The organism is Streptomyces sp. LUP30, assembly GCF_001746365.1.
GTDB lineage: Bacteria > Actinomycetota > Actinomycetes > Streptomycetales > Streptomycetaceae > Streptomyces.
On the sequence record NZ_MJAJ01000054.1, the window covers coordinates 1 to 56203 of the forward strand.

The window sequence follows — 56203 nt, forward strand, 5'->3', positions numbered from 1 at the left end:
CGTCTCGCGGCGGGACCCCCTCCCGGGGCGGTGGCGCCCCGGCGGCGCGTTCCGGCGTCCGGCCCGCTCCCGGCTCCCGCAACACCCGTCCCGGCAACGGGGGCAGACCGGTGCCGCGCGGCGGGGCCGGCCGTCCGGGGCCGAGGAACACGGGGACCGGACGGCGGCCGGCCAACCCGCGGCTGCTGCGTCAGCGGATCTTCGTGTTCGTCGTGGTGACCCTGTTCGTGGCGCTCGGCATCGCCGTCGTCCAGGGCTGCGAGGGCCCCGCGCGCGGTCTCGGCGTGAACCACGGCGTCGTCCGGCACCAGCAGGAGCACGAGAGCCCCGCTCCGGGCGGGCCGCTCGGCGGGCCGGGGCCGGACGGGCTGAACGGACCTGACGAGGCGCATCCGCTCGACGGCTGACCGGGGCGGGCCTCCCGGCGGGGCGGACGCAGGCCCTACGGCTGCGGTCGGCCCGTCGCCACCGCGTAGAAGGCCACCGCCGCCGCCGCGCCCACGTTGAGCGAGTCGACGCCGTGGGACATGGGGATGCGGACCCATTCGTCGGCGGCGACGAGGGCCTGGGTGGAGAGGCCGTCGCCCTCCGCGCCGAGCATCAGGGCCACCCGGTCCATCCGGTGCGGCGCCGCCTCGTCGAGACTGCGGGCCTTCTCGTCCGGGGTGAGGGCGAGGAGGGCGAAGCCGGCCTCGCGGACCGAGTCCAGGCTCTTGGGCCAGCTGTCGAGCCGGGCGTACGGCACGGAGAAGACCGCGCCCATCGACACCTTCACGCTGCGGCGGTAGAGGGGGTCGGCGCAGTCCGGGGAGAGCAGCACGGCATCCATGCCGAGGGCCGCCGCCGAACGGAAGATCGCGCCGATGTTGGTGTGGTCGTTGACCGACTCCATGACCACGACCCGGCGGGCGGTCTGCAGGAGTTCGGCGGCGTCGGGCAGCGGCTTGCGCTGCATGGAGGCCAGCGCGCCGCGGTGGACGTGGTAGCCGGTGACCCGTTCGGCGAGTTCCGGGCTGACGGCGTAGACCGGCGCCGGGAGTTCGTCGATGACGTCGCGCATGACGTCGACCCACTTGGCGGAGAGCAGCATCGAGCGCATCTCGTACCCGGCGTCCTTGGCGCGGCGGATGACCTTCTCGCCCTCCGCGATGAACAGGCCCTCGGCGGGCTCGCGCTTGCGGCGCAGCTCGACGTCGGTCAGGCCGGTGTAGTCGCGCAGGCGCGGGTCGTCGGGATCGTCAACGGTGATGAGATCGGCCACAGGGTGATACTGCCTTGTCCTGGGTGTGGTGCCAACGGCTCGGAACGGTTGTGTTACCCGCGGTTACTCAGAGGTGGGCGGGCCGACGGCGACGACGGCGCCGATGACGATCACCGCCGGGGGCCTGACATCCTCGGTGCGGACCGTCTCGGCGACGGTCGCGAGGGTCGCGTCCACGCGCCGCTGGGCGGCCGTCGTGCCCTCCTGGACGAGAGCGACCGGGGTGTCGGGCGACTTGCCGTGCGAGACCAGCGTCTCGGCGATCTTCCCGATCTTGTCGACGCCCATCAGGACCACCAGTGTGCCGGTGAGCTTCGCGAGGGACGGCCAGTCGACCAGGGAGCGCTCGTCGTCGGGGGCGACATGCCCGCTGACCACGGTGAACTCATGGGCGACCCCGCGGTGCGTGACCGGGATGCCGGCCGCGCCGGGGACCGAGATCGAGCTCGAGATGCCCGGGACGACCGTGCAGGCGATGCCCGCCTCGGCGAGGGCCTGGAGCTCCTCCATGCCGCGGCCGAAGACGTACGGGTCGCCGCCCTTGAGGCGGACGACCGACTTGCCCTGCTTGGCGTGCTCGATCAGCGCGTTGTTGATGGCCTCCTGCGCCATGTACCGGCCGTAGGGGATCTTCGCCGCGTCGATCACCTCGACGTGCGGCGGGAGTTCGGCGAGGAGGTCGCGCGGGCCGAGCCGGTCGGCGATGACGACGTCCGCCTCGGCGAGCAGCCGGCGGCCGCGGACCGTGATCAGGTCCGGGTCGCCGGGGCCGCCGCCGACGAGGGCGACGCCCGGGGTCCGGGTGCGGTGGTGGGGGGCCACGAGGGTGCCGTCGCGCAGGCCCTCGACGACGGCGTCGCGGACGGCCGCGGTGTGGCGCGGGTCGCGGCCGCGGGCCCTCGTGGTGAGGACGGCGATCGTGACGCCCTCGCTGTGGCCGGTCGCCGGGGTCCAGGCGGTGGCGGCGTCGGCGTCGTCGGAGCGCACGCACCACACGCGGTGGGCCTCCGCCTCGGCGGAGGCCTGCCGGTTGGCGTCCGGGTCGCTGGTGGCGATCAGGGCGTACCAGGCCGCGGCGAGGTCGCCCTCGGCGTAGGGGCGCCTCGACCAGAGCAGCTCACCCGCGTCCGCCATCGCCTCGACGGACGGAGTCGCCTCCGGGGACACGAGGTGCACGTCGGCGCCCGCCGCGATCAGGGCGGGCAGGCGGCGCTGGGCGACCTGGCCGCCGCCGAGGACGACGACCCGGCGGCCGGCGAGGCGGAGGCCTACGGGGTAGGCGGGGTGTTCGGCCATGAGGGTGCGGCTCCTCGTACGGGCAGAGAGCAGTGGGCGGGCGCTGCGGCTCTGGAGCGGCCCTGACGTGCGCATTTTAAAGGTGGCTTCAGCATGCGGCGGGGCCGGGGGCAGCACAAGCCGCATGCCGCCCGGCCCCGGAGCAGGTCCTACTTCTCGGTCACACCCGCCGAGTCGAACGTCGCGACCTCGTGCATCGCACGGGCCGTGCTCTGCACCAGCGGCAGCGCCAGCAGCGCGCCCGTGCCCTCGCCGAGGCGCAGGTCCAGGTCGACCAGGGGGCGCAGCCCCAGCTTGTTGAGGGCCGCCACATGGCCGGGCTCCGCGCTGCGGTGGCCCGCGATGCACGCCGCGAGCACCTCGGGGGCGATGGCGCGGGCGACCAGGGCGGCCGCACCGGCACTGACGCCGTCCAGGATCACGGGCGTGCGCAGGGAGGCGCCGCCCAGCAGCAGGCCGACCATCGCCGCGTGTTCAAAGCCGCCGATCGCGGCCAGGACGCCGATCGGATCGGCCGGATCCGGCTGGTGGAAGTCCAGGGCGCGGCGGACGACCTCGGTCTTGCGGGCCAAGGTCTCGTCGTTGATCCCGGTGCCGCGGCCGGTGACCTCGGCCGGGTCGGCGCCGGTGAAGACCGAGATGAGGGCGGCGGACGCCGTAGTGTTCGCGATGCCCATCTCACCGGTGAGCAGCGCCTTGTTGCCGGCCGCCACCAGGTCGCGGGCCGTCTCGATGCCGACCTCGATGGCCTGCTTGGCCTCCTCGCGGGTCATCGCGGGGCCGGTGGTCATGTCGGACGTGCCCGCGCGGATCTTGCGGGGCAGCAGACCGGGGGTGCCGGGCAGATCGGCGGCGACACCGACGTCCACCACGCAGACCTCGGCGCCGACCTGGGTCGCGAAGGCGTTGCAGACCGCTCCCCCACCGAGGAAGTTGGCGACCATCTGGGCCGTCACCTCCTGCGGCCACGGGGTGACGCCCTGGGCGTGCACGCCGTGGTCGCCGGCGAAGATCGCGACGGCCGCGGGCTCCGGGATCGGCGGCGGGCACTGCCGTGACAGGCCGGACAGCTGCGCCGAGATGATCTCCAGCATGCCGAGCGCGCCGGCCGGCTTGGTCATCCGCTTCTGCCGCTCCCAGGCCTCGCCGAGCGCCTTGGCGTCCAGCGGGCGGACACTGGCGACGGTCTCGGCGAGCAGGTCGTGCGGGTCCTCGCCAGGCAGCGCGCGACGGCCGTACGTCTCCTCGTGGACGACCCACGACAGCGGGCGTCGCTTGGCCCAGCCCGCCTGCATCAGCTCGGGCTCGTCCGGGAACTCGTCGACGTAGCCGACGCAGAGGTAGGCGACCACTTCGAGGTGCTCGGGCAGCCCCAGCGCGCGGACCATCTCACGCTCGTCGAAGAAGCTGACCCAGCCGACGCCGAGGCCCTCGGCGCGGGCGGCGAGCCAGAGGTTCTCGACCGCGAGCGCGGAGGAGTACGGCGCCATCTGCGGCTGGGTGTGACGGCCCAGGGTGTGCCGGCCGCCACGGGTCGGGTCGGCGGTGACCACGATGTTCACCGGGGTGTCGAGGATGGCCTCGATCTTCAGTTCCTTGAACTGCTTGGCCCGGCCCTTGGGCAGGGACTTCGCGTACGCGTCGCGCTGACGCGTCGCCAGTTCGTGCATCGCGCGGCGGGTCTCGGCCGAGCGGATGACGACGAAGTCCCAGGGCTGCGAGTGGCCGACGGAGGGCGCGGTGTGAGCGGCCTCCAGGACGCGCAGCAGCACCTCGTGCGGGATCGGGTCGCTCCGGAAGCCGTTGCGGATGTCCCGGCGTTCGCGCATCACCTTGAGGACGGCCTCACGCTCGGCGTCGTCGTAGGCGGGCGCGGCCGGGCCGGTGGACTCTCGCGCTTCTTCCACTGCGGCGGCCGGGCTCTCTTCCTGGTCGGCGGCCCTGGTCTGCAGGTCCTCCGGGCTCTGTGCGACGTCGGGGTCGACGTCGTTGTCCTGCTCCGCGTCGGGGGCGGCCGGGGCCGGACCGGGAGCGGCGCCGCGAGGGGCGGGGACCGCGGCCGCGGAGAGGTCGGCGGCCGTCTCGACGGTCCGCGCGTGGACGGCCCGCTCGTCCGCCGCCGGCTCGGGGGCCGGCTGCTCCGACGCCGGGGCCACGACAGCGTGCGCCGGGATCGGGTCGAGGTGCTCGGCGGCGGCCGCCGTGCCCTCGACCGGCACGGGCTGGTCCGGCGACCGGTCCGGGCCGGGCTGGACCGGCACGGGAGCCAGGACGGCGCCCTCGTCCGGGAGTTCGGCGTCCGGCTCGCCGGCGGACGGCGCGGGGACGGCCTCCGCGAGCGGGACGGCCGGGACGGACTGCGGGTGCTCGGCGGGCGGCACGTCGGCCGCGACAGGCACGGAGGGCTCGGGGACCACGGAGGGCTCGGGAGCGACGGAGGGTGCGGGGTCCGCGTCGACGGGCGACTCAGCGGGCCCGGACACCTGCGGCGTCTCCGCTGCCTCCGCTGGCTCCGACGCCTTCGCGGAGGGCTGATCCAGCGGGGCCGCCGGCTCCGGCGCGGGGGCCGCTTCCAGGGCGGAGACGTCGATGCCGGCGTCCGGGGTATGGGATGCCGTGTCCACCGTCTGGACGTCGTGGACGGCGGGCGCGGGCTCGTCGTCCGCGACCTGCACCGGCGGCTCCGGCCCCGTCTCCGGCTCCGGCGCCTGTTCCCCCGACGCCTCCTGGGCGGTCGGCGCGGCGACGGGCTCCGCCTGCGGCTCGGCTTCCGGCACCACGGCGGGCGCAGCGTCCTGCGGCGTCACGGCGGGCGCGAGGACGGAGACGTCGGCTTCCGTCGCGGTGGCGGAGACCGCGGGCTCCGGGACGGTCTCGGGCGCGGGGTCCTCGAAGACCTGGGCGGCGGGCGTCTCCTCCGCGGACGCCGCCGGCTCCGGCGCTTCGGGGATCACGGCCTGCGGCGGCTCGGGGGCCGGCACCGCCTCGGGCCCGGGGGCGGGCTCGGGGGTGGCTTCGGGGGCGGATTCGGGAGCGGTGGCAAGTTCCGGAGCGGGCATCGCGGGGGGCGCGGGCTCCGACGGAGCGTCGGCCACGGGGTCGGGCGCGGGGACGACGGCGGCAGTCTCGACCGCCTCGCTCTCCGGCGCCTCGGCCGCTTCGAAGGCCTGCGGACCCTGCGCCGCCGGGTCGCCGGGAGCCGCGACGGCCACCGGCTCCTGGGACTCCTGAGACTCCTCGGCGGGACTCGCCGCCACCGTCCCGCCCGTGTCGGCGACGGTCTGATCTGCGACGACGGGATCGGTCACGGCAGCCTCCGCCACGGCCTGGCCGCCCACGGCGGCCTCCGCCGGGTCGGGCGCGCCGGCCGCCTCGGGCGCCGCTGCACCCCCGCCCACCTCGACGGTGTCGACGGCGACCGGCTCGGCAGGTCGGACAGGCTCGGCGGGTGGGGCTGCTTCCTGGGCGACGGACAGCTGTTCGGCGGGCTCGTCCCCGGGGCCTTCAGCGGGCTCCGGCGCCTGCGCCGCTTCCGCCGGCTGATCCACTGCGGACACCGGAGCGTCCGCCGCCTGGTCGTCGGCGGGGTCCTGCTGGGCCTCGGCCATCATCGCGGCGCCGAGCAGCTCACCGGTGTCGACGATTCCGTATCCCTGCCCGTACCCCCGAGCGATCTGGGGTTCCTGCGCGGCCTCGGGCTCGGGGGCTTCCTGCGGGGCGGTCGCGGCGATCGCCTCGGTCGCGACGCGGGCCACCACGGCCTGGGCCGCGCCCACCGGCTCGGCCTGCTGTGTCTGCGCGACCGCGGCCGGAACAACCGTTTCCCCGGCCGTGCCCCCGGAAGGGACCTGTGCCGGGGCCGGCGCCTGGGCCGTGGTCTGTGCGGCGCCCCAGGGAGACGCGCCCTGCGGCGGCATGTCCCGCAGGTGCGGCACGTCGAGGTACTCGGGGCCGGACGCCGCCGGGCCGGGCTGACGCGCCGGAACACCGGCCGGGCCGCGGTCGGCGAGCGAGCGGACCGGGCTGGCCGAGGCGTCGGGAATCGGCGGGCCGAGATGCAGGGGGCGGCGCGGGGTCGCCTGCGGCGCGGACGGGCCGGGCAGGCGGACGCCGCTGAGGTCGACCGAACCGCTGTCGCGGCCGGCCGTCTCGTGCGGCCCGGGCTCGTGGACCGCTTCGACCACCGGTTCCGGCGCGGGCGGGGCCACCTCGTTGCCCCACGCGCTCTGGGCACCCGGCAGCAGCAACAGGTCTTCGTCCTCGGCGGTGGTCTCGGAGAGGTAGGTGTACGCACCGTGCGCGGGGGCGCCCGGCTGCTCCACCATGCCTGCGCTCTCCGGCAGTCCCTCGCCCGGGACCTGGCCGGTGTCGGTCATGCGTACCCCTCGCCCATCGGTTAGTGCTTCTACGGCCGGCTCACCCGGAGCGGCGCACCGACCGCTCCGCAGTGAAGAACGAGCGTCCGTGCCCAGCGGCACGAACGACCCGCCCGAAAAAGCGACAAAGCCATTCAGTGGCATTGTCCCGGCCGCCGCCGCCTCGCGACAGCTTGATCGGCGAGGCTCCGCTGTGGACTGCGCCACGTTGCGCGTCCTCCGGTTCTGCCGTACCACCCACAGCCCAAAAGGGATGCGTTTTCCGGACATTGACCGACGAAGCGCCGGGCGACCGGAAGCGGTACGACGATCGGCCAGCCTACCGCGCGCGGTACGACAACAGGATCACGGGGAGGGCCGACCCGGTCACGGCCGACGGTCGGCGAGAACCCCGGTGAGCAGGAACGCGACGCTCCGCTCCGTCTCCGTCCAGGCCCGCGTGTCGAGTTCGACGGACTGGACGAGGGAGCACTCGACGCCGTAGCCGTGCTCGGAGAGGCCGCGGCCCACGAGTTCGGCGGCGTCGCGGGTCGCCGCGTGGGTGACGATGCGCTGCGGACGGCGGTCGACGACCGCGGAGACCACCGGCGCACCCCCGCCGCCGACCCGGACGACGTCCGGTTCGGGCAGGTTCTCCAGGACGTGCGGGGCATCGCCGTGGACGATCTGGAGCTGGACGCCGTGCCGGCGCGCGGCCGCGTCCGTGCGGGCGCAGGCCTCCAGGTCCCGGTCGACGGCGATGACGGCGGCGCCCGCTCGCGCGGCCTCGGTCGCGAACGCTCCGCTGCCGCAGCCGATGTCCCAGACGAGGTCGCCCACCCGGGGGCCCAGCCGGGCGAGTTGGGCGGCGCGCAGCAACGGGGCCTCCCCCTCGCCGAGCCCACCGCCGTACGCCTCGCCGGGCAGCGCCCAGCCGCGCGGACCGACGCCGGGGTCACGGCCCGCGATCCAGCCGCTCTCCCCGGACACGACCGGACCGGTGGGGCCGCCGATGACGATGACGACGTTGGGGTCGCGCCAGATGTGGTCGGCCGCCTTGTCGGAGGTGACGACACTGACCTGCTCGCGGTCGGTGCCGAGCTCCTCGCACACCACGAAGGTGCGGTGCACGCCCTCCATCAGCAGGCCGAGCTCGGCGGGACCGGCGCCCGGGGAGGTGAGGACGGCGACCTTGGTGTGGGCGCGGCACACGTTCACCGCGCGGCGCAGGGTGCGCCGGTGTGCGACGACCACCTGGGCGTCGTCCCAGGGCATGCCGGCCCGGGCGAAGGCGGCGGCCACGGCGGAGACGGCGGGGACGACCTCGACCTCCAGGCCGAACTCGGGTGCGCGCAGGGCCCGTACGACGCCGAAGAAGCCCGGGTCGCCGTCGGCGACGACGACAGCGGTGCCACGGTGGCCGGCGATGCGGGGGGCCGCGAGGGCGACGCTGCCGAGCCGGATGCGTTCCGCGCCGGGGGGCACCTCGGGCAGCGTCAGATGGTGGGCGGCGCCGGCCACCAGCGTGGCGGCGCCCAGCGCGGAGCGGGCCGCGGCGGTCAGCGGCGAGCCGTCCCAGCCGATCACGGTGACGCGGTCGGCCATCGTCGTCAGTCTCCCCCGGTTCACACAGGCAGCGGGCTCCGTGAGGGTACCTGGTCAGGGTGTCCGGGGACGGCGGCGGTCCGGGTCAGTTCCAGTCGGTGTACGAGGTGAATCCGCCGCTCTCCGCGAAGTGCTCCCCGCCGGCGTCCAGGTCCTCCGGGAGGAGGCTCCACACGATGTAGTCGGTGCGCACCTCGCTCCACCCGCCGCCCTCGGCGCGGACGCGCGCTATGCAGGCGCCGCGCAGCACGCCCTCGCTGATGCAGCCGATCTTCTGGGCGACCTGCTGGGAGGCGGTGTTGTCGGCGGCCGTGCGCAGCTCGACACGTTCGAACTTCTGGTCGGTCAGCAGCCACCGGGCGGTGGCCAACGCCGCCTCTGAGGCGTAGCCCTCGCCGCGCGCCCAGGGGGCGATGATGTACGACATTTCGGTGGAGCGGACGTGCCAGTTGGTCTTGGCGAGCTGGACGACGCCGACCAGGCGCTGGGTGAGGAACTCGGTGACGGCGAGGTCGAGGCCGCGGCCCGCGGCGCGTTCGGCGGGGGCGTACTCGGTGATCCAGCGGCGGGCGGCCGCCTCGTCGTAGGGCTGGGGAACAGCGGTCCAGGCGGCGACCTGCTCGTCGTTCATCATGTCTGCCAGGGCGGGCACGTCGTCCTCGTCGAGGGGACGCAAGCCCAACCGCTCCGTGCTGATGGAGATGGTGGGGAAGGTGCTCGTCATGCGCCGCTCCGTAACCTTCGGGACCTCGTGAACCTGCCGACCCGTCAGGGCCCGCTGAACTGCCCAGCATGCAGCATCCGGCACGGAACCACATCACGGGGTCCACGCCGGGTGAGGGCGCGGACCCCGGGCGCGGGCGTCGTCGGTGAAGGTCAGAAGGCCGCGACGACGGCGCCGTCGTACTTGTCGGCGATGAACTTCTTCACCTCGGGCGAAGTGAGCAGCCCGGCGAGCTTCGTCACGCGCGGGTCGTCCTCGTCGCCCTTCTTCACGGCGAGGAAGTTGGCGTACGGGTTGCCCTCGGCGGACTCCGCGACCAGGGCGTCCTTGGCCGGGCTGAGCTTGGCCTCCAGCGCGTAGTTGCCGTTGATGACGGCCGCGTCGACGTCGCCGAGGGAGCGGGGCAGCTGGGCCGCCTCCAGCTCCTTGAACTTCAGGCTCTTGGGGTTGGACGCGACGTCCTTCGGGGTCGCGTCGTAGCCGGCGCCCGACTTGAGCCGCAGGAGGCCGTTGGCCTCCAGCAGCTTCAGCGCGCGGGCCTCGTTGGTGGTGTCGTTCGGCAGGGCGATCGTGGCGCCCTGCTTGAGGTCCGCGAGCTTCTTGACGTTCTTCGCGTACAGGCCGAGCGGTTCCAGGTGCACCGTGGCGTGCGGCACGGCGACGATGTCGGTGCCGTTCTTCTTGTTGAAGTCGTCCAGGTACGGCTGATGCTGGAAGTAGTTGGCGTCGACCTCGCCCTGCTGGACGGCGGTGTTGGGCGTCACGTAGTCCGTGAACTCCTTGACCTCCAGCTTGAGGCCGGCCTTCGCCGCGAGGTGGTCCTTGACGTAGGCGAGGATCTCGCCCTGCGGGGTGGGGGTGGCGGCGACCGTGAGCGTGGCGTTCGCGTCGGCGCTGCCGGAGTCCTTGTCCGAGCCGCAGGCGCTGAGTCCGAGGGTGAGGGCTCCGGCGGCGAGGACGGCGGTGGTGATCTTGGCGGTGTTACGCACGAAAAGTGCCTTTCCTGAAGGGTGGTGCGCCCCGCTTCGGGTGGTGCGGGGAGTCTCGTTGCGGCCCCGGGGAGGGGGCGGGCGACCTCGCCGGGTCAGGCGGCCGCCTTGCCGGTGTCGGGGGTCGCCGGCTCCTTCGCCCTGAGCAGGCGCAGCTTCGGGGCGGGGCCGGAGCGGCCGCCGCGGCGGTGCAGGGAGCGGGCCGCGTGGTCGCCGGCGAACTGGATGAGCGCGATGACGACGGCGAGGATCGCCACCGTGATCCACATCAGCTCGGTCTCGAAGCGCTGGTAGCCGTAGCGGATGGCGATGTCGCCGAGGCCGCCGGCGCCGACCGTGCCGGCCATCGCGGAGTAGCCGATGAGCGCGACGATCGTGGTGGTCGTGCCGGCGATGAGGGAGGGCAGCGACTCCGGGACGAGGACCTTGCGCACGATGGTCCAGGTGTTGCCGCCCATCGCCTGCACGGCCTCGACGAGCCCGCCGTCCACTTCCCGGACAGCCGTCTCGACAAGGCGCGCGAAGAACGGGATGGCGCCGATGGCGAGCGGCACGATCGCGGCCTCGCGGCCGATGGTCGTCCCGGTGACGGTCCGCGTGAAGTTCATCAGCGCGACCATCAGGATGATGAAGGGCATCGAGCGGGCGATGTTCACGACCTGCCCGATCACCTTGTTGGCGACGGTGTTCTGCAGCAGGCCGCCCCGGTCGGTCAGGACCAGCAGGACGCCGAGCGGCAGGCCGCCGACGACGGCGACCAGGGTGGACCAGCCGACCATGTAGAGGGTGTCCCAACAGGCCTGGGACAGCAGGGGCTGCATCTCGGACCAGTCCGTCCCGGTCACTTCGCGCCCTCCTTCAGCAGCGCGGGGCCCTGCGCGGCGTCCACGACGTCGATCTGCAGGCCCTGTTCGCGCAGGAAGCCGATGGGCACGACGTTGTCCTCGTAACGGCCGGGCAGTTCGATGCGCATGCGGCCGATCTGGAGGCCGCCGACGGTGTCGATGGCGGCGCCGAGGATCGAGATGTCGATGTTGTAGGTGCGCGACAGCTGGGAGACGACGGGCCGGGTGGCGGCCTCGCCGTGGAAGGTGACGTCGACGACGGTGCGGTCGTCGCCGGTGGCCTCGCCGCCGACGGGGAAGAGCGCGGCGGCCAGTTCGGAGCCGGGGGTGGCGAGCAGCTCGCTGACCGTGCCCGACTCGACGACGCGGCCGCTGTCCATGAGCGCGGCGGAGTCGCAGACCGACTTCACCACGTCCATCTCGTGAGTGATGAGCAGGACCGTCAGGCCCAGCTGCCGGTTGAGGTCACGCAGCAGCTGGAGGATGGAGCGGGTGGTCTCCGGGTCGAGTGCGCTGGTGGCCTCGTCGGACAGGAGCACCTTCGGGTCGCCGGCCAGGGCGCGGGCGATGCCGACACGCTGCTTCTGACCGCCGGAGAGCTGGGCCGGGTAGGACTTCGCCTTGTCGGCGAGGCCGACCAGGTCGAGCAGCCCCAGCGCCTTGCGGGAACGTTCCTTCCCTGAGATGCCGAGGATCTCCAGGGGCAGCTCCACGTTGTCCTGCACGGTCCGCGTGGACAGCAGGTTGAAGTGCTGGAAGACCATGCCGATCCGGCTGCGCGCCTGCCGCAGCTCCCTGCCGGCGCGCGGTCCGCGTCCGGCGAGCGCGGTGAGGTCCTGCCCGTCGACGGTGACCGTGCCGGCGGTGGGGCGCTCCAGGAGGTTGATGCAGCGGATGAGCGAGGACTTGCCGGCGCCGGACTGGCCGATGACGCCGTACACCTCGCCTTCGCGCACGTGCAGGTCGACGCCGTCGAGGGCGGTGACCGCACGGCCGCGCGAGCGGTAGACCTTGCTCAGGCCCGTGGTGGTGATCACGTGGGGGTTTCCGTCACTGTCGAGTGCGCGGGCGTGGGTGGGCCCGGGCGCACGGATGCAGGCTGTCAGGGCGCGACACGGTTCTCGTCATGGCGGAAGACCGGGGAGAAACCCGTGCGCGGGGCGCGGCTCAGATCACGTACCGCGGGAATGCGGCGTACGGACCTGCCACGGCGGCTCGCTTCGGGGCGCGAGCTCGGGGGGGTGGTGCGGGGGCCCTCTAGAAGGCGCGCATTCGACACATACAACGAGCACCGGGCGTCATGGTCGCCTCGGTCGCAGGGGTGCGGCTGCTCGTAGTGGTCATGAGCATCAGTAAAGCAGACGTATGGTCCTGACCAAGACCTGGGTGTCCGGATGGTGGACAGACGTGGACAGCCGTGGACCTCCGTCGACAGCGCTGCGCCGATGCCATGGTCGTCCTGCCGGGCGAGTCCTTGGCGGTGATCCCTGCGCGCGGCTCGTCCGGTCGCCACGGCTCCGGCGGTGCGTCGGGCCGCGGGGCCGGACGCGAGGGGCCGATTCCGGCGTAATAAGGTCGCTGCATGCTTGATGCCCTGACGTTGGCGACCGGCGTCGCCGCGTTGCTCCTCGCCGCCTGGTGCGGCTGGGCCGCCTACCGTGACCAGCCGACGAAGGACTGGCACTTCATCGGGATGGCCGTGGTCTCGCTGCTGGCCGTGGCGCAGCTGGTGGTCGGGATCGTGCAACTGGCGCGGGGCGAGAAGCCGGAGCAGGGCACGACGATCTTCGTGGCGTATCTGCTGGGGGCGTTCGCATGCGTGCCGACGGCGGGTTTCATGTCGCTGGCCGAGCGGACCCGCTGGGGTTCGGTGACGGTCGCCGCGGGCGGTGTGGTCCTCGCCGTGCTGGAAGTGCGGCTCTTCGACATCTGGGGAGGCTGAGATGACGGCGACGCAGGAGAAGCCGGCCCGGCTGATCGGCGGCCCCGGGCTGCTGCTGGTGTGGTTCTACGGCGTGATGGTGGTCGGGGCGGTGTCCCGGTCGGTGTACCAGATCGCGACGGAGTTCGACCGGGCGCCGCTGTCGTACTCGCTGTCGGCGGTCGCGGGCGTGGTGTACGGATTCATCACGTACTCGCTGGTCCGGGGCGGGGAGACGGCCCGCAGGGCGGCGCAGGTCTGCTGCGCCGCCGAACTCGCGGGCGTGCTGATCGTGGGCACCTGGACACTGGTCGAGCCGTCGGCCTTCCCCGACTCGACCGTGTGGTCGCAGTACGGGATGGGCTACGTGTTCATCCCGGTCCTGCTGCCACTGTCGGCCCTGTACTGGCTGCGGAGATCCCGGACCGCCGCTACGCGGTAGCCGCGTACTCCCCCGCCTGCTTCTCCAGGACGATCATGGGCACGCCGTCCGCGCCCTGGGAGGTGCCGACGGTCTGGTAGCCGACGCGGCGGTAGAGGCGGAGGTTGCCCTCGCTGCGGTGACCGGTGAAGAGGCGGAACTTCTTGGCGCCGCGCTCCTCGGCGAGGGCCGACTCGGCGGCGCGCAGCAGCCGGGCGCCGATGCCGTGGCCCTGCAGACGCGGGTGGACGCAGAGCTTGCCGATGGCCGCGGCGCCGTCCTCGGTGAGGTTGCCGCGTACGCAGCCGACCACCTCGTCGCCCAGCCGGGCCACGAAGACGCAGTCGGTGGCGAGCTCCTCCCGCACCGACGCGAGGGTCTGGACGAGCGGGGCGATGCGGTAGTTGCCGTACAGCGCGGCTTCACTCTGGAAGCACAGGTACTGCAGCCTGAAGATCTGCTCGGTGTCCTGCTCGCTCGCCACCGAGATGGTCACGCTCATGCCCATGTGCGCACGCCTCCCGCTCACCTGATCGCCTGTGGTCCCTCACTCCTATCCCCGCACTTCGCGGGCCGCAACCTCCGGCGGAAGCAAACGCCTCAGACATCCCAGACATCGGGAACGTTCCGGGCCGAGACTGCCCTGTGAGATACCCAACTTCCCCGCGATCTCCCGGTAGGTGAGGTCCTCCGGCGACAGCAGGGCCTGCAGAAGCCGGGAGCAGCGACCGGGCAGGCGGTGCACGGCCTCGCGCAGGGCGCGGTGGCGGGCGGCGGTGAGGGCGAGCTGCTCGGGACCGCGTTCGGCGTCGTCGGCCGGATCGGTCGCGTAGGGCTGTTCGCGGCGGACCGTACGGCGGGTGCGGCGGACCTCGGCGCGCACGGCGCGGCGCAGCCAGCCCTGCGGGTCGCGCGGCGGGCCGTCGGTGGCGAGGTGCTCCAGGAGGCGGAGCCAGACCGCCTGTTCCAGGTCTCCGGCTTCGGCGCCGGCGGCGTGGGCCTCGGCGGAGGCCTCCGCGCTGAGAAGCGGGCGCAGGGCGGTGAGCAAGTCGTGCGTCATATGCCCCACGATGCGACCGCCCGGGCGGTCGGTTGCCCGGGCGGTCGACTGTCACTCCAACGAGGAGTCAGCCGTTGACGAAGTCGGCGCGGGCGAGCACACCGGTGTCCGGGTTGTCCGTGAAGACCCCGTCGATGCCGGTCGCGAAGTAGGTGCGGAACGCGCCGAAGGGGTCGCCGTAGGCGTCCGCGTCCGTGCCCTTGCGGAAGTTCGCGGGCAGGAAGGGGTTCTCGTTGCGCATGGTGTACGGGTGCAGGACCAGGCCGACCGCGTGGGCGTCCTTCACCAGGCCGGTCGGCTCGGTGAGGTTGCCGGCCGCGTCCTTCGGGATGACCAGGTCGAGGGTGGGGCCGATGCCCTGGGCGTAGCCCGCGATCTCACGCAGGCCGGCCCGGGTGATCAGGTCGGCGACGGTGCGCGGGTCGCCCGCCTCGACGAAGTCCCAGGGGCGGGAGTCCGCGGTGGACAGGAGCACGACGAGGGGGTTGTCCACCAGCTTGTTGAGCCGCTGGATGCTGGTGGGCTCGAAGGACTGCAGGATGACGGGCGAGTTCTTCCCGTCCTTGCCGTGCTTGTGCAGCAGCTTGGCGACCCGCTCCTCCAGGCCCAGACCGAGCTTGCGGAAGTAGGTGGGGTGCTTGGTCTCGGGATAGATCCACACCTGCTTGCCGCGCTTGCGGGTCTGCTCGTCCTGCCACTTCAGGACCTCCTCGAAGGTGGGGATCTCCCAGCGCCCGTTGTAGAGGGTGTTGTGCGGGCGGTTGGCCGGGATGCGCTCGATCGCGCGCAGCGTCTTCAGCTCGGCGAGCGTGAAGTCCTCGGTGAACCAGCCGGTCGTGGAGACCCCGTCGAGCACCTTCGTCGTCCTGCGGGCGGCGAACTCGGGATGGTCGGCGACGTTCGTCGTGCCGCCGATCTCCGGCTCGTGACGGCACACCAGATGGCCGTCCCTGGTGGGGACCAGGTCGCCGGCCTCGACGATGTCGGCGCCCAGGTCGAGGGCCAGCTGGTAGGAGCCGAAGGTGTGCTCCGGGCGGTAGCCGCTGGCCCCGCGGTGACCGATGACCGTCGGCACGGGCAGGCTCTTCAGGCCGCCGCCGTGTCCGCCGGCCCGGACGCCGCCGGTCCGGGCCTCGGCGGCTCTCGCGGTGCCCGACAGGCCGAGGACGCCTCCGGCGGCGCCGAGCACGGCCGCGCCGAGGAGCGCCCGCCGTCCGGTTCCGCCCACACCCGCCTGCTGGTTCGACTCCTGCGTCTCCTGCGTGCCCATGGGGGCCTCCTGCCGTCGGCTCGTCCGTGCGGGCCGATCGTAGGGGCGTGGACATGACCGTCGGGAGACCTCGGCCCCAACACGGGGGTGACGGTGGATGGCAGGTGCCGTACATCGGGTGCGGGGTGTCCGCTACGACAGATGCGGAACACGGCCTACCGCGATATGACGGATCGTCGGATCCGCCCGGCCGGACGGATTCGCCGCGGGCCGCCGGGGGACCCGGTTCGGTACCGACCGCGGCGGTCCCGGTCGCGGCGGTCCTGGTCGCGGCGGTCGGTGCGGTGGTCGGTGCGGGCGGTCGGTCCCTGCCTCGCGGCACGCCGGGCGATCACCGGGCGGCGGAGGCGACGAGGACGACCAGCCGCCCCTCGCTTCACGACGGCCGGCGCCTCGTTCCGACCGGATGTCGGACGGATGACGCCGCCCCTGCTTCACGACGGCCGGCGCCTCGTTCCGACCGGATGTCGGACGGATGACGGACGGACGACGGACCGACGACGGCTCGGCCGTACAGGTACACGTACGTCAACAGTGCGTAAGACCCGGGTGACCCGATGTGCGTCGAGCCCGCAGCCGCGAGTATCGTCCTAGTCCTCACCTGCACATACTCATACCGTTTTCCCTTGACATCGGAGGGCTCGTTGTCCCGCTTCGCGCTCATCAAGGCAATGCTCGGACCGGTCATGCGCCTGATGTTCCGCCCACAGGTCGAGGGCGCGGAGCACATCCCCGGCGACGGCCCCGTCATCCTGGCGGGCAATCACCTCACCTTCATCGACTCGATGATCCTGCCGCTCGTGTGCGACCGGCAGGTCTACTTCATCGGCAAGGACGAGTACGTCACCGGCAAGAGCCTGAAGGGCCGTCTCATGGCCTGGTTCTTCACCGGGGTCGGCATGATCCCGGTGGACCGCGACGGCGGCCGCGGCGGCGTGGCCGCGCTGATGACCGGACGCCGGGTGCTGGAGGAGGGCAAGGTCTTCGGCATCTACCCCGAGGGGACGCGCTCCCCCGACGGCCGCCTCTACCGGGGGCGCACCGGTATCGCCCGGCTGACGCTGATGACGGGGGCGCCGGTCGTCCCCTTCGCGATGATCGGCACGGACAAGCTGCAGCCGGGCGGCGCGGGGATGCCCCGTCCGGGGCGGGTCACCGTGCGGTTCGGCGAGGCGATGGAGTTCTCCCGCTACGAGGGGATGGACCGGGACCGTTATGTGCTGCGGGCCGTGACGGACTCGGTGATGACCGAGGTCATGCTCTTGTCCGGGCAGGAGTACGTGGACATGTACGCCACGAAGGCAAAGGCGGCGTAGGCCTCCGGCGGTCGGGCGGATCGTTCTCGTCGCCGTCGGCCGTCAAGTGTCGGTCGCCCGCGACTGCGGCGGGGGGCGGGTCCGGCGGGGCCACGTCCGTCAGGGGCCGGGGCGAGCTGCGCCTGCGTGCCGGTTGCAGGTGCGTCGTGGCCGGTCGCGCAGTGCCCCGCGCCTCTTAGGGGCGCGGCTGTCCTGCCGGCCCTTCACTCCGCGGCCCGCGGCTCCGAGAGGCGCGGCTGGCCCACCGCCCCGTTCACCCTGCGCCCCGTTCCCGAGAGGCGCGGCTCCACCGCCCTCGCTCAGCAGGGCCACGCCCCTCGGGAACGTGAACGCGGCCTCGGGGTGGTCAGGGGCGGTTCTCCAGTCGTTCGTTGCGCAGCATGAACCAGGCCGCTGCCGCCGTCGCCAGCAGGACCGTCGCGCCCACTGCGGACGCCACGCTGAGGCCGTCCACGAACGCCTCGCGCGCTGACGTGAGCATCTGCTCCGCCGTGGCCGCCGGCATGTGTCCCGCCGCCTCCACCGCTCCCCCGAGCGACTCGTGCGCCCCTTGCGGGGTGCCTGCCGGGGCCGGGAACCCGCGGTAGACGCCCGTCACGATCGAGCCGAGCACGGCGATGCCCAGGGCCGCGCCGAGTTCGTACGCCGTCTCGGACACCGCGGACGCCGCTCCGGCCTGGTCCTTCGGCACGGAGCCCAGGATGACGTCTGCGGTGACCGTGAAGGAGAAGCCGGCGCCCACGCCGACCACCAGCAGGATGGCCCCGAGCACCGGGTAGCCGGTGGACGGTCCGATCGTCGTCAGCGCGGCGAGGGCCAGGCCGATCGCCGCGAGGCCGCCGCAGACCACGGCCGGCACCGAGAAGCGGCGGGCGACCCGGCCCGCCGCCAGACCGGCCGCCACCGCCCCGATCGCCGCGGGCAGTTCGGCCAGTCCCGCCTCGAACGGCGGGCGGCCCTGGACGAGTTGCAGGTACTGGGAGAGGAAGAACACCAGGCCGGAAAGGCCCAGGATGGTCAGCAGGTCGGCCAGGACCGCGCCGCTGAAGCCGCGGTTGCGGAACAGGCGCATGTCCAGCAGCGGGGTCGGCAGGGTCAGCTGGCGGCGGACGAACCCGAACAGGGCCGCCGCGCCCAGCAGGCCCGTGCCGAGCGAGGCCCAGGTGAAGCCGTGGGTGGCGGTCTCCTTGACGGCGTACACGACGCCGATCATGCCGACCAGCGACAGCATCACGCTGAGCAGGTCCCACGGGCCCGGGTTCGGGGTGCGGGACTCGGGGAGCGTCCTGATGCCGACGAGGACGAGGACGACCATCACCGGCACGTTGATGAGGAAGACCGAGCCCCACCAGAAGTGTTCGAGCAGGAAGCCGCCCACGATGGGGCCGACCGCGGTGCCGGCGGAGGCGGTCGCGCCCCAGATGCCGATCGCGAGGCTGCGCTCGCGCGGGTCGTGGAAGAGGTTGCGGATCAGGGCGAGGGTGGCGGGCATCAGCGTCGCGCCGGCCACGCCGAGCAGCGCCCGGGCGGCGATCATCGTCTCCGGCGTCGTCGCGTAGGCGTTGAGGACCGATATCAGCCCGAACGCGGTGGCGCCGGCGAGCAGGATCCGCTTGCGGCCGATGCGGTCGCCGAGGCTGCCCATCGAGACGAGCAGACCGGCGATGACGAACGAGTAGACGTCCCCGATCCACAGGAGCTGGGTGCCGGAGGGCGCGAGGTCCTCGCTGATGTAGGGGGTCGCGAGACCGAGGACGGTCGCGTCGACGGCCACCAGCAGCACGGCGAGCACGAGGACGGAGAGCGCGAGCCAACGGTCCGGGCGCCGCACCGCCTCGGTCGTGGTCGACGGCTGCAGGGTGCTGGTCATGGTTCCTCTCTTCGTCATGCGGAATTCCGAGCTGCGGGATCACCTGGGGCGGGATGTCTCAGTGCGCCGCCCAGCAGCAGTTCGACGACCATGTGCGGGAAGTCCTTCGGCGCGCCCTTGCCGCTCTGCACCATCCAGACCCCCGAGGCCAGCAGGCCGAACAGGGCCTCGGTGAGCCAGGCGGGTGTGAGGTCGATGCGGAACTCTCCGCTGAGCTGACCGCGCCGGAAGAGTGCGGAGATCCGGTCGTCGATCCGGGTCCAGCCCTCGTGCTGCTCCTCGCCCTCGAACAGCTGGTTCTCGGTGTAGAGGAAGGCGAGCAGGCCCGCGGCGGACTCGATCGCGCTGACCAGCCGGCGCACGGCCTCGCTCGCCGGACCCTCGTCGAGGCGGGCCGCGTCCAGGGCCGACTCGCACTCGGCGATCCCGAGGGCCTCCAGCGCGCGGACGAGCGCGTCGCGTCCGGCGAAATGCCGGTGCAGCGTGGCGCGGCTGATGCCGGCCCCCTTGGCCACCTCGTCCATCGTCGCGGTGGATTTACGGGTCAGCAGAGCGGCTGCGCTGCGCAGCACGTGGTCACGGTCGACGGCCATGAGACAACCATAAACCAAATGAGACATCTTTGTCTCATCGTGGGCGCACGCAGCTCACGACCGAGACGTCGTCCCGTCCGGCCGCAGCGGCCGAGCCGTCAGTGCCAGGGCAGGCGGCCGCGCTGCTCCCAGTACGCGCGGGGCTCCTCGGCGAGGGCGGCGAGCCGGTCCAGCTGGTCGCCGTCCAGGTCCGCGACGGCCGCGTGCAGGTTGGAGGCGAGCTGGGCAGCGGTCGCGGCGCCGGAGAGGACGACGCCGGCCCAGGGCCGGCGCAGGACCAGGGCGAGGGCGATGGCGTCGCAGCCGAGGGAGGATTCGGCGGCGACCGCCTTCAGGGCCTCCGGCGCATGGGGTCCGGCGAGACGGCCGTTGGCCATGCCCTCCTTCACGATCACCGTGAGGCCGGCGTCGTGGGCCTCGGCGAGAGCGGGGCCGGCCGAGGTCTCCAGCGCGTTGTACGTCGACTGGACGGTGCGGAACAGGGGCTCGCCGTCGACCGTCACGGCCAGGGCGGCGCGGATCGCGGCGGCCTGGGCGGGCCCGCTGGTCGAGAAGCCGACGGTGACCCCCTGAGCGGCGGCCTCGGCCAGCTTCGCGTGGAGTTCCTTGTCGGTGAGGGCCGGACTGTCCGGGGTCACCGAGTGGATCTGGTACAGGTCGAGCCGGTCGCCGAGCAGCTCGGCGGTCTCGGCGCGCTGACGTTCGTATGTCGCGAGGCCGTGGTCCTTGACCTCGTGCTTCTCCGCGTCCGTGGTCCAGTCGGCGGTGTAGGTGTAGCCCCACTTGCTCCCGACGACGACATCGTCGACGTCGGGCCTGGCCTTCAGCCAGTCGGCCAGGAACTCCTCGGACCGGCCGTAGGAGCGGGCCGCGTCGAAGTAGCGCACGCCCTGGGCGTAGGCCGCGTCGAGGAGTTCGTGGGTGCGGGAGCGCAACACGTCGACGCTGCGGTCCGCTCCGAGGTCCTCGTCGCGACCGAGGTTGATGTAGCCCGGGCGGCCGACGGCGGCGAGGCCGAAGCCGATGTGACAGGTGGGGGTGGTTGCGGTGGCCAGGCGGGCGAAGGGCATCGCGGGCTCCGTAGGGTCGGCTCCGGTTCGGCTCCCGACCAACGTAACCCGCGATGACCTTGACCTTGGGCTTGGGCTTGGGCTTGGGCTCGGCCCGGCCTTGGACTCGGCCAAGACCGAGGCCCAGGCCTGGAACCCGGCTCCCGGCTCCCGGCTCCCGGCTCCCGGCTCCCGGCTCCCGGCTCCCGGCTCCCGGCTCCCGGCAGACGATGACCTGTCCGGCGTCCGGTCGTCGGCCGTGTCCCGCCTAGCGCTTCGTCTTGGCCGTCGCCCACTCGTGCTGGGCCGCCACGTCGCGCTTCACCTCGGCGAGCTGGACGGCGACCGCGCTGGGCGCGGTGCCCCCGCGACCGTCGCGGGAGGCCAGGGCGCCGGGGACGTTGAGGACCGTGCGCACCTCGGGGGTGAGGCGGGCGGAGATCTTCACGAACTGCTCGTCCGTCAGCTCGTCCAGCTCCTTGCCGTCGGCCTCGGCGACCTTGACGCACTCGCCGGCGACTTCGTGCGCGACGCGGAACGGCTCACCCTGCTTGACCAGCCACTCCGCGATGTCCGTAGCCAGGGAGAAGCCGGCCGGGGCCAGTTCCGCCATGCGCTCACGGTGCACGGTGAGGGTGTCGATCATGCCGGTGAAGGCCGGGAGCAGAACCTCGAGCTGGTCGCAGGAGTCGAAGACCGGCTCCTTGTCCTCCTGCAGGTCGCGGTTGTAGGCCAGGGGCAGGGCCTTGAGGGTGGCCATCAGACCGGTGAGGTTGCCGATGAGACGGCCGCTCTTGCCCCGGGCCAGCTCCGCGATGTCGGGGTTCTTCTTCTGGGGCATGATCGACGAGCCGGTGGAGAAGGCGTCGTGCAGGGTGACGAAGGAGAACTCCTTCGTGTTCCAGATGATGATCTCCTCGGCGACCCGGGAGAGGTTCACCCCGATCATCGCGGTGATGAAGGCGAACTCGGCGACGAAGTCGCGGGACGCCGTGCCGTCGATGGAGTTGCCCACGCTGCCGTTCTCGAAGCCGAGGTCCTCGGCGACCGCCTCCGGATCGAGGCCGAGGGAGGAACCGGCCAGCGCGCCGGAGCCGTACGGCGAGACGGCGGTGCGCTCGTCCCACTGCCGCAGCCGCTCCGCGTCCCGGGACAGCGACTGCACATGCGCGAGGACATGGTGGGCGAAGAGGACCGGCTGGGCGTGCTGGAGGTGGGTGCGGCCCGGCATCGCCACGTCCGGGTGGGCCTCCGCCAGGCCGATGAAGGCGTCCTGGAGTTCCGCGATCAGGCCGCCGATGATCCGGGCGTGGTCGCGCAGGTACATGCGGAACAGGGTGGCGACCTGGTCGTTGCGGGAACGGCCGGCGCGCAGCTTGCCGCCCAGGTCGGGGCCGAGGCGCTCCAGCAGGCCGCGCTCCAGGGCGGTGTGGACGTCCTCGTCGGCGATCGTGCCCACGAAGGAGCCGTCGGCGACGTCCGCCTCGAGCCGGTCGAGGCCGTCGAGCATCCGGGTCAGCTCGTCCTCGGTGAGCAGGCCCGCCTTGTGCAGCACCCGCGCGTGGGCGCGGGATCCGGCGATGTCGTAGGGCGCGAGCCGCCAGTCGAAGTGGACGGACGCGGACAGCTTGGCCAGGGCCTCGGCGGGACCGTCGGCGAAACGACCGCCCCAGAGCCTTACGTCACCGCTGTTGCTGCTCACTTGCGCTGCTCCTCACCGCTGCACCTCAACGTTATGCATGAGTATGCAGACCTCCGCATGATTCGTCAATCCGGCCTCATCCGTGCCGGTATCCGTGTCGGTATCCGTGTCGGTCTCGAAGACTTTTTGAAGACGTCTTGAACAACGGCAACCGCTTACCCGTACTCACCCCTGAACGCTGGCGCCGCGTTGACGACACCCACTCCTGACCCAAGTGAGGCACCCGCATGTCCAGGGCTCTTCCCAAGTACAACAAGCGTCGTGTGGCGATCATCGGTGGCGCCGTCGCAGTGGCTCTGACCGGTGCGGTCGTGGTGAACACCGCCCTGGCCGGGGAGTCCAAGAGCGGGGCGACCAACGCCCAGACGCTCGCCGCCGGCCCCGGCACCATCGCGTGCCCCGACGTGGCCTCGAAGCTGCCCGCGATCCCGGCCTCCGCCAAGGCCGAGGTCGACCGCAACCTGACCCTGCTGCAGACGCAGATCCAGGAAGCCAACACGCGGTTGCAGAACACCGTGGGCCAGGGCGGCCCCAACTTCGTGCAGAACGCGATCCTCGGCCCGCTGAAGGACAAGCGCATCTCGACCGTCAACCGCATCGCCACGGCCATCGGCCGTACGGCCGCGAAGCCGACGGGCCTGGACGCGCTGGCGCCCTGCGCCCTCAACGGTGGCGGCGCGGCCGCCCCGGCGACGGGCAACAACGGCAACGCCGGGAACAACGGCATGAACGGCAACGCCGGGAACAACGCGAACAACGGCAAGAACGGCAACGCGGGGAACAACGGCAACAACAACGCCGGGAACGCGGGCAACGCCGGTGCGGTCGGCACGATCACGTGCCCGGACGTGGCCTCGCAGCTTCCCGCGGTCCCCGCCTCCGCCCAGGCCGAGGTCGACCGCAACCTGACCCTGCTGCAGACGCAGATCCAGGAAGCCAACACGCGGTTGCAGAACACGGTCGGCCAGGGCGGCCCCAACTTCGTGCAGAACGCGATCCTCGGCCCGCTGCAGGGCAAGCGCGAGTCCACCATCGACCGCATCGCCATCTCGATCGGCCGCAAGGGGACCAAGCCGCAGGGTCTGAACGCCCTCGCCGCCTGCACGCTGAACAAGTGACGTGACAGGCATGGTGGCCGCCCCGAGGAAAGCCGACCGGGGCGGCCACCTGCGGTCCGCGAACGTGGGCACGAGCGGGTGCAAGCAGCTGCACACGGGCATCCGCCGTCATACACGGGTGTACGCGACCGTACCCGGCGTCGACAGGCGCGGGCCGTAATCTCCTTAGACGCGCGAAAGGCTTTCCTGGATAATCGTTAGACATGGGAAAGACCTACGAGCGCATAGACGGCAGGCTCCGGACGTTCATCGAGGAGCAGCCCCTCTTCTTCACCGCGACCGCGCCGCTGGCGGGCGACGGCACGGTCAACCTCTCCCCCAAAGGACTCAAGGGTTCGTTCGCGGTGCTCGACGAGCACACCGTGGCGTACCTCGACTTCGCCGGCTCCACCGCGGAGACCGTCGCGCACCTGCGCGAGAACGGCCGGATCACGCTGATGTGGTGCGCCTTCCAGGGCCCGCCGAACATCGTGCGCGTGCACGGCCGGGGTGAGCCGGTCTTCCGGGACGACCCCCGCTTCCGGGACCTCCTCACCCGCTTCCCCGATATCGATCCGGCCCTGCACGGGCTGCGCGCGATCATCGTCGTGCACGCCGAACTCGTCCGGGACAGCTGCGGATACGCGGTGCCCTTCATGACCTACGACGAGGACCGCGAGCTGCACGGCAAGCGGTTCGCACGGGAGGACGACGCCTCGCTCAGCGCGTACTTCGCGAAGAAGGAGCACATCGCCACGAGCATGGACGGTCTCCCCGGGCTGCCCCTGCCCCTCCGTCCGATCTGAGGCGAGCCGCCACTCGACCGTGCGCGACCCCTTCTGCGTCCCTTCCCCGGCCCGGTCGAGGAGCGCGCCGCGAACGACGTTTCCGAGATGACCGGCCTGCTGCCGTACGCCTTTGACGGGCGGGCGGGCCGGCCGGCCGGCTCGATCCGCTGCGACCGCGCCCCGAACGGCCGGCAGGGTCAGGCCCTGGGGCGGCGGTGCCCGCACGGTCGGCCCACTCCGGCCTGCCGGCGCCGCCGCTCGCCTCTAGCGTCTGGACCATGCGCCCTCGTGTCGTCGCCACCGCCGTCGTCTGTGCGTCCCTCCTGCTGCTCGGCGCGGCTCCGGGCGCCGGCGCCCACCCGCCGCTGCCTGCCCGGATGACGGACACCGGCGGCGGCACGCAGCTGATCACCGCCGTGGCCCCGGAGGCCGGCGCCACGGCGGGCACGCTCACCTGGTGGGACCTGCGAGGCGGGCGATGGGCGGCGGCCGGCTCCACGCCGGCCCGGTTCGGCGCGAACGGCCTGGTCGAGGGGGCCTCGCGGCGGCAGGGCACGAACACCACCCCGACCGGCCTGTACGGTCTCCCGTTCGCCTTCGGCATCCGGGCGGCGCCGCGCGGGACGTCGTACCCGTACCGTCCCGTGCGCCAGGGCTCCTGGTGGTGTCAGGACAACGCCTCCCCTGCCTACAACCGGTGGACCGAGCCGAGGCCGGCCGACTGCCGGGCCACGGAGTCCGAGCATCTGGTGACCTATCGCACGCAGTACGCGCACGCGCTGGTCATCGGGTTCAACTACGACAAGCCCGTGCGCGGCCGGGGAGCGGGGATCTTCCTGCACGTCAACGGGTCTGGGGCGACGGCCGGTTGTGTCTCGGTGCCGGTGGGGGCGATGCGCCGGATGCTGGCCTGGGCCCGGCCGGGCAAGCGCCCCCACATCGCGATCGGCACCTCGGCCGGGCCGACGGCGATCAGCCGCTATTGAGCCCCGGCGCCCTCCGAGCGGTGCGGGCGCACAGGGCCGGGTGCAAGGGGACGGGCGCGAAGGGACGGCACGAGCCCGGGTTGCCGACGGTCGCCCCGCTGCCGCGACGCTCTCGACGTCTCGGAGCGCCGCTGAACACTCCGCGCCCGCGGCCCGTATCTGAGGGCCAAGGGTCCGTACCCACGGAGGAACAGTGACCACGACGATCGCCGGCGGCCGTGCCGCCCGCCGCCAGACGATGCGCCGCATCCGTCCGCGCCGCTCCCCGGCCGTTCCGCTGCTGCTCGCCGTCTGGGCGGGCGCGGCGGGTGTGCTGTGGTTGTGGTGGAGCAACACGCCGAACATCGCGGACGACAACAGCAAGATCCTCAACGCGGGACGGATCACCGGGTTGCTCGCCGGGTACCTGATGGCGCTCGTCGTGCTGCAGATGGCACGGGTGCCCGCGCTGGAGCGGCGGGTGGGCTCGGACCGGGTCGCCCGCTGGCACGCGATGAGCGGCCGGTACACGCTCTGCCTGGTCTTCGCGCACGTCTTCCTCATCATGTGGGGATACGCGCTGCAGGCCGGCAAGACACTGGGGGACATCGTCCAGCAGACGATCGACTCCGTCGAGCAGCTGCCGGACATGGGCAAGGCGGCCATCGGCACCGGTCTGTTCCTGCTGATCGGGCTGGTGTCGATCGCGCCGGTGCGCAGGCGGATGCCGTACGACACCTGGTACCACATCCACCTGATGACGTACGCGGCCGTGTTCCTGACCTTCTGGCACCAGATCACCACCGGCAACGACTTCGCCGTCGAGCCGACCGCGAAGACCGTCTGGTACGCGCTGTACGGGTCGGTCACCGCGCTGGTCGTCTGGTATCGCATCATCACCCCGCTCCGGCTGAACCTGCGCCACCGGATGTACGTCGAGGCCGTCATCGAGGAGACGCCGGGCATCGTGTCCGTGCTGATCGGCGGGCGCAAGCTGCACCGGATGGGCGCGGAGGCCGGGCAGTTCTTCCGCTGGCGGTTCATGGCGCCGGGGATGCGCCTGAGCTCCCACCCTTACTCGCTGTCGGCGGCCCCCCGCCCGGAGCTGCTGCGGATCACGGTCAAGGCGATCGGCGACCACAGCGCCGCGCTGCGCGAGCTGCAGCCCGGCACGAAGGTGTGGGCCGAGGGACCGTACGGCGCGATGACGGCGTCCCGGCGCAGCCGAGGAAAGGTGCTGCTGGTGGCCGGCGGGGTCGGCATCACGCCGATGCGGGCGCTGTTCGAGACGCTGCCGGGCGCGGCCGGTGACATCACCCTGCTCTACCGGGCCAACAGCACCCAGGACCTGGCCCTGTGGGACGAGCTGGCGAAGATCGCCGACGAGCGCGGGGCGCGCCTGATGTACGCCGTCAACAGCCCCGACGGGGAGCGCCCCGACATCTCGGCGGAGTCCCTCCAGCGCAAGATCCCCGACATCGACAGCCACGACGTCTTCATGTGCGGGCCGAACGGGTTCGCCCAGGGTGTGTACGAGGCACTGCGCGGCGCCGGGGTTCCCGCCCGCCGCATCCACCACGAGTCGTTCGAGATGTGAGCGACCCGTACGCACGGGAACCTCGCCACCAACGGAAACCAGGAGCTCAGGAAGCGATGAGGAAGAGCCACCCTCTTCGGCGGGTCGTGCTGGCCACTGCCGCCACCGTGTCAGGGATCGTGCTGCTGCTGTCGCTGAAGCCGTCGTCCGACCCCGGTTCCGCGCAGGCCGCGGGATCGGGCACGGGCGCGGCCGCGGCGGCACAGGAAGCGGCGCAGGGCGGGGCCGGCGCGCCGGTCACCGGCACGATGACCGGTGACGCCGTCCAGACGCAGTACGGGGCCGTGCAGGTCCGGATCACCGTGGTCGCGAACAAGATCATGAAGGCCGAGGCCGTCCAGGCTCCCAAGGGCGGCACCAGCGACCAGAAGACCGCGCTGGCCGTGCCGAAGCTCAACGCCCAAGTCGTCGCCAAGCAGAGCCCGGACATCGACACGGTCTCGGGTGCCACGTACACCAGCGAGGGCTACAAGAAGTCGCTGCAGTCGGCGATCGACAAGGCGAACGCGAGCGCCGGGTCCGGGTCCGGGTCCTCCCAGGGGTCCGGCAGCGCGCAGGCCGGTGGCGCCTTCACCGGAAGCGCGGTCCAGACGCAGTACGGGACCGTCCAGGTCCGGATCACGGTGACCGGCGGGAAGATCACCAAGGCCGAGGCGGTCCAGGCCCCCAAGGGCGGCACCAGCGACCAGAAGACCCAGCTCTCCGTCCCCAAGCTCAACCAGGAGGCCGTCGCCAAGGGCAGCGCCGACATCGACTCCGTCTCCGGCGCCACCTACACCAGCGAGGGCTACAAGAAGTCGCTGCAGTCGGCGCTGGACCAGGCGAAGGCGAAGGGCGGCTCGGCGTCGGGCTCCGGGAGTGCGGGGGCCGCCTCGGGGGCCGCACAGGCCAAGACCGTCACCGGCGCCGTCCAGCAGACGCAGTACGGGGCCGTGCAGGTCCGGATCACCGTGGCCGGCGGGAAGATCACCAAGGCCGAGGCGGTCCAGGCCCCCAAGGGCGGCACCAGCGACCAGAAGACCCAGCTCTCCGTCCCCAAGCTCAACCAGGAGGCCGTCGCCAAGGGCAGCGCCGACATCGACTCCGTCTCCGGCGCCACCTACACCAGCGAGGGCTACAAGAAGTCGCTGCAGTCGGCGCTGGACCAGGCCGGTGGCTGACACAGTGGCCGAGCCTGCGCCGGCCCCCGCCGTGGTGCGGCATGCCGAAGAGGTCATGGGAACCGTGTTCTCCTTCGACGTCCGCGGCGGCGAGGCAGAGGCGGTACGGGCGGCGCTGGAGGAGGCGATCGCCTCGCTGCATCGGGTGAACGAGGTGTTCACCACCTACCGCGAGGACAGCCAGGTGTCGCGGTTGGCGCGCGGTGAGCTGACCGTCGAGGAGTGCGATCCCGAGGTCGCCGAGGTGCTGGCGCTGGGCGAGGAGGCGGAGCGGGTCAGCCAGGGCTGGTTCAGCATGCGCTACCAGGGCCGGCTGGACCCGACCGGCGTCGTCAAGGGCTGGGCCGCCGAGCGCGCGGCCCGGTTGATCTCCGCGGCGGGCGTGAGCGGGGTCAGCGTCAACGGCGGCGGGGACGTGCAGCTGATGGGCGTTCCCGGGCCCGAGCGGCCGTGGCGGGTCGGCGTGTCCGATCCCCTGCGGCCGGGCGGCCTGGCGGCCGTGGTCTCGGCGGCGGGCGCGGACGAGCTGGCGGTCGCCACGTCGGGCACGACGGAACGGGGCGCGCACATCGTCGATCCCCGCACGGGTCGCTCCGCGGTGACGGACCTGGTGGCCGTGACCGTGGTCGCGCCCCGGCTGACCTGGGCGGACTGCTGGGCCACGGCGGCGTTCGCGATGGGGTCGCGGGAGGCGCTCGCCTGGCTGGAGGCGCTCCCGGACGTGGAGGCGCTCCTGATCACGGCGGGCGACGAGGTGCGCTGCACGGGCGGCCTGGCCCGACGCCTCGGCTGAACCACCGACGACGGCCGCCGGACGACACCCCCGGCGGCCCGTCCGGCATGCCGAACCGGGCCGGCATCACCCGTCCCGGGGCGCGGGGAACTGCACGACCAGCCCCCACACACCCGCACCCGGCGGACGACGCCCGGCGCGCACGACCCCGCCGGGGCACGCCGAAAGAAGGCGCCCGCACGTCACATCCCGCACCGACGCCCGTCACGGCGCCGCGACGGCACTAGTGACCGTTCTGGGCCAGCCGCAGCAGGTGGTCCGCCAGCGCCTGGCCGCCGGTCGGCTCCCGGCTGATCAGCAGCAGCGTGTCGTCGCCCGCGATGGTGCCGAGGATGTCCTGCAGCTCGGCCTGGTCGATCGCCGAGGCGAGGAACTGGGCGGCCCCCGGAGGGGTCCGCAGGACCACGAGGTTGGCGGACGCCTCCGCGGAGATCAGCAGCTCCTGCGACAGCCGCCGCATCCGCTCCTCCTTCGCGGACTCCCCGAGCGGCGCCCGGGGGGTCCGGAAGCCCCCCTCGCTGGGCACCGCGTAGATGAGGTCGCCGTCGTTGTTGCGGATCTTGACCGCGTTCAGCTCGTCCAGATCCCGCGACAGCGTCGCCTGGGTGACGCTCAGCCCGTCGTCGGCCAGCAGCTTCGCCAGCTGGCTCTGCGAGCGCACCGGTTGCCGGTTGAGGATGTCCACGATCCGGCGGTGGCGCGCGGTGCGGGTCTGCGGCACGGCGGCCCCGCCCGCGGCGGCCTGCTCATGGTCCTGCGCCTGGCTCATCGTCGTCTCATTCCCCGGATCCGTCCCCGTTCGCTGTGTCGAGGATGCCGGGCAGCGCCCGGAGGAACGCCTCCACCTCGTCGTCGCCGAGGTTCAGCGGCGGCATCAGCCGGACGACGTCGGGGGCGGGCGCGTTCACCAGGAACCCGGCCTCCTGAGCCGCCTGTCGCACCTGGGGTGCGAGGGGCTCGGTGAGCACGATACCCAGGAGCAGACCCGCGCCCCGGACATAATCGATCAACGGATGACCCGCACCCGTGATTCCGTCCCGCAACCTCTCGCTCTGCCGCTTGACGTTCTGCAGCAACCCCTCGTTCTCGATCGTGTCGAGGACGGCGAGCCCGGCGGCGCAGGCGACGGGGTTGCCGCCGAACGTCGTCCCGTGCTGACCGGGCTGCAGCAGCTCCGCCGCCCGGCCGAAGGCGACGGTCGCGCCCAGCGGCAGCCCGCCGCCGAGGCCCTTCGCCAGCGTCACGACATCCGGCAGGACGCCTTCGTGGGCCTGGTACTCGAACCAGTGGCCGGTACGGCCGATGCCGGTCTGCACCTCGTCCAGGACCAGCAGCGCCCCGGTGGCGGCGGTGATCGCGCGAGCCGCCTTGAGGTAACCGGCGGGCGGGACGACGACGCCGAGCTCGCCCTGGACGGGCTCCAGGACGACGAGCGCGGTCTCCTCCGTGACGGCGGCTGCCAGCGCCTGCGCGTCGCCGAACGGCACATGGGTGACATCGCCGGGCAGCGGCAGGAACGGCTCCCGCTTGCCCTGCTGGCCGGTGAGCGCCAGGGCGCCCATGGTGCGGCCGTGGAAGGCGCCCTCGGTGGCCACGACGTGCGTGCGCCCGGTCAGCCGGCCGATCTTGAAGGCGGCCTCGTTGGCCTCGGCGCCGGAGTTGCAGAAGAAGACCCGGCCGTCCCGGCCGAAGTGCTGGAGCAGCCGTTCGGCGAGGGCGATCGTGGGCTCGGCCATGAAGAAGTTGGAGATGTGGCCCAGGGAGGCGATCTGGCGGCTCACCGCGTCCACGACGGCCGGGTGGGCGTGGCCGAGCGCGTTCACCGCGATGCCGCCGACGAAGTCGAGGTACTCCGCGCCGTCGGCGTCCCAGACCCGGCTGCCCGCGCCGCGCACCAGGGGCAGCAGGGGGGTGCCGTAGTTGTTCATGAACGCGCCCTGCCACCGCGCGGTCAGCTCCTGGTTGGCGTCGCTCACGGCTCCCCCTGTCCGTCCGGCACGACCATCGTGCCGATCCCTTCGTCGGTGAAGATCTCCAGCAGGATCGAGTGCTGGACCCGCCCGTCGATGACCCGGGCGGTGTTCACACCGTTGCGCACGGCGTGCAGACAGCCCTCCATCTTCGGGACCATGCCGGAGCTCAGGTCCGGCAGCAGCTTCTCCAGCTGCGCGGCCGAGAGGCGGCTGATCACCTCGTCGCTGTTCGGCCAGTCCTCGTAGAGGCCCTCGACGTCCGTGAGGACCATGAGGGTCTCGGCGCCCAGAGCAGCAGCGAGTGCCGCAGCCGCCGTATCAGCATTGACGTTGTAGACATGTCCGTCGTCCTGTGAGCGGGCGATCGACGAGACGACCGGGATGCGGCCGTCGGCGAGCAGGGCCTCGATGGCGCCCGTGTCGATCGCGGTGATCTCGCCGACCCGCCCGATGTCGACCGACTCGCCGTCGATCTCGGGCCGGTGCTTGGTGGCGGTGATGGTGTGGGCGTCCTCGCCGGTCAGTCCGACGGCGAGCGGCCCGTGCTGGTTGAGCAGGCCGACCAGCTCGCGCTGGACCTGTCCGGCGAGCACCATCCGGACGACGTCCATGGCGTCCTCGGTGGTGACGCGCAGACCGGCCTTGAACTCGCTGACGATGCCGTGTCTGTCGAGGGCGGCGCTGATCTGCGGGCCGCCGCCGTGCACGACGACCGGCTTGAGGCCGGCGTGGTGCAGGAAGACGACGTCCTGGGCGAAGGCGGCCTTCAGGTCCTCGTCGATCATGGCGTTGCCGCCGAACTTGATGACGACGGTCCTGCCGTTGTGGCGGACCAGCCAGGGCAGCGCCTCGATGAGGATCTGGGCCTTGGGAAGCGCGGTGTGCTTGCGGGTCACGTTGCTCATGAGGAGTAGGCGCTGTTCTCGTGTACGTAGTCGGCGGTCAGGTCGTTGGTCCAGATCGTGGCCGTCTCGGCGCCGGCGGCGAGGTCGGCCACGATGTGCACCTCGCGGTAGCGCATGTCGACCTTGTCGCGGTCCTCGCCGACGCCGCCGTTCTTGCAGACCCAGACGCCGTTGATGGCGACGTTCAGCCGGTCCGGCTCGAAGGCGGCCTTCGTCGTTCCGATCGCGGAGAGCACGCGGCCCCAGTTGGGGTCCTCGCCGTGGATCGCGCACTTGAGAAGGTTGTTGCGGGCGATGGAGCGGCCCACCTCGACGGCGTCGTCCTCGCTGGCCGCGCCCACCACCTCGACCTTGATGTCCTTGCTGGCGCCCTCGGCGTCGCGGATGAGCTGCTGGCCGAGGTCGTCGCATACGGCGCGCACGGCGGCGGCGAACTCCTCGTGGCCCGGCGTGACTTCGGAGGCTCCGGAGGCGAGCAGCAGCACGGTGTCGTTGGTGGACATGCAGCCGTCGGAGTCGACCCGGTCGAAGGTGACCGCGGTGGCGGCGCGCAGCGCCCTGTCCAGGGTCTCGCTGTCGACGTCGGCGTCGGTGGTGAGGACGACCAGCATGGTGGCGAGGCCGGGGGCGAGCATGCCCGCGCCCTTGGCCATGCCGCCGACGGTCCAGCCGTCGCCCTGGGCCACGGACGTCTTGTGGACGGTGTCGGTGGTCTTGATGGCGATGGCGGCCTTCTCACCGCCGTGCTCGGACAGCTGTCCGGCGGCGGTCTCGACGCCCGGCAGCAGCTTGTCCATCGGCAGCAGGACGCCGATGAGGCCGGTGGAGGCGACGGCGACCTCGGCCGCGTTGTGCCCGAGCACGTCCGCGACCTTCTCGGCGGTCGCGTGGGTGTCCTGGAAGCCCTTCGGTCCCGTGCAGGCGTTGGCGCCGCCGGAGTTGAGGACCACCGCGGTCACCCGGCCGCCCTTGAGGACCTGCTCGGACCACAGGACGGGCGCGGCCTTGACGCGGTTGGAGGTGAAGACGCCCGCGGCCGCGCGGCGGGGCCCGGTGTTGACCACGAGGGCCAGGTCCGGGTTGCCGTTCTGCTTGATCCCGGCGGCGATGCCCGCCGCCGTGAATCCCTTGGCTGCCGTGACGCTCACGGTGCGACTCCGATCGTGGAAAGTCCGGTGCTCTCGTCGAGTCCGAGGGCGATGTTCATGCTCTGCAGGGCGCCGCCCGCGGTGCCCTTGGTCAGGTTGTCGATGGCGCTGACGGCGATGATGCGGCCCGCGGCCTCGTCGTACGCGACCTGCACCTGAACGGCGTTGGAACCGTAGACGGACGCCGTGGCGGGCCACTGTCCCTCGGGGAGGAGGTGGAGGAACGGTTCGTCGGCGAAGGCCTTGGCGTACGCGGCACGGACGGCGTCCGCGCCGACGCCCGGCCGGGCCTTGGCGCTGCAGGTGGCGAGAATGCCGCGGGACATGGGCGCGAGGGTCGGCGTGAAGGAGACGGTGACCTGCTCGCCCGCCGCCGCGCTGAGGTTCTGGATCATCTCGGGGGTGTGCCGGTGGACGCCGCCCACGCCGTACGGCGACATGGATCCCATGACCTCGGAGCCCAGCAGATGCGTCCTGGCCGCCTTGCCCGCGCCGGAGGTGCCGGAGGCGGCGACGATCACGGCCTCGTTCTCGGCGATCGCGGCGGCGTACGCGGGGAACAGGGCCAGCGAGACGGCCGTGGGGTAGCAGCCGGGGACCGCGATGCGCTTGGACCCCTCCAGCGCGGCGCGGCCGCCCGGCAGTTCGGGGAGGCCGTACGGCCAGGTCCCGGCGTGCGCGGAGCCGTAGAACCTCTCCCAGTCGGCCGGGTTCTTCAGCCGGAAGTCGGCGCCCATGTCGACGACGAGGACGTCCGGGCCGAGCTGCTCGGCCACGGCGGCGGACTGGCCGTGCGGGAGAGCGAGGAACACGACGTCGTGTCCGGCGAGCACCTCGGGTGCGGTCTCCCGCAGCACGCGGTCGGCCAGCGGCAGCAGGTGCGGCTGGAGGGCGCCCAGCTTCTGACCGGCGTTGGAATGGCCGGTCAGGGCGCCGATCTCGATCTCGGGGTGCGCGAGGAGCAGGCGCAGCAGCTCTCCGCCCGCGTACCCGCTCGCTCCGGCCACCGCCGCACGTACCACCATGACTCCTCCTCCTGGACGGCATGACTATACGTTTCGCTGCACGTTTATGCAATCTATTCAGGCCGGGGCGGCGAACGGCTCTTCCGGGACCCGCGTCGGCGTCGGACGACCCCGACGCGTGGATGGTCGTCGTGCGGCACACCGGTGGCCGATCGCATCGACGGTGATGTTCGACGGCCGGTTCGGGTCGCTGCCCCCGTTCGGTGGCGCGGGCGCCCGCAGGAAGCGCCGTCGTCGGCCCTGCGGGGCGGGTTCCGGCGCAAGCGCGGCCGACGGGTGTGGGCGGTGGCCGCCCACACCCGTCGGCCGGGTCGGCTACCTCTGCCTGATCCGCAGGAACGTGACCGAGTTCGCCGGGAAGGTGTACGTGAACTTCCCGGCGACCCCGGTGAACGTGGAGCTCACCGGCGCGACCGCGGTCGCCGTCTCCGAGTTGACCGCGTCCGGCGCCGCCGCCAGCGTGGTCACCCGGGCCCTGGAGGCGACCTTCGCTCCGCCCAGGTCGATCGCCGCGCGGGCGTCGGCGGACTGGGCGTTGACGACCTTGACGATGAGGTCGCCGGTCTTCTCGTCCTCGGTCACGACCTGGCGGAACGGCTCGGCGGGCTTGTCGTCGGTGAAGCCGCCCCATTCCCGGCCGTCGAGGTACAGGGTGACCTGGCGGCCCCGCACCTTGACGTGGACGTCGTAGGCGCGGCCCGTCTCCACGGACCCGGCCTTGGAGAGCAGGGTGGACTTGCCGCCGTCCACGGCCTGTTCGACGGCGGACTGGGTGTTGTTCCAGCCGCCGAGGTTCCACCAGTAGTAGTTGCCGGTGTCCTTGACGCCGAAGGCGACGAGGAAGCCCTCCTTGCCGGACTTCTTGGTGGCCTTGACCCGCAGGTCGTAGTCGTGCCAGGCCGCGTCACCGGCCGAGACCATGGTGTTCTCGGCGGCGGTGTCGCTCTGCACGTACTGGCCGTCCTGGAGGGACCAGCTGCCGCCGCCGGTGTGCGTCCACTTCGAGGCATCGCCGGAGAAGTCGTCGCTCAGCAGCGTGGCGCCGTCCGCGCCGGTCACCTGTACGTCGTCGTAGGCCGCGCTGGTCGCCCAGGTGGAGAGGCCGACGGCGCCCGCGATCGGTCCCCGGAGGGACGGGGTGCCGGTGGCCGTCGACGGGACCACGCGGTCGCCCACGTTGGTCATGAACAGCTTCTGCACCTCGTAGTTGGCGGAGTTCCAAGAGGCGTGATTGTTGAACCACACCAGGTCCGGACGCCACTGCACGTAGTCCTCGTTGGCGAAGAGCGGGGCGTAGGAGGCGAGCTTGACGACGTCGGCGTTGCGCTCCAGACCGGTCATGTACGCGGCTTCGGCCAGCCCGTTCTTGAAGGCGTTGCCCTGGGAGGCGTACTCGCCGAGGAAGACCTTGGGGCCGTGACGGTCGTAGGAGTCGTAGCGGTCGTTGTTCTGCAGGAACCACTGCGGGCTGTTGTAGTAGTGCTCGTCGACCATGTCGACCTTGGCGTCCCGGTTGAGCTGCCAGGCCGTGTCGAAGGTCGAACCGGAGTCGTCCGGGCCGGAGTTGGAGATGACGGTGACGTCCGGGTACTCGGCCTGGACGGCGGCGCGGAACTCCTTGAAGCGGGCGAAGAACTCGACGGGGAGGTTCTCCTCGTTGCCGACCTCGATGTGCGTGAGGTGGAAGGGCCGGGGGTGGCCCATCCGGGCGCGCTTGCGGCCCCAGGTCGAGGTCACGGGCCCGTTGGCGAACTCGATCAGGTCGAGGGTGTCCTGGACGTGCCGCTTGAGCAGCGCGTCGTCCACGACGGCCCGGTTCTGCCCGCAGCCGGTCACCAGGGCGGGGACGACGGGCAACGGCATCGCGCCGACGTCCTCCGCGAGGCGGAAGTACTCGTAGTAGCCCAGGCCGTAACTCTGGTTGTAGCCCCAGAAATTGGAGTTGGTCGCCCGCTGCTCGACGGGTCCGACGGTGTCCTTCCACTGGTAGGAGCGGGCGCGCTGCCAGCCGGAGGCCTCGCTGTAGTCCTGCATCGAGCCGGTGTTGACCAGGCAGCCGCCGGGGAAGCGCACGAAGCCGGGCTTCAGGGCGGCGATCTTCTCGGCGAGGTCCTTGCGCAGACCGTTGGGCTCGTGCCGGTAGGTGTCGCGGGGGAACAGGGAGACCATGTCGAGGGCGACCGCGCCGGAGGAGGCGACGGTCAGCCGGCCTTCGCTGCTGGTGCGGGCGGCCGTGAAGGCCGCCCTGTACTGGGCCCAGCCGCCCGCGCGCACGGCCACCCTGCGGGCCGTGGCGAGCGTGCCGCCGGCGTCCTGGAGGCTCACGGTGAGCGTACTGCGGCGCTCGGCGCGGGCCCAGACGGAGAAGTCGTACCTCTTGCCCTGCTCGACCCGGACGCCGGTGTTGTAGCCGGAGTTGGTGACGGACGAACCGGCGCCCAGGGAGAGGTAGGAGCGGTTGCGGTCGTTCAGGCGCCCGGCGTCGTCGAGGACCTGCGCGGCGCCGTCGACCGTCCAGGAGGTCAGCGGCGTGTACGACCGGTTGTCGATCGCCGCGTACTCGAAGGACCTGTTCTGCACGAGTTCGGCATACAGACCGCCGTCTGCCGCCCGGTTGATGTCCTCGAAGAAGACGCCGTACATCGTGTCGTCGATCTTCGCGCCCTGGGCGGCGGGGTGGACGGCGATGGCGTAGTCGGTGGTGTCGGCGGCCTGCGCGGGGGCCGGGACCAGCCCCGCGGCCAGCAGGAAGGCGCTCGCCCCGAGACCGAGTCTCAGTCGGGTGGTGCTGCGTGACATGAATGCTCCGAGGCTCTGTGTTCACAAATGTTCGACATGCCGGACACTGATCAACACTTCGAACGGCAAGATAGGGAGGGGGCCGGAGAGCGTCAATGGGTCCCGCGGCAGCGGAAGTTTCGGGAGTGAACGGCGATGGGCGAGTTCTGGCCAGTCTCCGACGTGCTGGCTCATCTGGCCGGGACCTGGCGGACGGAGCGGTCCGTGCGGGACCTCACGAGCGGGGACACGGGCGCCTTCACGGGCACGACCGTCTTCCGGCCGCTGGACGAGGCCGGACTGCTGCAGCGGGAGACCGGCACGTTCACCTGGCGGGGCGTCGCCCGGCCCGCCGAGCGCACGCTGCGCTTTCTGCCCGGGCCCACGCCCGGCGAGGCCGACGTCCGGTTCGCCGACGGCCGCCCCTTCCACCGCCTGGACCTGACCACCGGACGGCACACGGCCGACCACCCCTGCGCGGCCGACCTCTACCGCGGTGAGTACACCGTCTCGGACGCGGACCACTGGCGGACGGTGTGGCGGGTGGGCGGACCGGCCAAGGACCTGCTGCTGACGACGGACTACGCGCGCGTCGGCTGAACGGGCACCCCTTCGAGGCGCAGGTTCCAACGCCCTCCCCGGCCGGTCACGGTGGTGGCCGACAGGGGGCGCACGTCGATGTTCCAGTACGTCGCCGGGGGCGCCTTGAGCGCGTAGACCACGGCGGCACGGATCACGCTGGGCTCGGCGACCGCGACGATCTTGTCCCCGTCGCCGATGGGCCGGGTGTCGAGCCAGTCGCCCACCCGCGTGATGAAGTCGAGCAGGGACTCGCCGCCGTGCGGGATCGCCAGCGGGTCGGCCAGCCAGGCGTCCACCGCCTGCGGCTCGCGGGCCATCGCCTCGCCGAGGGTGAGGCCCCGCCAGCGGCCCATGTCGCAGTCCCGCAGCGCGAGCTGCACCAGCGGCGCGTACCCGAGGGCGTCGCCGGTCGCACGGCTGCGCGGGGTGGGCGAGCAGTAGCGCAGCCCGGCGGCGGCCAGCGGCAGGAGGTCGGGGACCGCCCGCTGCACCTCGTCCCAGCCCGGCTGGTCCAGCGGGCGGTCGTCCTCGAAGCGTTCCGCGAGCAGCGAGGAGCTGCGAGCGGCGGCGACGAACGTGACCCGAAGTGGCATGCGGAGATGGTGAGCCGCGGAAGTGCGCAGGTCAAGGGGCGTTACCTGCTAGTTGTCACGACTGCGCCAAACCTTGGCCGCAGGCCTGGACACGGCAGGGCAAGTCACTCGAAAACGAGCGCCATCCATCGGTCGGGCGCGGCGAGCGGCCGAAAACCGGCCTTCTCGTACACGCCGTGAGCGTCCTGCGTGGCGAGCAGGATGCGGCGCAGTCCGTACGGCCTGAGGTGGTCCCGCGCCGCCTCGGCCATCGCCGTGCCGATCCCCTTGCCGCGCACGGCCGGGTCCACGTACACATCGCACAGCCAGGCGAAGGTGGCCCGGTCGGTCACCACCCGGGCGTAGGCGACCTGCTCTCCGGACGCGGTGTCGTACGCCCCGAAGTTGAGTGAGCCCGCGATCGCCCGCTCCTGCTTGTCCAGGGACCGCCCGATCGCCCAGTACGCGTCGGCCGTCAGCCATCGGTGCACGCGCTCGACGTCGATGCGGTCGGGGTCGGCGGAGATCTCGTAACCGTCGGGGAGGCAGGGAGTGTCGGTCATGGCGGGATCCTCACAGCGGAGGGACGTCATGTCGAACGGTTTGGGGGCAGCGCCTCCTCGCACGCGGCCTCCAGCCTCCGCACCCCCTCCGCGATCTCCGCCGTCCCGGCGACGGCGGCGAAGCTCAGCCGGACGTGGGCGGCCGGGGGCTCGGCGCTGAAGTAGGGGCGGCCGGGCGTGAGAGCGACTCCGGCGCGCAGGGCGGCGGCGGCGAACGCCGTTTCGTCCGCGCCGTCGGGCAGGCGCAGCCAGAGGTGGTAGCCGCCGGACGGGATGTGCGGCAGGGCCAGTCGGGGCAGGCGCAGCCGCAGCGCGGCGCTCATCGCGTCCCGTCGCGCTCTCAACTCCGACGCCACGGACCGCAGATGGCGGGGCCAGGCCGGGGAGGCGACGAGTTCGAGGGCCGCCTCCTGGAGCGGGCGGGGCACGAAGAAGCTGTCGACGACCTGGATGGCGCGCAGTCGTTCCAGCACCGGGCCGCGGGCGACCAGGGCGCTGACCCGGAAGCTCGGCGAGGTCGCCTTGGTCAGCGACCCGACGTGGACGACGACGCCGTCGGGGTCCTCGGCGGCGAGCGGACGCGGCAGCGGGCCCGCGTCCTCGTGCGCGAGCCGGCGCACGAAGTCGTCCTCGACGACGAACGCCCCCGCCTCCCGGGCGATGCGCAGCACCTGGGCCCGCCGGTCGGCGGCGAGGACCGCCCCGGTCGGGTTCTGGAACAACGGCTGGCAGACGAAGACCCGGGCGCCGCTCGCCCGGAAGGCGTCGGCGAGCAGCTCCGGCCGGACGCCGTCCGGGTCGACCGGGACCGGGACGGGCCGCAGACCCGCCGACCGGGCGATCGCGAGCATGCCGGGGTAGGTCGGGGACTCCACCAGCACCGGCGCGCCGGGCGGGGCCAGGGCGCGCAGGGCGGTGGTCAGCGAGGCCTGGCCGCCGCCGCTGACCAGCACCTCGGCCGCGGTGACCGGGCCGCCGACGGTGCGCGCGAACCACTCGCGCAGCTCCGGCAACCCCTCCAACGGCGGCCGCCCCCAGGCGCCGGGCCGGCGCCCGGCCCGGGCCAGGGCCGCGGCCATGGCCCGCTCCGGCTGCAGCGAGGGATGGAGGTAGCCCCCGTTGAACTCGATCACTTCGGGCGGCGGGGCGGAGAGCGAGATCGTGACGCCCGAGGCGTCCACCGAGCGCGGGACCAGGTCGCCCGCGCCGTCCGCGCTGAGCGACACCTCCTGCCACGAGGTGTCGCCGACGGGAGCGGCGGCGCGCGGCGGCCGGGCCCGGAACGCGCCCGCGCCGGGGCGGGTGACCACGAGCCCCTCGGCGACCAGGTGCGCCAGCGCCCGCGAGACGGTCACGGGGCTCACCCGGAACCTCTCGACCAGGGCCCGGCTCGACGGCAGCTTTCCACCTGGAGAGTAGCGGCTGACCTCTTGACGCAGTTGTTCTGCCAGCTCGTTCACACTGCTACGCTCATGTATGAAGATACAGAGTAGCGCTACCGCAGCGCCCGCGATAGCGGTCAGCACTCCGGACCTCGGCGCCCGGCGGAGCGGCCCCGGCATCCTCCAGGCCGCCCTCGGTGTCGCCGCCTTCTCTCTGACCTTCCCCGCCACCGCCTGGGGCCTGGAGGGCTTCGGCCCCTGGGCGCTGGTCGCGGTGCGCAGCGTCCTGGCCGCGCTGCTCGCCGGCGCGTGTCTGCTCGCCCTGAGGATCCCGCCGCCCGCCCGGCGGCACCGGGCGGGGCTGGCCGTCGTCGCCGGTGGGGTCGTCGTCGGCTTTCCGCTGCTGACCACGCTCGCGCTGCAGACGTCCACGACCGCGCACGCGGCCGTGGTGGTCGGGCTGCTGCCGCTGACGACCGCGCTGCTGTCCGTCCTGCGCACGGGCGCCCGCCCGTCCCGCGCCTTCTGGGCGGCGGCCCTGGTCGGCGCGGGCGCGGTGGCGGCCTTCACCGTGCAGCAGAGCGGCGGGGCGCTGACCACCGCCGACCTCTACCTGTTCGGGGCGCTGCTGGTGTGCGCGGCCGGCTACACCGAGGGCGGCCGGCTGGCCCGGGTCATGCCGGGCTGGCAGGTCATCGGCTGGGCGCTGGTGCTCTGCCTGCCCCTGACCCTGCCCGCCGCCGCGCTCGCCGTCGCCCTGGAACCCGTCCACCTCACCGCGCACAGCGTGGCCGGAGTGCTGTGGGTCACCGCGGGCTCGCAGTTCCTCGGGCTGGTCGTCTGGTACCGGGGCATGGCGGCCATCGGCATTCCCCGGGCCAGCCAGTTGCAGTTGGCCCAGCCGCTGCTCACACTGGTGTGGTCGGTGCTGCTGCTGGGCGAACACCTCACGCCCGCCGCGCCGCTGACGGCCGCGGCCGTCGTCGTCTGCATCGCCGTCACCCAGCGGGCGCGCGGCTGACCGCGAGCCGGCTGCCGCCCGCGACGGACGCGAGGACCGGGGACTCGACGGCACGGACCGCCGCTCGGCACAGTGAGGAGACCCAGATGCGCGCAACCACGGGCGACCAGCTTGTCCAGCACGGCAGGGTGGTCGGGCAACACGACAAGGTCGGCGAGATCGTCGAGGTGCTGGGCCAGGGCGGCGACCCGCCGTACCGCGTCCGCTTCGAGGACGGGCACGTGGGCGTGTGCTCGCCCGGGCCCGACACCGAGATCCGCCACCGCACGACAGGAGAACGGCGCCCGTAGCTCGGCGCGACCCGGCCCGGCGTGATGCGCCGGGCCTCGGCGCGACTCAGCGCGGGGGCACGGCCGGCTGCTGGTAGTGCTCGGCGACCACCCGGGCCATGGCCCCGATCCGGTCCGTCTTCACGTCCCCCGCGGCGAAGAAGACGTGCCCGCGCACCTGCGGGTGAGCGGCGGCCAGGTCGAGGTGGGCCGACAGTTCGGCCGGGTCCTGCCAGGCCGCCGGCTGCGTCGGGTCGCCCGCCCGGTACAGGGCCTCGCCGATGTACAGCCTGGTGCGGCTGCCCTTGGCCACGTCCGCCCACCAGGGCACCAGCTTGGCGTAGTCGGCGGCCGACAGCCCGATGTTCCAGTACAGCTGGGGCACGACGTAGTCGATCCAGCCCTCCTGGACCCACTTGCGCGTGTCGGCGTGGATGTCGTCGTAGGACTGCAGGGCCCGGGTGTCCGAGCCGCGCGAGTCGGTGGAGGCGTTGCGCCACACCCCGAACGGGCTGATCCCGAACTGGGTGCCGGGCCGGGTGGCCCTGATGCGGGCGGCTGTCTCCAGCACCAGCCGGTCGACGTTGTCGCGCCGCCAGGCGGCCCGGGTGGCGAAGGCGCCGCCGTGCGCGTCGTACGCGTCCTCGTCGTCGAAGGTCTGGCCGGCCACCGGGTACGGATAGAAGTAGTCGTCGAAGTGCACGGCGTCCAGGGGGTACTTCGCGACCGCGTCGAGGATCGCGTCCTGCACGAAGGCCCGGACCTCGGGCAGGCCGGGGTTGTAGTAGAGCCTCCCGCCGAACGGCACCACCCAGTCCGGGTGCCGGCGCGCGGGATGGGAGGCGACCAGCCTGGAGGGGTCGTCATGGGTGGCGATCCGGTACGGGTTGAACCAGGCGTGCAGCTGAAGGCCGCGGGCGTGGGCCTCCGTGACCGCCGTGCCCAGCGGATCCCAGCCCGGCGCCCTGCCCTGGACGCCGGTGAGCACCTCGGACCACGGCTCGTAGGACGAGGGCCACAGCGCGTCGGCCGTGGGCCGCACCTGGAGGATCACCGAGTTGAGCCTCCTGCGCACCGCCACGTCCAGCAGGGCGATCAGTTCGGCGCGCTGGGCGGCGGCGGTCAGGCCCGTCCGGGACGGCCAGTCGCGGTTGGAGACGGTCGCCAGCCACATCCCCCGCATCTCGGTCGTCGCCCGCCGCTCCCGCCCGGGAGCGGCCGCCGCCCCCGTCGTGGTGAACGCCGACAGCGCTGCCAGCGCGAACGCCCGCCGGGACAGTCGCCCCATCGCACACATCCCCACATACTCTGCGGATCCGTTCGGTCACGGATCGTTTCCGGGCCCCAGCATGCCCCACCCCGACGATCGATCATCGATACTTGCTAGTAACGTGCACGATCGGAGCAGGCCGACCGGGACCCGGCAGACCTGCCACTGCCAACTGAGTCAGCGCGGCGAAAGGTGCGATGTGACCGACATCGAACGGGTCGGAGTGGTGGGCTGCGGCCAGATGGGGGCGGGCATCGCCGAGGTCTGCGCCCGCGCCGGCCTCGACGTCAAGGTCGCCGAGACCAACGGCGAAGCCCTGGAGATCGGCCGGACCCGGCTGCTCAACTCCCTGACCAAGGCCGCCGAGCGCGGCAAGATCTCCGAGGAGGAGCGGGACGCCGCGCTGGCGCGCCTGAGCTTCACCACGGACCTCGGCGAGTTCGCCGACCGCGACCTCGTCGTCGAGGCCGTGGTCGAGAACGAGCAGGTCAAGACCGAGATCTTCCAGGTCCTCGACCAGGTGGTGACCCGCCCGGACGCGATCCTCGCCTCCAACACCTCCTCCATCCCGCTGGTGAAGCTGGCGGTCGCCACCTCGCGGCCCGGCCAGGTCGTCGGCATCCACTTCTTCAACCCTGCCCCGGTGCAGCAGCTCGTCGAGCTGATCCCGGCGCTGACCACCTCGGAGGGCACGCTCGGCCGGGCGCAGCTGTTCGCCGAGAAGGTGCTGGGCAAGCACGCGATCCGCGCCCAGGACCGCTCCGGCTTCGTGGTCAACGCGCTGCTGATCCCCTACCTCCTGTCCGCGATCCGGATGTTCGAGACGGGCATCGCGAGCCGCGAGGACATCGACAACGGCATGGAGATGGGCTGCGCCCATCCGATGGGCCCGCTGAAGCTGTCCGACCTGATCGGTCTGGACACGGTCGCCTCGGTCGCGTTCTCCATGTACGAGGAGTACAAGGAACCCCTCTACGCCGCTCCCCCGCTGCTGCAGCGCATGGTGGACGCGGGCCGGCTGGGCCGCAAGACCGGCTCGGGCTTCTACACGTACTGACCCACGTCACACAGGGACCCCTCGTCGGCCGGTCACGGGCCCGGCGCTCCGCGGAGCGCCGGGCCCGTTCCCTTCACACGCCGTGTGCACGCCGGGCCCGCATATGCCGCACGCACACTCTCCCCACGGATCCGGCCGGCGGGTTCACTCATCATGCGCACGTAAGGGATGTGAGACGACCACGGAAAGGAGCGGAGACGTGACCACCGATTCCGGGCATCCCGTCGCCCATGGAGAACTCGCGGAGTTACGGCGCCGCCTCGACGTGGCGTACGCCCGCGTCGAGGGCGGACTGGCCCTGCTGACGCACCGCACCGAGGAGACGGCCAAGGAGCTCGACGAACTGAGCACGCGCATCGTGGCGTTGGAGCACGCACGCTGGCCGCTGCCGGCCGTGGCCGCGCTCACCGCCGTCGGCGCACTGGTCGTGACGGTCTGGCAGGCCTTCGGACGCTAGCGCCCGCGGGCCGTCGCCAGGTTCGTCCTCATCCGAGCCTGATGTGGTGCAGCAGCATCAACGCGGCCGCCATGTTGGCGGCCGGGACCTCCCCTCGGGCGACCAGGTCGGGGACGAACTCGAGGGAGACCCACTCCCGGCGGTCCGACTCGAAGTCGTCCACCGGGTGACCCGTGTACTCGGCCTCGTCCGACCAGTAGATGTGGTGGACGGCGTCGGTGAGCCCGTTGGACGGCTCCACGCTCATCAGGTGGCGCAGGGATCCCGGCCGCCAGCCGGTCTCCTCCTCCAGTTCCCGGGCGGCCGCCCCTGCGACGTCCTCGCCGTCCTCGACCACGCCCGCGGCGAGCTCCCACCCCCAGCTGTCGGTGATGAAGCGGTGCCGCCACAGCAGGAGGACCTCGTTGGCGTCGTTGACGACGGTCGCCACGGCGACGGGCCTCAGCCGTATGAGGAAGTGGTCGAGGTGCCGGCCGTCGGGCAGCTCCACATCTGCCAGGTTGACGCTGAACCAGCGGTTTTCATACACAGTTTGTTCGTTCTGCTTCGTCCACTGCACGGTTCTGCCACCTTCCGTCGAGTAAGTGGCAATATCGCAGCAGGAACCATGCAGCGTCGGCGCGGACGACGTGCCGGCGCTTCTCCAGGCGTCGTGATTCGGATACCCCGTGACGCCCCCGTCTACAGCGGTACGCGCAGGGCCCCGTCGATGAGTTCGGCGGCCTCGGCCGTGCCCGCGCAGCCGCTGCGCACCAGGTGCTCGCGCACCGACCGGAGTCTGTCGCGCAGCCGCTGGGACTCCATCCCCCGGGTCTGCTCGGCCATCCGCACCGCGGTGACCACCGCTTTGTCGGCGTTGCCCTGACGCAGCTCGATCGTGCTGAGCATGGCGAGCCGGTGCACCCTGCCGCGGTCGTGCGCCGGGGTGTCCACGGCGGCCGCCGCGTGCTCGGCGGCCGCGGTGAGGTCGCCGAGGCTGAGCAGGGCCTCCGCCACCTGGACGTTGACCAGACCGGGCTGGACATAGCCGGTCTCGTCGGGCTCGTGGCCGCGCCGGATGCGATCGGCGGCCGCCTCGGCCCGCCGGATGCACGACAGGGCGCCCGTGCCGTCTCCCAGGTGGGCGTACGCCTTGGCCTGCATCGCGTACAGGTCGGAGGCGAGAGCGGGCGTGATGTGCCTGCCCGCCGCCCGCAGCGCCGCCTCCGCGAAGGCGACGGCCTGCCGGTACTCCCGCATGAACAGCGACTGGTTCACCAGCAGGGCGATGACGTACGCCCCCAGCCCCCGGTCGCCGCTGGCCTTGGCCAGCCTGAGCGCCTGGTGGAAGTAGCGCTGGGCGAGGCCGTGCGCATCGGAGTCGTAGGCGCAGATGCCCGCCACGGCCACCAACCCGCCGGTGGCGCGGTGCAGTTGACGGCCCGTCTCGTCCGTGTAGCTGCCGCGCAACAGGGGCGCGGTCTCGGCGTTCAGAAAGCCGACGACCCGGCTGCGGGTCGCGATGCCGCCCGCCTTGCGGTACATCTGCTCGTAGTGGGCGCGGGCGGCGCGCAGCATCTCGATGTCGGCGGAGGTGACCCGGTGCCGGCCGCCACGGGAGACGTCCACGTCCTCCGGAGGGTTCTCCCACTCCCACACCGGCATCACCGCCGGCGTGCCGGTCACGGCGGGCGCGCCCAGGATGTGCGGGCGCTGCTGCTCGTCCGAGCGCCACAGGGCGGTGGCCCGCTCGACGAAGCCGGAGAGCGAGGCGCCGTGCGGGGTGGACGGCTCTCCCGGGACGCCGAGACCGATGTCGTCGAGGGTGACCGGCCGGTGCAGCCGCATCGCCAGCACCTCGCAGATGAGGTCGGGCACCTGGCCGCGCGGCCGTTGGCCCTTGAGCCAGCGGGCCACCGCCGTGTGCTCGTACCGCAGGGCGAGCCCGCGTGCCCGCCCGGCCTGGTTCACGTGGGCGGCGAGGCCCGCGTGCGAGATGCCCGCCTCGTCGAGGATCGCGTCGAGCAGAGTGTTGGGCTGCATGGGTGCCCCCCGGTGCCTCGGTGTCGTCAGACTAGTGGGTCTGTCTTCACACGGGGTGTGAACCGAAAGCCCGCGCTCGCCGGGCGTGCGCGCTGTCGTGGAGCGCTCACGGCCGGGTTGACTGGAACGCCTCGCAAGAGGTTCGCCGGGCCGTCGGCTCCCCCTCGAAAAGCGACGGCCCGGCGTGGCGCTCCGCTCCGCGGGTCGGGCGGACCTGTGCGTCTCGGGTACGTGAACAGGTGCGGGTCCGTCGTGGCCGGTCGCGCAGTTCCCCGCGCCCCTAGGGGGTTGCACCCAGGCCCCTACGAAAACGAACCCCGAGCCGGGCGCAGGGGCGCAGCCCCAGCCCCCAGGGGCGCGAGGAACTGCGCGACCAGCCACTAGGGACCCGCGGCCGACACACACCCCCGGCGCGGGCGCAGGGGCGCAGCCCCGCACCCGCGCCGGGCGCGGACCTGCGCAACCTACGGTCAGCCCCGCAGGGCCGCTCCCGTGCGCTCCCCCGCGAGGGCGACCGCCGCGTCGCGGGCGGCCGACGCCTCGTCGACGGTGAGCGTCCGGTCCTCCGCGCGGAAGCGCAGCGCGTACGCGAGCGACTTCTTGCCGTCGCCGAGCTGCTCCGCGTTCTCGTAGACGTCGAACAGCCGGATGCCCTCCAGCAGTTCACCCGCGCCCTCCCGCAGCGCGGCCTCGACGTCGGCGTGCGGCACGATCCGGTCGACCACGAGGGCGACGTCCTGGGTGGCCACCGGGAACGTGGAGATGTGCGGCGCCTGGGGCGTGTCGTCGCCGACCTGCTCCAGGACGTCCAGGTCGAGCTCCATGGCGCAGGTGCGCGCGGGCAGGCCCAGGGCCTTGAGCACCCGGGGGTGCAGCTCGCCCGCGTGACCGACGACCCGCTCGGCGCCGTCGACGACCACGACGAACTCGGCGCAGCGCCCGGGGTGCCACGGCCCGTAGCGGCCGTTGCGGACGACCGGCTCGACGCCGGCCTCCCGGGCGACCGTGCGGCCCGCCTCGACGGCGTCGGCCCAGTCCGCCGGACGGCCCTTGCCCCACCAGCCGGCCTGCTCGCGGGCGCCCGTGAGGACGACGGCGACATGGCGCGGCTGCTCGGGCAGCACGGCGTCCAGCGACGCCAGCTCCTCGTCTGTGGGGCGGCGGTCGACGGGCAGATGCCCGGCGACGCCCTGCTCCTCGCGCGGGTGGAAGACCAGCCCGGTCTCGAAGAGCGCCAGATCGTGCGAGCCACGGCCGTCGTTGCGCCGCAGCGCGCCCAGCAGACCCGGCAGCAGCGACGTGCGGAGCGCGGGCTCCTCGTCGTTGAGCGGGTTGGTGAGCTTCACGACGCGGCGGGCCGGGTCCTCGGCGTCCAGGCCGAGCTGGTCGAAGACCTGCTCGCTGACGAACGGGTAGTTCGGCGCCTCGACGTAACCGGCCCCGGCCAGCGCGCGGCCGACACGGCGGTGCAGGCGCTGGCGGTGGGTGAGTCCGCGGCCGGAGGGCGGCTTGGGCAGCGTGGAGGGCAGGTTCTCGTAACCCTCCAGCCGGATGACCTCCTCGGCCAGGTCGTTGGCCTCGCCCAGGTCGGGCCGCCAGGACGGGACGGTGACGATCAGCTCGTCCTGCCCGTACACGTCGCAGCCGATCTCCTGCAGCCGGCGGACGACGGTCTCCCGCCCGTACACCACGCCCGCGACCTTGTCCGGGTGGTCGGCCGGGACGCTGATCGTGTGCGGCGCGGACGGGGCGATGATCTCCGTGACGCCCGCGTCGGCGGTGCCGCCCGCGAGCAGCACCAGCAGGTCCACGGTGCGCTGCGCGGCGGCAGCGGCGGCCTGCGGGTCGACGCCCCGCTCGAAGCGCCGGGACGCCTCGGACGACAGCTTGTGGCGACGCGCCGTGCGCGCGATCGACACCGCGTCGAAGTGGGCGGCCTCGATGACCACGTCGGTCGTCAGGCTCTCCGCGTCGTCGTGGTCGGCGATCTCGGTGTTCGCGCCGCCCATGACGCCGGCGAGACCGATGGGCCCGCGGTCGTCGGTGATGACCAGGTCCTCGGCGTGCAGCTTGCGGGTCACTCCGTCGAGGGTGACGATCCGCTCGTCCTCCGCGGCCCGTCGTACGCCGATCGTGCCCTGGACCAGGCTGCGGTCGTAGGCGTGCAGCGGCTGGCCGAGCTCCATCATCACGTAGTTGGTGACGTCGACGGCGAGCGAGATCGGGCGCATGCCGACCTTCTGCAGCCGGCGCTTCAGCCAGATCGGCGAGCGCGCCTCGGGGCTCAGACCGCTGACGGTGCGGGCGGTGAAGCGGTCGCAGCCCATCGGCTCGGAGACCTGCACCGGGTAGCCGAAGGCGTTGGGCGCCGGTACGTCGATCAGGGCGGGGTCGCGCAGCGCCAGACCGTAGGCGATGGCGGTCTCCCGGGCGACACCGCGGATGGACAGGCAGTCGCCGCGGTTGGCGGTGACGGCGATGTCCAGGACCTCGTCGACGAGTTCGAGGAGCTCGATGGCGTCCTTGCCGACCTCGGTCTCCGGCGGCAGCACGATGATGCCGTGGCTGCCGTCGTCGCCCATGCCCAGCTCGTCGCCGGAGCAGATCATGCCGTGGGAGGTCTTGCCGTACGTCTTGCGTGCGGCGATCGCGAAGCCGCCGGGCAGGACCGCGCCCGGGAGGACCACGACGACCTTGTCGCCGACGGCGAAGTTACGGGCGCCGCAGACGATCTCCTGGGGCTCACCGGTGCCGTTGGCCGTGCCGACGTCGACCGTGCAGAAGCGGATCGGCTTCTTGAAGCCCTCCAGCTCCTCGATGGTCAGTACCTGACCGACGACGAGCGGACCCTTGAGGTCGGCTCCGAGGTGCTCGACGGTCTCGACCTCGAGTCCGGCCGACACCAGCTTGGCCTGCACGTCGCGGCCGGTCTCGGTGGCCGGCAGGTCGACGTACTCCCGCAGCCAGGAAAGCGGGACGCGCATCAGATCTCCATCCCGAACGGCCGGGTGAACCGGACGTCACCCTCGACCATGTCTCGCATGTCTTCGACGTTGTGGCGGAACATCAGCATCCGCTCGATGCCGAACCCGAAGGCGAACCCGCTGTACTTCTCCGGGTCGACGCCGCAGGCGGCCAGCACCTTGGGGTTGACCATGCCGCAGCCGCCGAGCTCGATCCAGCCCTCGCTGGAGCAGGTGCGGCAGGGACGGTCGGGGTTGCCGACGGACTCGCCGCGGCAGACGTAGCACACCATGTCCATCTCGGCGGACGGCTCGGTGAACGGGAAGAAGTTCGGCCGCAGCCGGGTCTTCATGCCCTCGCCGAACAGCGACTGGACCATGTGGTCCATCGTGCCCTTGAGATCGGCCATGGTCAGGCCCTCGTCCACGGCGAGCAGCTCGACCTGGTGGAAGACCGGGGTGTGCGTGGCGTCCAGCTCGTCGGTGCGGTACACGCGACCGGGGCAGATCACGTACACCGGCAGCTCACGGCTGAGCAGCGAGCGGATCTGGACCGGCGAGGTGTGGGTGCGCAGCACGACGCCGGACTCGGTGCCGCCCTGCGGGCCCTGCACGAAGAACGTGTCGGCCTCGCCGCGGGCCGGGTGGTCCGGGCCGATGTTGAGGGCGTCGAAGTTGAACCACTCGGCCTCGACCTGGGGGCCCTCGGCGACCTCGTAGCCCATGGCCACGAAGACGTCCTCGATGCGCTCCGAGAGCGTGGTCAGCGGGTGGCGGGCGCCGGCCGGGACCCGGTCGTGGGGCAGCGTGACGTCCACCGCCTCCTCGACCAGCACCCGCGCGTCGCGCTCGGCCTCCAGCTCCTCCTGACGGGCGGCGAGGCCCTTGTTCACGGCGCCGCGGGCCTGCCCGACGAGCTTGCCGGCGGCTGCCTTGGCGTGCGGGGGCAGGGCGCCGATCTCGCGGTTGGCGAGGGCGAGCGGGGAGGTGCCGCCGGTGTGGGCGACCTTGGCCTCCTGGAGCGCGTCGAGGGAGTCCGCGGCGGCGAAGGCGGCGAGCGCCTCGTCCCGCATGCGCTCGATCTCTTCCGGTTTCAAGGCCTCGACCTCTACCGGGTCGTACGACTTATTCGGTGCCGACATCTCTTCCCGTGCTTCCGATTGTCTGGCTGAAGGTCCCCGTCACCGACTCACGCAGAGGTCAGAGGGCCGTGGATGGGACACAAGGGTGCCAAAGGCCGAGTCTAACGGGGTGAGGATGTACCGCTGCGCCCGCGGCTGCCCGGGCTGCTCTCAGGAGAGGTACGCCGGGGCCGCCACGGGCAGCGTAAACCGGAACTCGGCGCCGCCGCCGGGGGCGCGGCCCACCGTGATGGCGCCGCCGTGGGCTTCGACGATCCCCTTGACGATGTACAGCCCGAGGCCGGTGCCGCCGCGCTTGCTGCCCCGCCAGAAGCGGGTGAAGACGCGGTTCATGGACTCCTCCGGGATGCCTGCGCCCTCGTCGCTCACGGTGACCGATGTGCCGGTGTCCTCCCCTTCCCGGGGGGACGCGGCGGGCGTGATGTCAATGGTGACGGTTCCCTCGCCGTGGCGCACCGCGTTTTCGATGAGGTTGCTGAGGACCTGGTCGACCTTGTCGGGGTCGGCCCACAGGGCGGGCAGCGGCTGCTCGATGCGCAGCAGGAACCGGTCGGCGGGCTGTCCGGCGGCCACGTAGGCCTGGATGTGCCGTCCCACCGCCGCGCCCATGTCGACGGGCTGGCGGCGCACCTCCAGCCGTCCGGAGTCGATGCGGGAGATGTCGAGCAGCTCGGCGATGAGGCGGGTGACCCGGTCCGCGTCGGCGTCGACGGTCTCCAGCATCAGCCGCTTCTGGTCGTCGGTGAACCGCGACCACTTCGCCAGCAGGGTGGCGGTGAAGCCCTTGACGGAGGTGAGCGGGGAGCGCAGTTCGTGGGCCACGGTGGCGATCAGCTCGGCGTGGCTGCGCTCGGTGCGGCGGCGGGCCTCGGTGTCGCGGATCGAGACGACGACCCGGCGGACGGGACCGGTGGGCCGGGTGCGGACGTACCGGGCGGAGACGAGCACCTCACGGCCGCCCGGCAGCAGGAGGTTGCGCTCGGGCTGGCCGACGCGGATGGCGAGGCCGCCGTAGGGGTCGGTGAGCTGCCACCAGCGGCGGCCCTCCAGGTCCTCCAGCGGCAGGGCCTTGTCGAGGTGCTGTCCGAGGACGTCCTCGGCGGCGACGGCGGCGATGCGCCGGGCGGCGGCGTTGAAGCAGATCACGCGACCGTGCTCGTCGGCGACGACGAGCCCGTCGGGCAGGTCGTCGGGGTCGATGCCGAGTCCGGCGAGGTCACCGGCCGGCCGGGCCGCTCCCGGTGCGCTGGTCGTGCCGACACTCATCCCCGTATCCCACCTCCCGTCCTCCCGGAGGAGGCCCGCGAACTCGTCACCCTACTAGCTGTCGGTCACGGAGCGGCACCCTCCGGAGGCGCGCTGTGCACGGGCCGATGCGTAGAGACATACGGCGGCGGCGGTCGCGAGGTTCAGACTCTCGGCCTTTCCGTGGATCGGGACGCGCACGACGGCGTCCGCGAGCTCGCGGGTCTCCTCCGGGAGCCCCCAGGCCTCGTTCCCGAACACCCACGCGGTGGGGCCGCCCATGGTGCCCGCGTCCAGTTCGGCGTCGAGGTCGTCGTCCCCCGCGCCGTCGGCGGCGAGGATCCGCACGCCGGCGTCCCGCAGCCCCGCCACGGCCTGTTCGACGGGGACGCCGACGGCGACGGGCAGATGGAAGAGGGAGCCGACGGAGGCGCGGACGGCCTTGGGGTTGTAGAGGTCGACGGAGGCGTCGGTCAGCACGACGGCGTCGGCGCCGGCGGCGTCGGCGCACCGCAGCACGGTGCCCGCGTTGCCGGGATCGCGCACATGGGCGAGGACGGCGACGAGCCGGGGCCGGGCGGCGAGGATCCCCTCGAAGGGCGTGTCCAGGAACCGGCAGATCCCGACGAGCCCCTGCGGGGTGACGGTGGTGGAGACGTCCTCGATGACCTGTTCGGCGGCGAGGTGGATCCGCGCGCCGGCCGAGCGGGCCTCGGCGATGACGTCGGCGTAGCGCTCGGCGGCCTCGACGGTGGCGAACAGTTCCACGAGCGTGGACGGCCCGTCGGCGCGGTGCACCGCGGCCTCCCGCACGGCCTGCGGCCCCTCTGCGAGGAACAGCCGCTCCTTGCCCCGGAAGTTCCGCTTGGCGAGCCGCCGCGCCGCGGAGACGCGCGGGGAACGGGGGGAGATCAGCTCGGGGGTGGCGGAGGGCATGTGATTCACCTTCGGTATCGGGGCGGCCGACTGGGCGGCGGGGGCGACTGCGGCCCCCGGGGGGCGCGGGGCTCCGTCCCGTGCGGCTGCGCCGCGTGGCGCGACCGGCCGCGCACGGCCGGTTCCCGGACGACGGAGGCAGCGGGCGTCAGCAGCAAAAGGACCCGCAGGATGGAACCTGCGGGTCCTTCAGTCACGTCGGCCTAGAGCCAGCGCAGCGTCACGCGGCCTTGGGCGCGTTCACGTCCGCGGGGAGGGCCTTCTGCGCGACCTCGACCAGCGCGGCGAACGCGGTGGCGTCGTTCACGGCGAGCTCGGCCAGGATCTTGCGGTCGACCTCGATGTTCGCGGCCTTCAGACCCTGGATGAGGCGGTTGTACGTCATGCCGTTCTGGCGGGCCGCAGCGTTGATGCGCTGGATCCACAGCTGACGGAAGTCGCCCTTGCGCTTCTTGCGGTCGTTGTAGTTGTAGACCAGCGAGTGGGTGACCTGCTCCTTGGCCTTGCGGTACAGGCGCGAACGCTGACCGCGGTAGCCGGAGGCCGCCTCGAGGATCGCCCGGCGCTTCTTGTGGGCGTTGACTGCCCGCTTGACGCGTGCCACTTTTTAACTCCTTGTAGCGGGGCCGTGGTTGGACTCACACGACCCGGAAACGATTGGGTCCCGGTCAGAGGTCAGGCGCGACGCTTGCGCCCGACGTCACTTGCCGAGAAGCTTCTTGATCTTCGCGGCGTCGCCCGGGGCCATCTCGGCGTTGCCGGTGAGGCGGCGCGTCACGCGGGACGACTTGTGCTCGAGCAGGTGGCGCTTGCCGGCACGCTCGCGGAGCACCTTGCCGGAGCCGGTGATCTTGAAGCGCTTGCTGGCACCGCTGTGCGACTTGTTCTTCGGCATAGCGCCGTTCTCTCCTCGTCGGTGGCGTTCCGGTGCCCGGTCGTGAAACCGGGCACGGTGGAACGTCGCTGGTATCGGTTATGTCCGCGGGACTCGCGTCCCTCGGATCACGCCTCGGCGGAAGCCTCGGCAGGGGCCTCGGCGTCAGCCGCCGCGACCTCGACGTCACTGTCGCCGTCGGCGTTCACGGCGTCGGCGTCCGCGGCGTTCTGCGAGCGACCGGGGTTGGCCTTCGCCTCGGCCTTGCGGGCCTCCTGCGCCTGCCGGGCCTCGGCCATGGCCTCGGTCTTCTTCTTGTGCGGACCGAGAACCATGATCATGTTCCGGCCGTCCTGCTTCGGGTTCGACTCGATGAAGCCGAGGTCCTCGACGTCCGACGCGAGACGCTGCAGCAGTCGGTAGCCGAGTTCCGGCCTGGACTGCTCGCGACCACGGAACATGATCGTGATCTTGACCTTGTCGCCCTGCTTGAGGAACCGGACGACGTGACCCTTTTTGGTGTCGTAGTCGTGCGGGTCGATCTTCGGCCGGAGCTTCATTTCCTTGATGACCGTGTGCGCCTGGTTCTTGCGCGCCTCACGGGCCTTCATGGCCGACTCGTACTTGAACTTCCCGTAGTCCATGAGCTTGCAGACCGGCGGGCGTGCGCTCGCGGCCACCTCGACCAGGTCGAGGTCGTACTCCTGCGCAAGCTCCAGGGCCTTGGCCAGCGGCACGATGCCGACCTGCTCGCCACTGGGACCGACAAGTCGCACTTCGGGAACGCGAATCCGGTCGTTGATGCGGGGCTCGGTGCTGATGGATCCTCCTCGGTAGCACCACGCGGCAGTCTGGCGAACGGCCGCGTAACGTCTGTGTTCGATAGTTTGGCAACCACGTCGAAGCACAAAAAATGCCCCGAACAATCACATGCGGGGCTCCAAGCACTACCGGAGCACCGCCGCAAGGATCGCGGGGCGCGCTACCGGGCGACTCCATCGTCCGTACGGAACGATGGGGGCCGCCTGACCGGGGTGACCCGCCGTCCTTCAAGGGCGGTCGGGTGGGAGCTCGGAGTCTCCACTTGTGGGCCGGGCCCGCCTGCTGAGGGGCACGCGTGTCCGACCGGTCGTTAACCGAGATTACCAGCCGCCGCCGCGAACGGCCAATCGAGCCTCGCCACCGGACCCGGTGCGGCCTGCGCCTATCGTGTCCTGCATGAGTGACACCTCCCCCGCCGGCTCCGCCGGGACGCCCGACACCCCCGACTTCGACGAGATGACCCGCGACATCGCCGAGGTCCCCGCCGTCGAGGTGATCGTGACGGTCGCCGTCAACCTGATGAGCGCCGCCGCGGTGAAGCTCGGCCTGACGGAGGAGGGCGACAAGTACAAGGACCTCGACGAGGCCCGCAAGCTGGTGACGGCCCTCGCCGGTCTGCTGGACGCGTCCGCGACCGAGATCAGCTCCTTCCACGCGGCCCCGCTGCGCGACGGTCTGAAGTCGCTGCAGCTGGCGTTCCGCGAGGCGTCGATCGTCCCGGACGAGCCGGGCCAGGGCCCGGGCGAGAAGTACACGGGCCCGATCTACGGCTGAACCGGGTTCCGGCGGACTCAGCCCTTCACGTACAGGGGCTCGCCCGGAGGCGTCGTCCCGGCCGGCAGCACTGCCAGGTCGAGGCCGCGCACCAGGCGGGCCCTCAGCGTTTCGTCGGCCGCGAGACGGCGGGCCACGGAGCGGGCCGTCTCGGCGGGTGTGGCCGCCGGGTCGAGGACCAGAGCGAGGGTGCCGTCGGCCTCCCCGGGCCCGAGGTGGGCGCTGAGGACCTCCGGTTCGGCGGCCACGGCGGCCCGGACCGCCGCGACGACGGCCGGGTCGGCGAGCGGATCGGCGGAGGCACGGCCCTCGGCGAGCGCGAGCAGCGCGGGTCCGGTCAGCTCGAAGGCCACCGGCCCGGCCAGGTCGAGGACGACCGTGTCGGCCTTCTCGTGCGCGGCCGCCTGCAGCGCCTGGTGCAGCGGGACGGCGACCGGGCGGGCCTCGGGATCCCAGCGGGCGAGGGAGTCGGTGGAGGTGAAGGCGGGCAGCGCGGTGCGCGAGCCCGCCTTGAGCGTGGGGACGGCCATGTCGCTGGTCTTCTCGCGACGCAGCCCGTGCTCGTCCTCCTCGACCTCGCCCAGCACGGCCACGACGGGGACCAGGAGCCGGGCGCCCCTGAGGGCCGCCAGCACCGGGGCCACGGCGGTGCGGTCCTCGGCCCAGGCGGCGAGCGCCGCGCTCAGCCGGGGGTCGGCGGAGCCGTCGTCGTCGGAGAAGCCGGGGTCGGGAATGTTCTTGTTCGCCACGGTCCTCGACCCTATCGGGGCGCGTCCGCCGACCTGTGCGGGGCCCGCGACACGTCGCCGTGCCGACGCCGCTCACGGGATTCTCAGGCTCACCTGACCCGGCTCTCACGTCCGTGCCACGGCCCGCACAGCCGGCGCCCCGACGATCACGGCCATGGAGTCCCCCGGAGCACGTCGCAGCCGCCGCGCTCGTCCTTCCCGGCGCCGTCCCCTTCTCCCCCTCTCGCTCGCAGCCCTCGCCGTGCTGGGCGCGACGGTCGCAGGCGCGGTCGGTGCGACGGCACGGGCCCACTCCGGCGGACGGGCCGTATCGTCGTCCTCCGTGACGCCGCCGGCGTCGCGGTCGGGGGACGAGGAGGGGCCGGTGGAGAACGAGGCGGCGGCCGAGCGGGACCGCGACGCGCTGCTGGCGTCGGCGATGAGATCGGTGACCGTGCCGGGGGACGCGGCCGTGTCCGTGGCCGTGCTGGACCTGGCCTCCGGCGAGCGCGCCGCGTACGGCGGGGGCGTCTTCGACACGGCGAGCATCGTCAAGGCGGACATCCTGGCCGCGCTGCTGCTGCGGGCGCAGGACGAGGGCCGTCGCCTCACGGCGGCCGAGAGGACGTACGCCACGGCCATGATCGAGACCAGTGACAACGACTCGGCCTCGGCGCTGTGGCGGACCATCGGCAGGGCCGGGGGTCTCGACGCCGCGAACGAGCGGCTCGGGCTGACGCGGACCGAGGGCGGCCAGGGCATGCTGTGGGGGCTCACCCGGACCACCGCGGTCGACCAACTCACGCTGCTGCGGCAGGTGTTCGGGGACGACTCGGAACTGAGCGAGGCCTCGCGGACGTATCTGCGGGGTCTGATGGGGCGGATCGTCGCGGGCCAGGACTGGGGTGTCTCGGCCGCGGCCGACGGGACCTCCTGGGCGCTGAAGAACGGCTGGCTGCCGCGCAGCACGACCGGGCTGTGGGACGTCAACAGCATCGGCCGGGTGAGCGTCGGCGGC

51 protein-coding genes and 1 pseudogene (1 of these 52 cut by a window edge) are annotated in these 56203 nt (G+C 72.4%); 17 read left to right on the top strand and 35 right to left on the bottom strand.

Annotation, left to right across the window (positions count from 1 at the left end):
* Positions 1-407: pseudogene (locus BG482_RS32665) on the top strand (serine/threonine protein kinase); the annotation flags it as partial.
* A 35-nt stretch (positions 408-442) separates the two neighbouring features.
* On the opposite strand, the gene BG482_RS32670 reads toward BG482_RS32665, so the two are convergent.
* The 8 genes from BG482_RS32670 to BG482_RS32705 all read right to left on the bottom strand — a co-directional run bounded on the left by BG482_RS32670 (position 443) and on the right by BG482_RS32705 (position 12112).
* Positions 443-1261: an RNA methyltransferase gene (locus BG482_RS32670; protein ID WP_069772814.1), complete on the bottom strand. Its 819-nt coding sequence runs from the start codon at positions 1259-1261 to the stop codon at positions 443-445.
* Between the two features lie 63 nt (positions 1262-1324).
* Entirely contained in the window at positions 1325-2557 is a 1233-nt protein-coding gene (gene cobA / locus BG482_RS32675) for a uroporphyrinogen-III C-methyltransferase (RefSeq protein WP_069772815.1), read from the bottom strand.
* A 149-nt stretch (positions 2558-2706) separates the two neighbouring features.
* Positions 2707-6933, bottom strand: a complete 4227-nt coding sequence (cobT, locus tag BG482_RS32680) for a nicotinate-nucleotide--dimethylbenzimidazole phosphoribosyltransferase (RefSeq protein ID WP_069772816.1) — start codon at positions 6931-6933, stop codon at positions 2707-2709.
* A gap of 366 nt (positions 6934-7299) precedes the next feature.
* Positions 7300-8517 carry a precorrin-6y C5,15-methyltransferase (decarboxylating) subunit CbiE gene (gene cbiE / locus BG482_RS32685; RefSeq protein ID WP_069772817.1) on the bottom strand — a complete coding sequence of 406 codons (1218 nt, stop codon included), beginning with the start codon at positions 8515-8517 and terminating at the stop codon, positions 7300-7302.
* Positions 8518-8602: 85 nt separating this feature from the next.
* On the bottom strand, positions 8603-9241 hold the full coding sequence (locus BG482_RS32690) for a GNAT family N-acetyltransferase (RefSeq protein WP_069772818.1): 639 nt from the start codon (positions 9239-9241) through the stop codon (positions 8603-8605).
* Between the two features lie 152 nt (positions 9242-9393).
* Positions 9394-10230, bottom strand: a complete 837-nt coding sequence (locus tag BG482_RS32695; protein ID WP_069772819.1) for a MetQ/NlpA family ABC transporter substrate-binding protein — start codon at positions 10228-10230, stop codon at positions 9394-9396.
* Between the two features lie 95 nt (positions 10231-10325).
* Positions 10326-11051 carry a methionine ABC transporter permease gene (locus BG482_RS32700; RefSeq protein WP_069772861.1) on the bottom strand — a complete coding sequence of 242 codons (726 nt, stop codon included), beginning with the start codon at positions 11049-11051 and terminating at the stop codon, positions 10326-10328.
* Between the two features lie 20 nt (positions 11052-11071).
* Positions 11072-12112, bottom strand: a complete 1041-nt coding sequence (locus tag BG482_RS32705) for a methionine ABC transporter ATP-binding protein (protein WP_069772820.1) — start codon at positions 12110-12112, stop codon at positions 11072-11074.
* Positions 12113-12657: 545 nt separating this feature from the next.
* On the opposite strand from BG482_RS32705, the gene BG482_RS32710 reads away from it, so the two are divergent.
* Together BG482_RS32710 and BG482_RS32715 are read left to right on the top strand one after the other, a co-directional pair.
* Positions 12658-13017 carry a hypothetical protein gene (locus BG482_RS32710; protein ID WP_069772821.1) on the top strand — a complete coding sequence of 120 codons (360 nt, stop codon included), beginning with the start codon at positions 12658-12660 and terminating at the stop codon, positions 13015-13017.
* Between the two features lies 1 nt (position 13018).
* Complete coding sequence (locus BG482_RS32715; RefSeq protein ID WP_069772822.1) at positions 13019-13438, top strand: hypothetical protein; 420 nt, start codon at positions 13019-13021, stop codon at positions 13436-13438.
* Here BG482_RS32715 and BG482_RS32720 read toward each other — a convergent pair.
* The 3 genes from BG482_RS32720 to BG482_RS32730 form a co-directional block, all read right to left on the bottom strand.
* On the bottom strand, positions 13428-13925 hold the full coding sequence (locus BG482_RS32720; protein WP_069772823.1) for a GNAT family N-acetyltransferase: 498 nt from the start codon (positions 13923-13925) through the stop codon (positions 13428-13430). The two genes, BG482_RS32715 and BG482_RS32720, sit on opposite strands and share 11 nt — an antisense overlap.
* Positions 13926-13970: 45 nt before the next feature.
* On the bottom strand, positions 13971-14477 hold the full coding sequence (locus BG482_RS32725) for an RNA polymerase sigma factor (RefSeq protein WP_069772824.1): 507 nt from the start codon (positions 14475-14477) through the stop codon (positions 13971-13973).
* 67 nt (positions 14478-14544) lie between these two features.
* Entirely contained in the window at positions 14545-15747 is a 1203-nt protein-coding gene (locus BG482_RS32730) for a glycerophosphodiester phosphodiesterase (RefSeq protein ID WP_069772825.1), read from the bottom strand.
* A 644-nt stretch (positions 15748-16391) separates the two neighbouring features.
* Between BG482_RS32730 and BG482_RS32735 the strand changes: the two genes are divergently transcribed.
* The gene (locus BG482_RS32735; RefSeq protein ID WP_069772826.1) at positions 16392-17063 is read left to right on the top strand and encodes a 1-acyl-sn-glycerol-3-phosphate acyltransferase; all 672 of its coding nucleotides are present in this window, start codon (positions 16392-16394) and stop codon (positions 17061-17063) included.
* Positions 17064-17409: 346 nt separating this feature from the next.
* Here the strand turns inward: BG482_RS32735 and BG482_RS32740 are convergent, their stop codons facing one another.
* The 4 genes from BG482_RS32740 to argH form a co-directional block, all read right to left on the bottom strand.
* On the bottom strand, positions 17410-18933 hold the full coding sequence (locus BG482_RS32740) for an MFS transporter (protein ID WP_069772827.1): 1524 nt from the start codon (positions 18931-18933) through the stop codon (positions 17410-17412).
* 14 nt (positions 18934-18947) lie between these two features.
* Positions 18948-19526, bottom strand: a complete 579-nt coding sequence (locus tag BG482_RS32745) for a TetR/AcrR family transcriptional regulator (RefSeq protein ID WP_069772828.1) — start codon at positions 19524-19526, stop codon at positions 18948-18950.
* Positions 19527-19624: 98 nt separating this feature from the next.
* Positions 19625-20596, bottom strand: a complete 972-nt coding sequence (locus tag BG482_RS32750) for an aldo/keto reductase (RefSeq protein WP_069772829.1) — start codon at positions 20594-20596, stop codon at positions 19625-19627.
* Between the two features lie 247 nt (positions 20597-20843).
* Complete coding sequence (argH, locus tag BG482_RS32755) at positions 20844-22277, bottom strand: argininosuccinate lyase (protein WP_069772830.1); 1434 nt, start codon at positions 22275-22277, stop codon at positions 20844-20846.
* 227 nt (positions 22278-22504) lie between these two features.
* Between argH and BG482_RS32760 the strand changes: the two genes are divergently transcribed.
* The 6 genes from BG482_RS32760 (at position 22505) to BG482_RS32785 (ending at position 28677) form a co-directional block, all read left to right on the top strand.
* Positions 22505-23395, top strand: coding sequence for a hypothetical protein (locus tag BG482_RS32760; RefSeq protein WP_069772831.1), 891 nt, complete (start codon positions 22505-22507; stop codon positions 23393-23395).
* A 203-nt stretch (positions 23396-23598) separates the two neighbouring features.
* Positions 23599-24180 carry a pyridoxamine 5'-phosphate oxidase family protein gene (locus BG482_RS32765; RefSeq protein ID WP_069772832.1) on the top strand — a complete coding sequence of 194 codons (582 nt, stop codon included), beginning with the start codon at positions 23599-23601 and terminating at the stop codon, positions 24178-24180.
* A 260-nt stretch (positions 24181-24440) separates the two neighbouring features.
* A complete protein-coding gene (locus BG482_RS32770; RefSeq protein ID WP_069772833.1) occupies positions 24441-25148 on the top strand; it encodes a L,D-transpeptidase in 708 nt (235 codons plus the stop codon).
* A 193-nt stretch (positions 25149-25341) separates the two neighbouring features.
* Positions 25342-26724, top strand: a complete 1383-nt coding sequence (locus tag BG482_RS32775; RefSeq protein WP_069772834.1) for a ferric reductase-like transmembrane domain-containing protein — start codon at positions 25342-25344, stop codon at positions 26722-26724.
* A 56-nt stretch (positions 26725-26780) separates the two neighbouring features.
* Positions 26781-27884, top strand: coding sequence for an FMN-binding protein (locus BG482_RS32780; RefSeq protein WP_069772835.1), 1104 nt, complete (start codon positions 26781-26783; stop codon positions 27882-27884).
* Positions 27877-28677, top strand: coding sequence for an FAD:protein FMN transferase (locus tag BG482_RS32785; protein WP_256096553.1), 801 nt, complete (start codon positions 27877-27879; stop codon positions 28675-28677). Before BG482_RS32780 ends, BG482_RS32785 begins: the two co-directional genes overlap by 8 nt.
* A gap of 223 nt (positions 28678-28900) precedes the next feature.
* Here the strand turns inward: BG482_RS32785 and BG482_RS32790 are convergent, their stop codons facing one another.
* From BG482_RS32790 to BG482_RS32815, 6 genes are all read right to left on the bottom strand, one after another.
* Positions 28901-29446: an arginine repressor gene (locus BG482_RS32790; RefSeq protein WP_069772837.1), complete on the bottom strand. Its 546-nt coding sequence runs from the start codon at positions 29444-29446 to the stop codon at positions 28901-28903.
* A 7-nt stretch (positions 29447-29453) separates the two neighbouring features.
* Entirely contained in the window at positions 29454-30653 is a 1200-nt protein-coding gene (locus BG482_RS32795; protein ID WP_079142429.1) for an acetylornithine transaminase, read from the bottom strand.
* Positions 30650-31555 (bottom strand): acetylglutamate kinase, encoded by a 906-nt coding sequence (argB, locus tag BG482_RS32800; RefSeq protein ID WP_069772838.1) that lies wholly within the window; start codon positions 31553-31555, stop codon positions 30650-30652. Before argB ends, BG482_RS32795 begins: the two co-directional genes overlap by 4 nt.
* Positions 31552-32703 carry a bifunctional glutamate N-acetyltransferase/amino-acid acetyltransferase ArgJ gene (gene argJ, locus BG482_RS32805; protein WP_069772839.1) on the bottom strand — a complete coding sequence of 384 codons (1152 nt, stop codon included), beginning with the start codon at positions 32701-32703 and terminating at the stop codon, positions 31552-31554. Before argJ ends, argB begins: the two co-directional genes overlap by 4 nt.
* Positions 32700-33728 carry an N-acetyl-gamma-glutamyl-phosphate reductase gene (gene argC / locus BG482_RS32810; RefSeq protein WP_069772840.1) on the bottom strand — a complete coding sequence of 343 codons (1029 nt, stop codon included), beginning with the start codon at positions 33726-33728 and terminating at the stop codon, positions 32700-32702. Before argC ends, argJ begins: the two co-directional genes overlap by 4 nt.
* Before the next feature lie 315 nt (positions 33729-34043).
* Positions 34044-36527 (bottom strand): alpha-L-arabinofuranosidase C-terminal domain-containing protein, encoded by a 2484-nt coding sequence (locus BG482_RS32815; protein ID WP_069772841.1) that lies wholly within the window; start codon positions 36525-36527, stop codon positions 34044-34046.
* Between the two features lie 135 nt (positions 36528-36662).
* Here BG482_RS32815 and BG482_RS32820 point away from each other — a divergent pair, with 135 nt between their 5' ends.
* The gene (locus tag BG482_RS32820) at positions 36663-37106 is read left to right on the top strand and encodes a DUF6314 family protein (protein ID WP_069772842.1); all 444 of its coding nucleotides are present in this window, start codon (positions 36663-36665) and stop codon (positions 37104-37106) included.
* Here the strand turns inward: BG482_RS32820 and BG482_RS32825 are convergent.
* The 3 genes from BG482_RS32825 to BG482_RS32835 form a co-directional block, all read right to left on the bottom strand.
* Positions 37088-37681 (bottom strand): histidine phosphatase family protein, encoded by a 594-nt coding sequence (locus tag BG482_RS32825; RefSeq protein ID WP_069772843.1) that lies wholly within the window; start codon positions 37679-37681, stop codon positions 37088-37090. The two genes, BG482_RS32820 and BG482_RS32825, sit on opposite strands and share 19 nt — an antisense overlap.
* A 104-nt stretch (positions 37682-37785) precedes the next feature.
* Positions 37786-38223, bottom strand: a complete 438-nt coding sequence (locus BG482_RS32830; RefSeq protein WP_069772863.1) for a GNAT family N-acetyltransferase — start codon at positions 38221-38223, stop codon at positions 37786-37788.
* Between the two features lie 26 nt (positions 38224-38249).
* The gene (locus BG482_RS32835; RefSeq protein ID WP_079142435.1) at positions 38250-39701 is read right to left on the bottom strand and encodes a PLP-dependent aminotransferase family protein; all 1452 of its coding nucleotides are present in this window, start codon (positions 39699-39701) and stop codon (positions 38250-38252) included.
* Here BG482_RS32835 and BG482_RS32840 point away from each other — a divergent pair.
* Both BG482_RS32840 and BG482_RS32845 read left to right on the top strand, forming a co-directional pair.
* A complete protein-coding gene (locus tag BG482_RS32840) occupies positions 39700-40626 on the top strand; it encodes a DMT family transporter (RefSeq protein ID WP_069772845.1) in 927 nt (308 codons plus the stop codon). The two genes, BG482_RS32835 and BG482_RS32840, sit on opposite strands and share 2 nt — an antisense overlap.
* An 86-nt stretch (positions 40627-40712) precedes the next feature.
* Positions 40713-40916 (top strand): DUF1918 domain-containing protein, encoded by a 204-nt coding sequence (locus BG482_RS32845; protein ID WP_069772846.1) that lies wholly within the window; start codon positions 40713-40715, stop codon positions 40914-40916.
* 46 nt (positions 40917-40962) lie between these two features.
* Here the strand turns inward: BG482_RS32845 and BG482_RS32850 are convergent, their stop codons facing one another.
* The gene (locus BG482_RS32850) at positions 40963-42183 is read right to left on the bottom strand and encodes a glycoside hydrolase family 10 protein (RefSeq protein ID WP_069772847.1); all 1221 of its coding nucleotides are present in this window, start codon (positions 42181-42183) and stop codon (positions 40963-40965) included.
* 181 nt (positions 42184-42364) lie between these two features.
* On the opposite strand from BG482_RS32850, the gene BG482_RS32855 reads away from it, so the two are divergent.
* Positions 42365-43222: a 3-hydroxybutyryl-CoA dehydrogenase gene (locus tag BG482_RS32855; RefSeq protein WP_069772848.1), complete on the top strand. Its 858-nt coding sequence runs from the start codon at positions 42365-42367 to the stop codon at positions 43220-43222.
* Positions 43223-43421: 199 nt separating this feature from the next.
* Complete coding sequence (locus BG482_RS32860) at positions 43422-43679, top strand: hypothetical protein (protein WP_069772849.1); 258 nt, start codon at positions 43422-43424, stop codon at positions 43677-43679.
* A gap of 28 nt (positions 43680-43707) precedes the next feature.
* Here BG482_RS32860 and BG482_RS32865 read toward each other — a convergent pair whose 3' ends face one another.
* The 9 genes from BG482_RS32865 to infC all read right to left on the bottom strand — a co-directional run bounded on the left by BG482_RS32865 (position 43708) and on the right by infC (position 53682).
* Positions 43708-44238 (bottom strand): NUDIX hydrolase, encoded by a 531-nt coding sequence (locus BG482_RS32865; RefSeq protein ID WP_079142431.1) that lies wholly within the window; start codon positions 44236-44238, stop codon positions 43708-43710.
* A gap of 122 nt (positions 44239-44360) precedes the next feature.
* Complete coding sequence (locus BG482_RS32870) at positions 44361-45701, bottom strand: transcriptional regulator (RefSeq protein ID WP_069772851.1); 1341 nt, start codon at positions 45699-45701, stop codon at positions 44361-44363.
* 470 nt (positions 45702-46171) lie between these two features.
* Positions 46172-48685 carry a phenylalanine--tRNA ligase subunit beta gene (gene pheT, locus BG482_RS32875; protein WP_069772852.1) on the bottom strand — a complete coding sequence of 838 codons (2514 nt, stop codon included), beginning with the start codon at positions 48683-48685 and terminating at the stop codon, positions 46172-46174.
* The gene (gene pheS / locus BG482_RS32880) at positions 48685-49806 is read right to left on the bottom strand and encodes a phenylalanine--tRNA ligase subunit alpha (RefSeq protein WP_069772853.1); all 1122 of its coding nucleotides are present in this window, start codon (positions 49804-49806) and stop codon (positions 48685-48687) included. Before pheS ends, pheT begins: the two co-directional genes overlap by 1 nt.
* A gap of 150 nt (positions 49807-49956) precedes the next feature.
* Complete coding sequence (locus tag BG482_RS32885) at positions 49957-51072, bottom strand: ATP-binding protein (protein WP_069772854.1); 1116 nt, start codon at positions 51070-51072, stop codon at positions 49957-49959.
* Between the two features lie 54 nt (positions 51073-51126).
* Positions 51127-51987, bottom strand: a complete 861-nt coding sequence (locus BG482_RS32890) for an RNA methyltransferase (RefSeq protein ID WP_069772855.1) — start codon at positions 51985-51987, stop codon at positions 51127-51129.
* A 220-nt stretch (positions 51988-52207) separates the two neighbouring features.
* Positions 52208-52591, bottom strand: a complete 384-nt coding sequence (gene rplT, locus BG482_RS32895; protein WP_057580434.1) for a 50S ribosomal protein L20 — start codon at positions 52589-52591, stop codon at positions 52208-52210.
* Between the two features lie 96 nt (positions 52592-52687).
* Complete coding sequence (rpmI, locus tag BG482_RS32900) at positions 52688-52882, bottom strand: 50S ribosomal protein L35 (RefSeq protein ID WP_003977225.1); 195 nt, start codon at positions 52880-52882, stop codon at positions 52688-52690.
* A 107-nt stretch (positions 52883-52989) separates the two neighbouring features.
* Positions 52990-53682, bottom strand: a complete 693-nt coding sequence (gene infC / locus BG482_RS32905; RefSeq protein WP_218108804.1) for a translation initiation factor IF-3 — start codon at positions 53680-53682, stop codon at positions 52990-52992.
* Between the two features lie 397 nt (positions 53683-54079).
* Here infC and BG482_RS32910 point away from each other — a divergent pair, with 397 nt between their 5' ends.
* Entirely contained in the window at positions 54080-54457 is a 378-nt protein-coding gene (locus tag BG482_RS32910; protein WP_069772857.1) for a DUF1844 domain-containing protein, read from the top strand.
* A gap of 17 nt (positions 54458-54474) precedes the next feature.
* Here BG482_RS32910 and BG482_RS32915 read toward each other — a convergent pair whose 3' ends face one another.
* On the bottom strand, positions 54475-55206 hold the full coding sequence (locus tag BG482_RS32915; protein WP_069772858.1) for an SseB family protein: 732 nt from the start codon (positions 55204-55206) through the stop codon (positions 54475-54477).
* A gap of 154 nt (positions 55207-55360) precedes the next feature.
* Between BG482_RS32915 and BG482_RS32920 the strand changes: the two genes are divergently transcribed.
* Positions 55361-56203, top strand: the 5' portion of a protein-coding gene (locus BG482_RS32920) for a serine hydrolase (protein ID WP_069772859.1). Its footprint extends 219 nt past the window's final position; the window shows 843 of its 1062 coding nt (coding positions 1-843); the start codon lies at positions 55361-55363; its stop codon lies off the right edge, out of view.

What these genes read in the sequence shown, in the direction of transcription:
- cobA (WP_069772815.1), bottom strand. Translation starts at nt 2,557, where the DNA reads ATGGCCGAACACCCCGCCTACCCCGTAGGCCTCCGCCTCGCCGGCCGC.
- cobT (WP_069772816.1), bottom strand. Translation starts at nt 6,933, where the DNA reads ATGACCGACACCGGCCAGGTCCCGGGCGAGGGACTGCCGGAGAGCGCA.
- cbiE (WP_069772817.1), bottom strand. Translation starts at nt 8,517, where the DNA reads ATGGCCGACCGCGTCACCGTGATCGGCTGGGACGGCTCGCCGCTGACC.
- BG482_RS32690 (WP_069772818.1), bottom strand. Translation starts at nt 9,241, where the DNA reads ATGACGAGCACCTTCCCCACCATCTCCATCAGCACGGAGCGGTTGGGC.
- BG482_RS32700 (WP_069772861.1), bottom strand. Translation starts at nt 11,051, where the DNA reads ATGCAGCCCCTGCTGTCCCAGGCCTGTTGGGACACCCTCTACATGGTC.
- BG482_RS32710 (WP_069772821.1), top strand. Translation starts at nt 12,658, where the DNA reads ATGCTTGATGCCCTGACGTTGGCGACCGGCGTCGCCGCGTTGCTCCTC.
- BG482_RS32715 (WP_069772822.1), top strand. Translation starts at nt 13,019, where the DNA reads ATGACGGCGACGCAGGAGAAGCCGGCCCGGCTGATCGGCGGCCCCGGG.
- BG482_RS32720 (WP_069772823.1), bottom strand. Translation starts at nt 13,925, where the DNA reads ATGGGCATGAGCGTGACCATCTCGGTGGCGAGCGAGCAGGACACCGAG.
- BG482_RS32725 (WP_069772824.1), bottom strand. Translation starts at nt 14,477, where the DNA reads ATGACGCACGACTTGCTCACCGCCCTGCGCCCGCTTCTCAGCGCGGAG.
- BG482_RS32730 (WP_069772825.1), bottom strand. Translation starts at nt 15,747, where the DNA reads ATGGGCACGCAGGAGACGCAGGAGTCGAACCAGCAGGCGGGTGTGGGC.
- BG482_RS32740 (WP_069772827.1), bottom strand. Translation starts at nt 18,933, where the DNA reads ATGACCAGCACCCTGCAGCCGTCGACCACGACCGAGGCGGTGCGGCGC.
- BG482_RS32745 (WP_069772828.1), bottom strand. Translation starts at nt 19,526, where the DNA reads ATGGCCGTCGACCGTGACCACGTGCTGCGCAGCGCAGCCGCTCTGCTG.
- BG482_RS32750 (WP_069772829.1), bottom strand. Translation starts at nt 20,596, where the DNA reads ATGCCCTTCGCCCGCCTGGCCACCGCAACCACCCCCACCTGTCACATC.
- BG482_RS32760 (WP_069772831.1), top strand. Translation starts at nt 22,505, where the DNA reads ATGTCCAGGGCTCTTCCCAAGTACAACAAGCGTCGTGTGGCGATCATC.
- BG482_RS32765 (WP_069772832.1), top strand. Translation starts at nt 23,599, where the DNA reads ATGGGAAAGACCTACGAGCGCATAGACGGCAGGCTCCGGACGTTCATC.
- BG482_RS32770 (WP_069772833.1), top strand. Translation starts at nt 24,441, where the DNA reads ATGCGCCCTCGTGTCGTCGCCACCGCCGTCGTCTGTGCGTCCCTCCTG.
- BG482_RS32780 (WP_069772835.1), top strand. Translation starts at nt 26,781, where the DNA reads ATGAGGAAGAGCCACCCTCTTCGGCGGGTCGTGCTGGCCACTGCCGCC.
- BG482_RS32790 (WP_069772837.1), bottom strand. Translation starts at nt 29,446, where the DNA reads ATGAGCCAGGCGCAGGACCATGAGCAGGCCGCCGCGGGCGGGGCCGCC.
- argB (WP_069772838.1), bottom strand. Translation starts at nt 31,555, where the DNA reads ATGAGCAACGTGACCCGCAAGCACACCGCGCTTCCCAAGGCCCAGATC.
- argC (WP_069772840.1), bottom strand. Translation starts at nt 33,728, where the DNA reads ATGGTGGTACGTGCGGCGGTGGCCGGAGCGAGCGGGTACGCGGGCGGA.
- BG482_RS32815 (WP_069772841.1), bottom strand. Translation starts at nt 36,527, where the DNA reads ATGTCACGCAGCACCACCCGACTGAGACTCGGTCTCGGGGCGAGCGCC.
- BG482_RS32820 (WP_069772842.1), top strand. Translation starts at nt 36,663, where the DNA reads ATGGGCGAGTTCTGGCCAGTCTCCGACGTGCTGGCTCATCTGGCCGGG.
- BG482_RS32825 (WP_069772843.1), bottom strand. Translation starts at nt 37,681, where the DNA reads ATGCCACTTCGGGTCACGTTCGTCGCCGCCGCTCGCAGCTCCTCGCTG.
- BG482_RS32830 (WP_069772863.1), bottom strand. Translation starts at nt 38,223, where the DNA reads ATGACCGACACTCCCTGCCTCCCCGACGGTTACGAGATCTCCGCCGAC.
- BG482_RS32840 (WP_069772845.1), top strand. Translation starts at nt 39,700, where the DNA reads ATGAAGATACAGAGTAGCGCTACCGCAGCGCCCGCGATAGCGGTCAGC.
- BG482_RS32845 (WP_069772846.1), top strand. Translation starts at nt 40,713, where the DNA reads ATGCGCGCAACCACGGGCGACCAGCTTGTCCAGCACGGCAGGGTGGTC.
- BG482_RS32850 (WP_069772847.1), bottom strand. Translation starts at nt 42,183, where the DNA reads ATGGGGCGACTGTCCCGGCGGGCGTTCGCGCTGGCAGCGCTGTCGGCG.
- BG482_RS32870 (WP_069772851.1), bottom strand. Translation starts at nt 45,701, where the DNA reads ATGCAGCCCAACACTCTGCTCGACGCGATCCTCGACGAGGCGGGCATC.
- pheT (WP_069772852.1), bottom strand. Translation starts at nt 48,685, where the DNA reads ATGCGCGTCCCGCTTTCCTGGCTGCGGGAGTACGTCGACCTGCCGGCC.
- pheS (WP_069772853.1), bottom strand. Translation starts at nt 49,806, where the DNA reads ATGTCGGCACCGAATAAGTCGTACGACCCGGTAGAGGTCGAGGCCTTG.
- BG482_RS32885 (WP_069772854.1), bottom strand. Translation starts at nt 51,072, where the DNA reads ATGAGTGTCGGCACGACCAGCGCACCGGGAGCGGCCCGGCCGGCCGGT.
- BG482_RS32890 (WP_069772855.1), bottom strand. Translation starts at nt 51,987, where the DNA reads ATGCCCTCCGCCACCCCCGAGCTGATCTCCCCCCGTTCCCCGCGCGTC.
- rpmI (WP_003977225.1), bottom strand. Translation starts at nt 52,882, where the DNA reads ATGCCGAAGAACAAGTCGCACAGCGGTGCCAGCAAGCGCTTCAAGATC.
- BG482_RS32910 (WP_069772857.1), top strand. Translation starts at nt 54,080, where the DNA reads ATGAGTGACACCTCCCCCGCCGGCTCCGCCGGGACGCCCGACACCCCC.